The sequence below is a fragment of the Paraburkholderia sp. genome (assembly GCF_049581445.1).
In the GTDB taxonomy this organism is placed as follows: Bacteria; Pseudomonadota; Gammaproteobacteria; order Burkholderiales; family Burkholderiaceae; genus Paraburkholderia.
Genome location: NZ_JBAURZ010000087.1, coordinates 1 through 57,671 on the forward strand (window position 1 = coordinate 1; position 57,671 = coordinate 57,671).

The following is a 57,671-nucleotide window of genomic DNA, read 5'->3' on the forward strand; positions in this document are numbered from 1 at the left end:
GCCTTTACAGGCAGGAAAGACTCAGCCGCTAGTTGCGCCATTTTCGGGAATGGCGCTGTCACTCTCAATGCTATAGGCCGCTCGCTGCTGCGCCCGACCGGGACGCGCCTTCGGCAGCACCGCCGTATCCGGTGACCGCCGCCTGGGCTGTCGCGGTCTGTGCCGCGACCTTTGCTTCAGCGGCCTGGATGTTCTCGGGGTAGTGAATCCAGTCGCGCGGATCGTAGCCAGCCTTCTCGAGCTGCGCCAGTTCGGCATGCACCTGCGCACGACTGACCGGCTGACTGGACTGCGCAAACGACGCAACGGGTGCTGCAACAAGTGCAGCGACAAGGACCATCCTGGTGGACAACTTCATACCGACGTACCTCAACGATTGTTGTTAGTGGCGCTACGAACAAATTCTTTGCCACGGTCGGAAGCAGTCTAAATGGTAGAAGTCCTTAGGGTAAGTACCAGTCTCGCCAACTCTACGTTGCACCAGGATCAACAATCGGCCAATCGGACTTTGGCAGCGATCCGTTTGCGACTCGCTTGCGATCACCGTCGCTCAAACCGAATCTCACCCGCCCTCGCCCTACCGGCTCGAAATCGTATGGCTTCCGGTCGCTAGGGAGATTCCCCAGGATTCTTGACTTTGGTCGTCCCGAAACACATTATTCGATATCAATCGATCTAACGTAGCACGATTTTATATCAACTCAATGTTCAGAATGATCTGGCCTGCCCACGCCTTGGCGAGTGAGACGGGTCCGAATAAATTGACCAGGGCTACACAAACAAGAAGGAGTACGTACGAGTACTTCAACCCACGCTGAAACCAGATTCATCATTCAATACGAGGATTGTCATGTTCGATAAGTTCCCTGTCTGGCAAATTGCAGCCCCCAAAATGCACATCCCGCAAGCTTTGCGCAAGATCGCCTTGCTTGCCCTGGCCGGTCTGATCTGCACTACAGCCAATGCGGCTGACGATTCCCTCACCAATCGTCAGGGCGACATCAGCCCGCTGTGCGGCACGAAGCCGATGATCGTTGGCGTGTCTGACGGATACGGCGGCAACACCTGGCGCAAAACAGGCCTTGCCGAGGTCAAGGATGAGCTGAGCCGCTGCAAGAACGTCAAGCGGATTATCTACAGCAATGCCAACGGTGACCCGCAGAAAGCCAATTCGGACATCAACAGCATGGTGGCGCAAGGGGTCAACGTCCTGATCATGCTGCCGGACTTCGGCGCCGTGCAACTGCCGGCTATGCGGTCGGCCATGAAAGCCGGCGTGGCGGTTGTTCCGTATTCGGCACAGATTTCGGGCGTAGTTGGACGCGACTATGTGGTCAACGTCACCGGGGACACCCGGCAGATTGGCGTGCTTTGGGCTGACTGGCTCGGAACCACCCTGAAAAAAGGCAACGTCGTATTCCTGGGCGGCTCGCCTGGCGCCGCCGGGTCGCAGAATTTCATGGACGGCCTGAAGGGCGGTCTCAAGAAGTACCCGAATCTGAAGCTGTTGAACGATCAGTTCGTTGTGACGAACTGGAATCCGGTGGACGCGCAAAAAGCCACGGCGGGTCTCATTGCGCAGTATCCGCACATCGACGCCATCGTGACGGACTATGGCGTCACGGCGCTCGCAGCCGCCAAGGCATTCGAACAGGCCCATCTTCCGGTACCGGCCATCGTCACGATTGCCAGCGACAACGAACTGAACTGCCATTACCTGTCGGCCAAGAAAGCCGGCACCGCCTTTCCCTACTACACGCTCGACGGCACCACAACCTACGTGCGCTTTGCCGTGCGGCATGGGGTAGCGGCCTATGAAGGCACGCCTGACAACGAGTCGCCGGCAGTCCTGCCCTTTGCCTATGCCGACAGCGCCAAGGGTCTCGACCCCAAGTGCGACCCGACTGCGCCGCCCGATGCCGACCTCTCCTCAGCGCTCCCCCCGGAAAAGCTCAAAGCCGTGTTTGAGCAGTAATTGCCCGAGACAGATCATGAACGACCAGAACACATTGCTTCAGATTGACGGCGTCACCAAGGTCTTCCCCGGTGTGCGGGCACTCGATAACGTGACGTTCTCTGTGCTCGCGGGAGAAGTCCACGGGCTCGTCGGGGAAAACGGTGCGGGCAAGTCCACGCTCATGGCGGCCGCATCCGGCGCGCTCCTTCCCGAAAAGGGGCGCGTCGTGATCGACGGCGTTGAAACCCGCGGCGATACGGACGAGGCGCGGCGACTGGGGTTGGCGATCGTGCGGCAGGAACCGGCTCTCATGCCCGACCTGACCGTTGCGGAGAACCTCTACCTCGGCGTGCCGGCAGCGCAACGCCCTTCTCTGCTGCGGACCGGTGAATGGGCCCACCAGCTCCTTCGTCAATGGAGCGACGACGTGGCGATCGACGCGAGCGAACGCGTTTTGAGTTTGAACCCTGAGCAACGCTTCATTGTCGAGATCGTCAAGGCGCTCGCAGCGAAGCCCAAAGTTCTGGTCCTGGACGAGCCGACTGAACACCTTCTGGCGGAGGACGTCGAGCGTCTCTTTGAACGCATCCGCAAAGTCACCGCGTCAGGCTGTGCGGTCGTCTATATCTCGCACCGTATTCGTGAAGTGCAAAGGATTGCCAATCGTCTTACCGTACTGCGCGACGGGCAAGGGCAAGGGACCTACGACGCGGCCGGCCTCAGTGAGCAGCAGATTGTCGAACTGATCGTCGGCGGCGCACTCGACCGTGAATTTCCCGCCAAGGCGGCCGATGGCCACACCGGCACGGTCCTCGACGTGGCGTCGCTGCGCGGTTCAGGCTTCACCGACGTATCGCTCCAGGTCCGCAAGGGAGAAATCGTCGGCCTCGCCGGCATAGACGGCAATGGACAGCGCGAGTTCATGCGCGCCCTTGCCGGTCTGGCGCGAAGCCGCGGCAGTGTCAAAGTGAACGGGAAAGCGGCGAAACTGCAGAATTCCCAGGCTGCCGCCGCTTCGGGCATTCGCTGCCTCCCTGGCGACCGGCACAGGGAAGGCATCTTCGGTGAACTCTCCGTGCGCGAGAACTTCTCGATCCGTAGCTTGCCGTTCGACTCCATCAAAGGCTGGATCAGTCAGAGAAGCGAGGCCAGGCGCACCAGGCTTGCAGTCACGGGCTTCGCGGTCAAGACGCCCTCTGTCGAGACGCCAATCCGCTCCCTGTCAGGCGGCAATCAGCAAAAGCTGGTCCTGGCGAGTGTATTGGCAAGCCAACCCCAAGTACTCCTTGTCGACGAACCGACGCAAGGCGTGGACATCGGTGCCCGCATGGAAATCTATAAGGTGCTGCGTCAGGCTGCTGCGAGCGGAACCGCTGTCATCGTCGTCTCCTCGGATGCCATGGAAGTGGCCGGTTTATGCGACCGCGTGCTGATTTTCTCTCGCGGACATATCGTCAAGGAACTGCGCGACGCAGCGGTCAGCGAAAGCAACATCACGTCTGCCGTGCTGACCGCGACCACCGAGCGCGAGAGGGGTTCGGCGAGCATTGCGGGTTTCTGGAAATGGGCGGCCGGAGACTGGGCCCCTCTCGTCATGCTCGCATTGGCGGTCTGCGCGCTGGGCCTCTATGCAGCGCACGTCAACGAGACCTATCTGTCCGTGCGCAACCTCAGTGGCATGCTGGCCCTGGTGGCGACACTCGCCATCGTTGCGTATGGGCAGCAGGCGCTGATGCTGGTTGGTGGAATCGACCTTTCCGTTGGTCCTCTGATGGGTTTGATGGTGGTTATACAGTCTTTCTTCCTCAACGACGGATCCCCTCTGGGGCATCAGTTGTCGGGATGGGTCATCGTCTTTCTCGTTGCAATCGCGGTCGGGCTGGTGAACTGGGTGCTGGTCGGCCCCTTCCGCTTGCATCCCATGGTGGCCACACTGGCCACTTACATGGCGTTGCAGGCGGTGTCCCTGCTTTTACGCCCGGTGCCAGGTGGGCTGATCGCCGACTCGATAGTCGACACCATTAGTACCCAGGCAGGCTTCGTACCGATCATAGCCGTCGTGGCTGTCGTTCTTGCCGTCGTGCTCGAGTTTGCGCTCTTCAAGACCCGACTTGGTCTCGTTTTTCGCGGTGTCGGCTCACGAAGCGAAGCGGCTCGTATGGCGGGTCTGCGCCCACCTCTCACGCTGCTTACCGCGTATGTGGGCTGCTCGCTCCTCGCCGGCATCGCCGCTGTGCCGATGATGGCCCAGGTCGGCTCCGGCGACCCGAGCGCAGGCATCAACTATACGTTGGCCAGCATCGCAGCCGTCGTCATCGGCGGGGCAAGCCTGTTCGGCGGACGGGGGTCCTTTGTCGGCTCCCTGCTGGGTGCGCTGCTCATCATCCAGGTCAACGTGGTCACCTCGTTTCTGGACATTGGAGATTCGTGGCAGTCCTACTTGTTGGGCGGGATGATCCTGGTATCGGTCGCCCTTTATTCCAAGAGCAGAGAAATGGCGGTGGCGAAATGAGAAAGGTCATGAGCAATCAGACAGACGTGGTTTCAGATATCTCTCGCACACTGTCCGCGAAGGCAAAGGCAATTCGCGTTCCGCCATTGAGCGAATTCTGGTGGATCTGGGTCGGCCTGGTCCTGCTCTTCTCCGTGAGCTCGGTGGTCGCGCCCGGCACTGTGACCCGAGGTTCGATTCTGGCCATGTTGCCGTTCGCGGGCATTCTCGCCATCGTCGCCACGGGACAGACCCTGGTCATCCAGCAGCGGGGGCTCGACATGTCGGCAATCGGCATGGTGTCTCTTGCGGGTGTGGTGATGGCCCGCACCGGATTCGGGCTTGATTCCATCGTGCTTGCGGTAATCGCCACCGTATGTGTCGGTGCGATGATTGGCGTCGTCAATGGAACCCTCGTTTCGAGGTTCGCCATTACACCGCTCGTCGCAACCCTGGCAGTCAACGCGCTTCTCATTGGTGGTGTCCGCTCGTTGACCGGCAACGTTCCGGTCAACGTCCCGACCATCATGCAGACGATCTCGCACGCCCAGTTCATCGGTTTGCCGGCCAATGTGGTGTTCGCTTTCGTCTTTGTAGTCACGGCGTGGTTCATCACCCAGAAGACCGCCATCGGTCGCCGCTTCGTTGCAGTGGGCGTCAACCCGCGTGCGGCAGAAGCGGCTGGCGTGCGGGTTCTGCAGTACCGGATTGGCGCTTACGTCGCATCTGCGGTCTGCTTTTCCGCCGCCGGCATGCTGCTCGCCGGATTTATTGGCAGCGCGTCGCAGACGTCGGGCGACGACTATCTGCTGCCCGCCATCGCGGCTGTCGTTGTCGGCGGCACGCCATTTACTGGCGGAAAAGGCAGCGTCATCGCCAGCGCGGTCGCTGCGCTGTTCATGGCGCAGCTCGGTCAACTTGTGCTGGCACTGGGTGCAGGGCCCGCCGTGCAGCTGCTGGTGCAAGCGTGCGCGATTTTGCTCGCCACCACCGTCCGGTATCTTCCCGCGGCGGTGAGAACGTTGAGCAAACGCGCGTAGTAGCAGGTCGCAGTCGGGGTTGCAGCGTTTTTCCTGCTGAAACCCCATCTGCAAGCTGATTGCAAAGGCCCGGTAGAGGTCGTCAAGCAATTCATGGAGATTATTTTTTACATTAAGGATAACGAAATGAGGAAGATCATTTATTGCGTATCGTTGACGGCGTTATGCGCCTGCAACGCCTATGCTCAAAGCACGGTAACCCTGTACGGACGCGTCGCATCGGGTCTGGATTTCGTCACGAACGTCGCGACGCCCAATGGTCAGTCAAAGGACAATTTCAGGTTCGGCAGCGACCAGTACGGATACAGCTGGTTTGGCCTGCTAGGCAATGAAGACCTCGGGGGAGGCCTGCACGCTGTCTTTAAACTGGAAAGCCTTTTCACTTCCGGAACCGGTCAGACTCCGCCTAACGAGATTTTCACCCGCGACGCCTATGTAGGCCTCTCTTACGATAAATTCGGCAGCGTCTGGTTCGGACAGGCCATGAGCCTGACCGACGAAACCGGTTGGTACATCGACCCGCTATCCGAACAGGTGGGCATAGGCGTGGGTAACTTCGCCTACGGGCGTGCCTGGGGTCCGCGGTCGAACGTCGTCACCTACAATTCGCCCACCTGGGCTGGCTTCTCATTCCGGGCCCAGGACGGCTTTGGCAACGAAGCCGGCAACTTCCGTGGCGGCCGGCAGTTCAGTTTGAGCGCACAGTACACACTCACCAGCTTCGCCGCGTACGGCGTTTACGAAGAAATCCGCGACGCCAACGGCAAGTTTTCAGACCTGTACGCGGCGTCACGCGAATATATGGCCGGCGCCACTTACGTGGTAGGTGGATTCAAGTTCTATACGGGCTACCAGCAACTGGTCTCATCCGGAACGGACACGATCGCCACTTCGTTTAATCCCTACGCGGCCACACGTGCCCAGCAGGAATGGGTGGGCGCCTCGTATCAGGTGACGCCTGCCCTTGCCGTGCAGGCCGGCTGGTATCACGGCAACGTAAATCATGGCGGCGGAGAGGGCAATCTCGGCGCCATCGCCACCACCTACAACCTGTCAAAACGGACATTTCTCTACCTGACACTGGGAGAGATGTTCAACGGCAAAAACTCTGCGTTCCCTGTCGAAACAGCCGACTCCCAACCTTTGCCCGGCCACAATCAGCAAGGCGGGTACTTTGGCATCATGCACATGTTCTAACCGCTGGCGCGCTGACGTACAGAATCGGTACGTCAGCGCTTGCTGCCGGGCGCCGGCGTGCGTTCGTGGCTAGACCAGCGGCGTAACCGTGTTCTCCGCGCCCAGTAGCGCTTTTCCGTACAGCTCCGCACCAATCGCCGGGAGGACAATCGCATGACGCGCAACCGTGTTCGAATCACGCCACCAGCGTTGCATCGGGCTCGCTTCCGCGAAGCTTCCCGCGCCGTGGGAAAATATCAGCGTGTTCAAGGCGTCGGTGATGTCTGTCGCTACGACACCGGTATCCGCCCGGGTCCGCGCCTTCGTGATGTACTCCGGCAAGGCATTACGGCGGGCCAGGTTGTCGATTTCGTCCGCAGCGCGGAATGCGCGCAGATGCGCACTATCGATCTTCAGCGCCGCTTCCGCGACTTGCACCTGAAGTTTCGTTCTCAACCGCGACCTCAAAATTATCGAAGATGTTTCCCATGGTGTTTCCTCTGTTCCTGATGTACGAAACTACTATCCGAAAAGACCTTAAATTAGAACTCCGTAATTACCACACGGACCTGATCGTGCGCTGAAAATTACCTCTCTCATGCGGCTCGATACATCCGCCGCCTGGTATTCACCATAAGTTTGCGCCTTTTCATCCTCAGGCAGATAACAGGGTCACTCGGGTTATCGCTAGCTTGCTTCGTCATTCTGACAAATCGTCAATCCGATCTGATGCGTGAGCCAAAGGACACCAACCTCATGAACCACCGAACCAGGGTCGCGGAAAGCAAGCGCGCAGCGACTCGCCACAAGCTGCTGGACGCAGCAATGCGGCTGTTTTCAGATCACACCGGGCCGACCTGTCATTGACGACGTCATTCGCGAAGCGAAGGTTTCGCGCGGCACTTTCTATAAATATTTTGATTCCATGGAGGAGGTACTTGCTGCCATCGGTCAGGAACTCAGCGATCAGATGACAACGGACATTCTCCCCGTCTATGACGTTCTACATGAGCCATGGCAGCGCCTGTCAGTGGGATTTCGTCTCTTCATGGTCCGGGCCATGCTGGACCGGAGATGGGCAAGCTTCGTGACACGCGTCGATGCCTGGGAACAGAACACGCTGGTGGCGCGATACATTCAAGCCGATCTGGAGCAAGGTAAGGCACGCGGGCAGTTTTCCTTCGACCGGCTCGACGTTGCGACTGACTTTATTATGGGTGCGTCAGCGTACTGTATCCAGACGATGCGCGACGGCGTCGCGGAGCCGAACCTCTATATGGATGCGCAAGTGGGGATGGCACTGACTTCTGTTGGTTGTGACAGTAAGATTCGCGAGCAAGGGGTTACGTTCTCGCTGTCTCATCTTCAATCGTGGGCAACCGGCGCGGGTTCCAGTGTGTGGATACCCGAGCGAAGCATTTTTGCATCTAGAACCTTTTCATTCTTCGGAGACCACAGTATCTTCTATGATAGAGACGTCCTTTAAATTCGCCTGACCCACCGTTATACAAACAAGGAAAATATAGGTTGACAGCTTTTTCCCAGCAAGCTGAACTGGACGATTTGCGGTCCCGCTAGCCCACCGCTCGATGCCGATCTCTCATCACCACTTCCACCGGAAAAATTGAAGGCGGTGTTTCAGCAGTAACGAGAGTTCAGGCAATCTTTAGACCACGCCCTTCAAACATTCTTCGGCGCGCCAGCCGTGCAGCCATTGCAGCGCGTCGTAAAACTGCTCCTGCGTGCGGCCGGTCCACAGGGAATTGCGCACCTGCCGCTCGACACCCTTCGCGTGATAGATACGGCCCATCTCACGCGCCGAATACAGCACGCGCGCCGTGCGCGGAATACGTGCGGTCTCGTACAGCTTGAATGCGGCTTCGAAATCGCCATCCGTCGCGGCAACGGCGGCGCCAAGCGTGACGGCATCTTCGAGCGCCTGGCAGGCGCCTTGCGCCAGGTATTGCGTCATCGGATGCGCGGCGTCACCGAGCACCGTCGCGCGTCCAACGCTCCAATGCTCGACGGGATCGCGATCCGCCGTGGCCCAGCGCTTCCATGAAGTCGGCCGGTCGAGCATCTGATGCGGCAACGCATGAATGCCCTCGAAGTAGGACAGCACTTCCTGCTTGCTGCCTTCGCGCACACCCCATTCCTCCTTCTCGCGGCTGTGGAACGTGACGACGAGGTTATATTGGCGGCCGCCGCGCAGCGGATAGTGCACGAGGTGACAATGCGGACCGGCCCATACGACAGGCGCATTGATCTGCAAATCCTCCGGCATGTTTTCCACATCGACGACGGCGCGATACACCACATGCCCCGTCACGCGATGCTCGTCGCCGATCAACGCCTTGCGTATCGCCGACTTCACGCCATCGCAGCCAATCACGGCATCCGCATGGTATCGCTCGCCATTCTGATCAATCACGGTGACGCCGTCGGCATGCTGGTCGAACTCGCACACCTGCGTATTGGTGCGGAACTGGATCAACGGATGACCCTTCACGGCTTCGAGAATCGACAGGTGAATGTCGGCACGATGGATCACCGCATACGGGTTGCCAAAGCGCGCACGATATGGCGCACCGACGTCGATCCGCATCACTTCCTTTGCGTCGATCGCATCCATCAGCTTCAGATAGTCCGTGAAGACGGCGCGGCTGCGCGCCGCCTCGCCGACGCCCAACGCGTCAAGCGCGTTAAACGCGTTGGCGGCCAACTGGATTCCCGCGCCGATTTCCTGGATCTCGGGGGCCTGCTCGAGCAGTTGCACGCGAATGCCTTGACGTGCGAGCGTCAGCGCCGTGGCGAGGCCGCCAATACCGCCGCCGATCACGAGCACGCGCCGGTCTTTAATGTTTGTCTCACTCATGACTGTCTCCTCTACCGCAATCAAGCGACGTAATCGGGCTGACGCTGCGGCTGCGCCGCCTCGAATGCCGGGTGTTTCGATGCGTGTTCATAGACGACCAGGCTGCGCGGATACGAACTCAGGTCGCAGTCCATGCGCAGCGCGTTGACGATCTGCGGCACGAGGCATACGTCAGCGAGCGTCACTTGCGCGCCAAAGCACCACGGTCCTGCGTTGCTACGTGCGAGCATGCGCTCGACGCCAGCCATGCCCTCCGCGATCCAGAGCCGGTACCATGCGCTCTTCTGCTGCTGCGTGGCCTTGAATTCCGATTCCAGATATTTCAACATCCGCAGGTTATTCACGGGATGGATGTCGCAAGAGATCAGCGCGGCGAATTCGAGCACACGCGCGCGCAAAAGCGGTTCGAGCGGAATCAGGCGCGGCTCGGGATACTTCTGGTCGAGGTAATCGAGTATTGCGAGCGACTGGCCGAGTTTGAAATCGTCATCGACCAGCGCGGGCACTGTCGCGGACGGATTGATGTTCGCCACATAGTCCGCCGCGCGATGCTCGCCGACGCGAATATTGACGGGCAGCGTCTCATACGCGAGCCCTTTGAGCCCGAGCGCAATGTGTACGCGGTACGACGTCGAGCTATTGAAGAAGCTATAAAGTTGCACGAGTAGACCTCCGAACAATCAGTGCAGTTGGCAAATCTCAGGCCACGCGCACCGTGACTTCCCCAAGACGCTCGACGCCCACCGTCATCGTGTCGCCCTTCTGCACCGCTCCGACGCCTTCGGGCGTGCCCGTGAAAATCACATCACCCGGCTCGAGGCGGAAGAACTTCGACAGATACGCAACCGTCTCCGCGACCGACCAGATCAGATGCGACACATCGCTCTTCTGTCGGGTCTCGCCGTTGACCGTCAGCCACAGGCCGGCGTTCTCGAAGTGACCGACTTCGCTTACCGGGTGAATCGGCCCGATTGGCGCCGATTCGTCAAACGCCTTGCCGATTTCCCACGGACGGCCCATCTCGCGCATCTTCATCTGCAAATCGCGGCGCGTCATGTCGAGCCCCACCGCGTAGCCCCAGACGTGATCGAGCGCCTGTTCAAGTGGGATGTCCGAACCGCTTTTGCCGATCGCCGCGACGAGTTCGGCCTCGTAGTGGTAATTCGACGTTTGCGCCGGATACGCCAGTTCGAGCGTCTCGCCGTAAGCGACTGGCAAGACGGCATCGGCCGGCTTGCAGAAGAAGAACGGCGGCTCGCGATCCGGATCGAAGCCCATTTCGCGCGCATGCGCCGCATAGTTTCGGCCGACGCAATAGACGCGTCGTACTGCGAATTGAGCGTCGCTACCGGCGACGGGAATAGCGACGGGCGCCGCGGGCGGGAAAACAAAAGTCATGATGAGTTCGACTCGACAGAGAGGTTTGTTTAACTGCGCTCTTCACGCAGCAGATTCAACGCGGCGAGCACGGGACGATCCGAATAACTGAACAGCACGCTGTCCGCCACTGCCGCCAAATGCACGGGCGCCCACGACGGCGCGACGAACACGTCGTGCGGCTCGAAGGTGAATTCTTCGTCGCCGATCTTCACCGTGCCGTTGCCTTCGACCACGCAGTACACGGTTGCGTCAGTGCTGCGGTACGTGCGGCCCTTGAAGCCCGCGGGCAGGTATTGCATGAAGGTTGCAATGGTCGGCATCGGCCAGCCACCCGTGGCCGGATTCACATAGCGCAGCTTCACGCCATCCCACTCGTCGAGTTCGCCGTTGCGGTACAGCGCGTCGAGTGCCTCGCGGCTGCGTTCGTACGGATAGCTGAAGATCGGCGACGTGGGGTCGGCTACGCGATGCCGTACCGGCACCATGTTGTGGCCGAAGCGCGCGAAGCTGTCGCCCTCGGGACGCGACACCGGTTGCGTCGCCTCGGGGTAGTTCTCGGCGAAACCGGCGTCCATCTGCGCGACGAGCGGAATATCGAGCCCGTCGAGCCACACCACAGGCTCCCCGCCTTCTTCCGCAGCGGGATTGCCGTGGTCGTGCCAGGTCCAGGACGGCGTGATGATGAAGTCGCCCGGATGCATGGTCGTGCGTTCGCCGTTGACGGCCGTCCACGCCCCCTCGCCTTCGACGATGAAGCGCAGCGCCGACTGCGTATGCCGGTGGCTGGGCGCGATCTCGCCTGGCAAGATCAACTGGAGTCCGGCGTACAGATTTGGCGTCATGCTCGACTTGCCGGGTAGGCCTGGGTTTTCGAGCACCAGCACGCGGCGCACAGCCTCTTCCGCGCTGATCACGGCACCGGCCTGCATCACCAGGTCGCGCACCTGCGCGTACTTCCAGATCGCGGGTTGCGCTTTCGGTTTCGGCGCTTTTGGCACGAGGTTGTGTAGCGATTCCCAAAGCGGGGCCATGCGCTGCTGGGCGATTTGCTCGTAATAAGCCGTGCGCGATCCGCCCGGTTGGTTACTCGACATTCGCGTCTCCTTTGTGTCTGTATCGCGGGTCGCGATGAATCCCGCACGATGATTTATATGCGACAGTGCCATGCCCGGTAAAATGGTGAAATCATCTAATCCATACGGTTTCGGATATACCTGCCGGACAGCGGTTGCGAAAACCGTAACTAGAGGGTTGCGCCATGGACTGGACCTACCGCCTCCGTTTGAGGCATCTGCAGGTGCTGTTGAGCCTTGCGAGCACGGGCAACCTCAGCCAGTCGGCAACGGCGCTCAATACGACGCAGCCGGCGCTGTCGAAATGGCTGAAGGAACTTGAAGAGGACCTCGGCCTGCCCCTTTTCGAGCGGCACGCGCGCGGTCTGCGGCCTACCTCGTACGGTGAGGCTCTGATCGAGCATGCGCGGCGGATCGAGGCGCATCTCGACATCGCGCGTGACGACATGCAGGCGCTGCGCGCGGGCGGCAGCGGGCTCGTCAGTATTGGAACATCAGGCGTTTCGGCGGCGGATACGGTGCCGCTCGCCGTGTCGCGGCTTCTCGAACGCATGCCGCGCGCGCAGGTGCGCATCGTCGAAAGCACGATGAACCAGTTGATGCCGCAGCTAGCGCGAGGCGAACTCGATATCGTCGTGGGCCGCTCGGGTCAGGAGTACGACGATCCGCAACTGCAGACCCAGGCGCTCTATACGGAGCCGATCAATTTCGTCGCACGGCCAGACCATCCGCTTACGGAAGAGAAAAAGCCCGGCTGGGACGATGTGCTGGCCTATTCGTGGATCGTCTGGCCGCAGGGCACGCCCGTGCGCAACGCCCTGGAGACGGCGCTTGCGGCAGCGGGACGCGCGCTACCCGATCACTGCGTCGAATCGAATTCGTCGATTCTCAATCTCACGCTGCTGAACAACACCGATCTGGTGGGCGTTGCTTCGCACCGGTCTGCGTTGCGTTTCGAGCAGTTGAAGGCGTTGCGCATCCTGCCGGTTCAGCTCGAAGGATTCGGCTCAGTGTCGGTCTACTGGCATGCCGAGAACGTCAACCGCGCGGCGGTGGCCATGGCATTGGAAAGTCTGCGCGCTTTCGCGGACCCCCACATGAAGGAATGGCACACCGCTTGAAAGTTCAGGCACGGCCGCCCGTTCAATCCACAACCGTGTCGCTTTGGGACGCCTGGTTCAGGTTTGTTTCGATCTGATGCATCACTTTCCAGAACGTACGCATATCCTTCTGAGTGATCCCCTCGAGTGACGCCGAAATCATTTCGGTCAACTCGGGCAACATTTCATCGACCAGCCGTTTGCCCTCCGGCTGCAGACTGACAAAATACTTTCGTCTGTCGTTTGGGTCCCGGGTACGTTGCACCAGGCCCCGCTTTTCGAGGTTATCCAGCGCTGGTACCGCCGTGGTGGAAGCAATGCCCACCCGCTTGCTGAGCTCCAACTGGTTCAGTTCGCCACGCGCCGCCAGTACGCGCAGGTAGTACCAGTACGCGATAGCGAGGTTTTCCCGGTCGAGAATCTTCTGTGCCTGCGCGTCGAAGAGCCGGTGTACCGTTCGCGCCATCCACGGCACAGTCCTGCCGCGATCATCAAACACGTCAGAAGATTCTTTCGCTGCCGCTGCCGGCTTCGGTGCCGGTCGTGCAGCAACCTTCACAGGTGCTTTGGCCGCAGTGGAGTTTGACTTGGGCATTCGCTCATTCCTCGACTTTAGGGTGGCCAGCGGGCGCGGCGCCGACTGGGCAAAAATATGACGACACCATGCATCCTGCCAGGGAGATTCCCTGGGGGGCCTTGACTTTGTTCATTCCGGATCACATTATTCGATATAAATCGATTTTAGATGGAATCGTCTTTCTGCAAATAATCCGTCTCGAGAAAGATCATACAACAGGTGCCGATGACGTGGAACCGTAAGCACGACGTCGCGGCGCACATTTCAGCGCCGGGAGGACTCCCATGCAAAGACACATCGTCAAACTCATCCTCTGGCTGATGCCAACCGCTCTGCGGATGGCGGCACGCAAGTTTCCGTCCGTGCGCGAACATCTCGCCGCCGGCAACTGGGTCATCCAGCTCCGGTTGCGGGACAACAGTCTTGCGCGGCAGCTTCATTTCAGAAACGGCACCTTGTCGGCCCGTTGGGGCGTGGCGCCCAATCCCGATGCCGAGCTCGTCTTCATGGATGCCGCCACCGCACGCAAGATGCTGGCGCCCACGACTGATCACGCGTTTCTGATCGATGCGCTCAAGAACTTCAAGATCACGCAAGGCGGCAGTGACGAGGCGCTCGTCTGGTTCGGTCAACTGGTGAACACCATGAAGACCGCTTCCTGGCGAACGGGCACGCGGATGAAGGATGGAACGACCCGTTTCGTCACACTCACCAATGGCGGCCCGGTCTTTGTGTTCGTCAAGGACGGCAAGATCATCCGCACCACGCCCATTGATCTTGCGGAAGAAGACGGACCCAGCTGGACCATCACCGCACGGGGGCACCGGTTTTCGCCTGCACGCCGCGCAACCGTCAGCCCGCACGCGCTCTCGCTCAAATCACTCGTCTATTCCGACAAGCGGCTTCTTTACCCTATGAAGCGGGTCGATTTCGATCCGAAGGGCGAACGCAATCCTCAGAACCGAGGCATTTCGGGCTACGAACGTATCAGTTGGGACGAAGCGCTCGACGTTGTCGCGGGCGAAATCCGCCGGATGAAACAGGAGCATGGTCCGGGTGCGATCGCGATGGCCACGGGCGCGCACCATCAATGGGGCAACGTCAACTATTACCTGAGTGCCATGCAGCGCTTCGGCAACCTGGTGGGCTACACCCGTATAGAAATGAGCCCGATTAGCTGGGAAGGCTGGTATTGGGGCGCCATGCACCACTACGGCAATAGTCTGCGTCTCGGCACACCGAGCTTTTACGGCACGACCCAGGACTGCCTGGAACATGCAGAGGTGATTGTGTTCTGGTCGAGCGACCCCGAGTCGACCAACGGCGTTTACGCCGGGTTCGAGGGCACCGAACGCCGCCTGTGGGCCAAGCAGCTTGGCATACAGTTTGTTCACATCGACCCGTATCTGACGCAATCCGCCCAGTTCCTCGGTGGAAAATGGCTACCCATCAAACCCGGCACCGATTCGGCGCTCGCCATCGCGATCATGCATGAATGGATGATCAGCGATACTTACGACAAGGAATACGTTGCATCGAAAACGACCGGCTTCGATGAGTGGCGCGCCTACGTTCTCGGTGAAGAGGACGGCACACCCAAGACGCCGGAATGGCAAGAAGCCGAAACCGGTATCCCCGCGAAAGATGTCCGCAGTCTCGCGACGTTGTGGGCGTCCAGGAAGACCTACCTCGCGGCAGGAGGTCTCGGCGCAGGCTTTGGCGGAGCCTGCCGCACCGAGACGGGAGCCCAATGGACGCGAAGCCTCGTCATGATGATGGCCATGCGGGGATGGGGCAAACCCGGGATCAACTTTGGCAATCTGCAGATCGGTGCGCCTCAGGACCTGAACTTTTACTTCCCCGGCTACGCCGAGGGCGGCATTTCGGGCGACCTGAACTACACGGCGAGCGCGGCCAACAACTATTGCCGCATGCCTCATATCATCACGATCAATCCGGTGAAGCAGTCTATCCCGCGCCAACGGTTTGCCGAGGCGATCACCGAGGGAGCTGCGGATGGCTACTTCTGGGACGGCTTCTCCGCTGAAGGGCAATTTGGCCAATACGCGTATCCCAAGCCGGGCCATTCGCGCGTTCACATGCTTTACCGCTACGGCTCGTCTTCTTTCGGCACCGTACCAGGCTCGAACCGGCTGATCGACGCGTATCGTCACCCTTCCCTCGAGTTTGTCGTCAACCAGTCGATCTGGATGGAGAACGAAGCGCAGTTTGCCGACATCATTCTGCCGGCATGTACCGCGCTCGAACGCGACGATATCTCCGAATGGGCGAACTGCGGCGGCTACATCCAGCATGCGCAGAGCCAGCTCAATCACCGCATGATGATCATGCAGCACAAATGCATTGAGCCGCTCGGTGAATCCAGATCGGACTACCAGATTTTCCTGGATATCCTGACCAAACTTGGCTACGGCGGAATGTACTCGGAAGGCGGCGGGTCGGAATTGAGCTGGTGCGAACGTATCTTCAACTCCACCGATCTGCCCAAACAGACCAGCTGGAAGAAATTCCTGCAGAAGGGCTATCACGTCGTGCCACCTCCCAAAGACGACGATAGGCCGCCAGTGGACATGCGCTGGTTCGCCGAGGGCCGCGCCAAAGACCTGCCCGAGGCTAATCCCCTTCCCGGCGTGTATTCGACCGGGTTCAACCAGGGACTTCCCACCCAATCGGGCAAATTCGAGTTTGTGCCGTCCAGCCTGCGCCGGATCGAACAGATCGATCCGGCGCGACCGGCGGTCAACCGGTATATCAACCGTCAGAGCGGCACGAAGCAGCGGTTTCCGCTACAACTCGTGACCAATCACCCGGTCTACAGCTTCCATACGCAGGCGGATGGGAAGAATAGCCACATCAGCACGATCAATGAGCACCGGATGAACGTGGGAGGCTATCGATACTGGGTTCTGCGGCTAAACCACAAAGACGCCTTAACGCGCGGCCTGCAGGCCGGCGATCTGGTCCGGGTCTACAACGCCCAGGCGTCGGTCATCTGCGCCATTGACGTTTCGCAACTCGTCAAGGATGGCGTGGCACGCGGCAACGAATCCTGCGGCGAACTCGATCTGATCCAGACTTCGGTAGGCATGGTCGATCGCGGCGGTTGTCTCAACCTGTTGACGCCAGGGCGAAAGATGAGCCAGACCGCAGACGGGATTGTTCCCAACAGTTGCTGGGTGGAGGTAGAGAAATGGGACACAACACTGGAGAAGGCAGCATGAGCTGGGCACTCGTCGTCGACGTTTCCCTCTGCATCAATTGCAGAAACTGTGTGATCTCGACCAAAGACGAGTACACCGGCAACACGTTCCCCGGCTATTCTGCTCCGCACCCACCCGAAGGTCTCGAGACGATTCGTGTGGAACGCCATGTTCGCGGAGAAGGCTCGTTGGTGGATGTGACGTATATCCCCAAGATGTGCAATCACTGCGACAACGCACCTTGCGTGAAGGCAGCAGGCGATGGGACGATCTATAAGCGCCCTGACGGCGTCGTGGTCATCGACCCGGAGAAGTCACGCGGCAGACGCGATCTGGTCAAGACATGCCCTTACGGCATGATTGAATGGAACGAACAGGAACAGGTGCCGCAAAACTGGAATTTCGATGCGCACCTGCTCGACGCCGGATGGAAAGAACCGCGCTGCGCGCAGGCCTGCCCAACCAAGGCGCTGCGTGCGCTCAACGTGCCGGATAGTGAGCTGGAAAAACTGGTCGAAACGGAACACCTGACGGTCATAAACCCCGAGTTCGGCACCAGGCCACGCGTCTTCTATCGCAATCTGGACGACGCTCTCAGCCATCTGGTAGCAGGCAACGTCTGCGAGGCCAGCGGCGACGGGCACCTGAAAAACCTGGAGGGTGTTGAGGTGGTGCTGCGCGACTCAGCCGGTGGGGACGAACGCACGACAAAAACTGACCCTTTCGGGGATTTTCGCTTCTCGGGTCTGACTGAGCAGGCCTCGACAATCGAACTCCTGATCCGCAAGGACGGCAAGGAAAAAATCGTCGCATCCACCCAGCGCGTAGGGAGCGTCAACCTCGGCACGCTGTTGTTTTGATGTTTTTCCCATATCCGGACATTCTGAGGAGATCACCACATGGAGTTGAACGACAAGGTCGCGGTTATCACCGGCGGAGACAGCGGAATCGGCTTCGCTTCGGCACGACTGTTTCTTGAAGCCGGTGCAGATGTCGTCATCATGAGCAACAACCGCGAGACGCTCAGCCCCGCTCGCAGTCAGCTTGGCGCCAAAACCATGGCAATTGAGGCAGACGTCACGGATACCAAGGCGCTGCACTCTGCTTTCGCACAGGTGGGCCGTCAGTTTGGCCGTATCGACGTTCTGTTTGCCAGCGCTGGGGTGGTATTCCCCACTCCTTTGGAAAACACCTCAAGTGACCTCTTTGAACGCATACTCAGGATCAACGTCGCCGGCAGCATTTATACGGGGCGCGCCGTAGGGCGCACCCGCAGATCGCGTTTGAGCGCTTGCGTTTGATCGCTTACTGGCGGTTCGGGAATTCAAAGCGGGGCATGGACCGTAGGCTGCATTTTCCGCTTACGATCCACGGCGCCGCTTCAGATTGCAAAGCTTTCGAGCGTTGCGGGATGGAATAGCTCACGCGGTTCAAGCCGCCGACTCGACAGTCCCTCGGCAAAATGACGGGCGAGAAAACGGTCAATGGCATGTTCATTCGCCGCAAAGCCGTATGACCAGAAGTCCGTACCCATCAGTTTGCGAGCGGCACGCAACTGGTCTTCAACGAATGGCAGCGTCACTTTGGTGGCGGCCGTGTCGCTCAAGCGCGTCAATGCGAGGGCTTTCGATTTTTCAAATGCCTTCATCAATGCACCGGGAAGCCACGGATGCTGCTCTGCCAGCGTCTTCCTGACGCCAAGCGTGTGCATGATCGGAAACAGCTTCGTGCGCGCGTACCAGTCTGCCGCGGACCGGTGTGGATCGTCGAACAGATACTTGACCTGCGGATGCCCACGGTCGAAACATGAGGGCGCGCGCGGTCCAATGACGGCATCGATTTCCCCGTCCCCCAGCAAGCTCGAAATCGTCCGGCCTTCGGGAGCACTCTCCAGCCTGACATCCGCCGGCAAGTTCAGCGTGATTTTCTCTACCCGGGTCGGATCTTCGTATCCGCCGCGCACCCAGGTCACATCCGAAGGCTTGACACCGTACTCCTCCTCGAGAAGCAGACGTACCCACACGTTCGCGGTTAGCTGATATTCCGGCACCCCGATGCGCTTGCCCTTCAGATCTTCCGGACTATTGATACCCCTATCCGCCCGTACATAGATCGAGGTGTGTCGAAAGGCTCTCGACGGAAAGACCGGCACCGCGACGTAGGGAGAGGTTCCCGCAGCCGTCTTCACTGAGTAACTGCTAAGCGAGAGTTCGCAAATATCAAAGTCAGCGTGGCGGAAAGCGCGGAAAAAGATTTCCTCGGGATCCTGCAACATGAAGACCGGATCGACTCCCTCGATCTGAACCTCGCCGTCGACCAATGGCCGGATCCGGTCGTAGTTGCCTACGGCGATGGACAACTGAAGCTTGCTCATTGTTCCTCCTGTATCTTCCTTCAATCCGCAATATCGATTTATATCGAATGATCTTCCATGGGATGACCTGTGTCAAGAAGTTCCAGGCATTCTGCGTCGGGACGTATGTGCATGCGCAGCAAACGAACCCGGCCGATTTGCCAGGGGATTCCCTGGAGTTTCTTGACATCTTTCATCCGAAAACACATGATTCGATATAGATCGATAACGATACGAATCATGCGATATGGAATTATTTGACTGAAGCGCGCCGCATACTACGCCAGTGTGGTGCGACCGCTTTTAGCGAAAGATCTGACGAAAACTCTTAAGACAGGACAAACGCCATGGGCACCGCAACGACGGAGAACTGGGACCGCGAGGTTGACGTCATCATCATGGGTGCGGGCGCCGCCGGCATGACAGCGGCGATCGTGTCGCACAACGAGGGGCTGGTCCCGCTCGTTCTCGAGAAGACCGACCAGGTCGGCGGAACGTCTGCGTGGTCGGTGGGCATGATGTGGTTCGTCGACAGCTCGCCCATGCAGGCCGCCGGCTTCCAGGATTCATCAGATAAGGCGCGGAAATACTTCGCTGGAACGGTCGGTACGTCGGTCGACCGTTCACTGCAGGAAGCGTACATCACCGAAGGCCGAACCGCCCTCGACTATATGTTGCGCAACTCCGCACTGGAGGTCGTGGCCGTCGACTATCCGGACTACCATCCCGAACTGGAGGGAGGCATGTTCGGACGCGCCCATGCTCCGCTCGAATTCGACGCCCGCAAGCTCGGCCCCCACTTCAAGGATCTGCGCGCGCCGCTAGCGGCGTTTGCGCCGTTCGGCGGCATGATGCTCGATCTGGTCGACTTGCTCCACTTCCTGTCCTTCACCAAGTCGACCCGCTCGTTCTTCCACGTGATGAAGCGCTTTTTGCGCTATGGCGTGGATCGGCTGAGTTATCACCGTGGCACCCGGCTCGTGGGTGGCAATGCCCTCATCGCGCGTCTTTACAAGACCATCCTGGATCGGCAAATCCCGGTCTGGCTGCAATCGTCTGCTGCCAAGCTGATCGTCGAGGACGGCGCCGTCATAGGCGCAGAAGTGCTTCGCGACGGCCGCACGCTGCGAATCCGCGCTCGCCGTGGCGTCGTCATTTCGACCGGGGGCTACCCCGGCAGCCAGGAAATGCGTCAGGAACACTCTCGCAAGCCCACCGTGGATCTGACGCTAGGACTGCCTGGCAATATTGGCGAAGGGATTCGCCTGGGCCTATCGGCCGGGGGGCGGCTCGACCACAACTCGGAGGACACCGGTTTCTACGTGCCTATGTCCGTGCTTTCGAACGAAAAGGGAGAGAAGGTCTTGTGGGCGCACTTCATGCTCGATCGCCCCAAGCCCGGCTTCATTGCAGTGGGCAAGGACGGCAAGCGCTTCACCAACGAGGCGGCCTCGTACCACGCCTTCACCCTCGGAATGTTCGAGGCCGGCGCGATTCCCGCCTATCTGGTTGCCGATGCGACGGCAGTCAAGAGGTACGGCATTGGTGTCATCCTGCCCGGCAGCCGGTCGCTGCGGCGCTATGAGAAGTCGGGATACCTCTACAGCGGCCGGACACTGGCTGAACTGGCCGGCAAGATTGGCGTCGACGCGAGCGGACTGGAGCGCAGCGTCACACGCAACAACCAGTTTGCAACCACCGGCGTGGACACGGATTTCGGCAAAGGATCGTCCGCCTACAACATCTACAAAGGCGACCCCACGCACGCGCCCAACCCCTGTCTTGGGCCCATCGAGCGCGGACCGTTCTATGCTGTCAAGCTGATGCCGGGCGACTTCGGCACAAGCCGCGGACTGGTGTCCGGAAGTCACGGAGAAGTTCTCGATCAGGAGAACCGTCCCATCCGCGGACTCTACGCTTGCGGCAACGATATGAATTCGCCGGTGGGCGGCCAGTACATTGGCGCCGGAATCACGCTCGGGCCCGCGCTGACGTTCGGGTATCTGGCCGCGATGTCACTCGCCGGAAATCAGCAGGTGAAGGTGGACAGCACTGCAGATCCTCTTGCTTCGTCCACCTCCAAAGTTCACGCTGCCTGATCGCCGGATGCTCGCTGCGCAAGAAACGGCAGTATGCGTGGATTAACTTCACCGATCCCGTCTTACGCATCAGCGTCCGAGTCCTCCTGAAAGCCTTTCACCGTCGCCCGGGTTAAACCAATCCCAGGCGACGGTTATTAGCGCGCGTCCAAAGCCCGCAAGCATCGCCCTCCTTTCTCGCTATATCCACGCACCCTTCCCTTCACCGAGGCACGGTCCTTTGCGCGCACCCCATGCGCAATTCCAGGCGCTACATCATCGGCAAATGGGTTGACACGTCCTCGTCGCCATCCTAATATACAACTATGCTGCATGCATTCACTATTGTTGAACGAAGACATAAGGCCTGGCAGGAGACATCAAAGGCTTTCCAGATCGCCATCATCTATTAAGGATTCCTTTCAATGAAAAGAATCTACTTCGAAGCCCATCAAGCAAGCTCATTGCACGGACGATATCGATGAAGACGCTTTCATACGAACGTGGAACACATATCCCGGAGTTGATTGACCAGACCATTGGCGACTCATTCGACGACATCGCCAACCGGATGGGCGACCACGTTGCGGTAGTCAGCCGACATGAAGGGGTCCGGCTCAGCTATACCGAACTTCGCGAAAAGACGGACCGCCTTGCGGCCGCACTTCTCGAGTCAGGGCTCAAACCGGGGGACCGCATCGGCATCTGGTCCCATACGAATATCGCGTGGCTGCTGTTGCAGTTGGCCACAGCGAAGGCCGGACTGATACTCGTCAACATCAACCCGTCCTATCGGACTTCGGAGCTGGAGCATGCACTCAACCTGGTGGAGTGCAAGGCCATCGTGACGATGGTCCGATACCGCTCGAGTGAATACCTGAGCATGTTGGGGGAGTTGGGAAAGGCCCGGCTACCAAGTCTAGAGACGATCTGGTGGATCGACGAGGCCGACTGTCCGGATCAAGAGGGTGCGCAACGCTTCTCCGACCTGCTACACGCTGATGTAGACAGCACAACACTTCAGGCCGTACGGCGTACCGTGCGTCCGGACGATGCCGTCAACATCCAGTTCACCAGCGGGACGACGGGACTTCCTAAAGCCGCGACGCTGACTCACCGCAACATCCTGAACAATGGCTTCTTCGTAGGCGAGTGCATGAAGCTCACCGACGTCGATCGCGTATGCGTCCCGGTGCCGATGTATCACTGCTTCGGCATGGTGATGGGCAATCTGGCTTGCCTGACGCATGGTTCGACCATTGTCTACCCGTCGGAACGCTTCGACGCCGAAGCCGTTCTCGATAGCATACAGGCGGAAAAATGCACGGCGTTGTACGGAGTGCCGACCATGTTCATCGCAGCGCTCAATCACCCGCGCTTTGCGGAGTTCGATAGGAGCAGCCTGCGCACCGGCATCATGGCTGGGTCGCCTTGCCCTATCGAGATCATGAAGCGGGTGGTCGACGACATGCATCTGCCTGAGATCACGATCGCTTACGGCATGACGGAAACGAGCCCTGTGAGCTGCCAGAGCGTGACGGATACGCCGCTCGAGAAACGCGTATCCACGGTGGGGCAGGTGTTGCCTCATCTGGAGATCAAGATTGTCGATCCGCTGACCGGCCAGACCGTGGAACGAGGCCATCCCGGCGAACTCTGCACCCGAGGCTACTCGGTCATGCGCGGCTACTGGAACCAGCAAGACCGCACGCGCGAGGCAATCGACGCCGAAGGCTATATGCATACGGGCGATCTCGCCACCATGGATTCGCAGGGTTACGTCAACATCGTTGGCCGAATCAAGGATATGGTCATTCGCGGCGGTGAAAACCTCTACCCGCGCGAAATCGAAGAGTTTCTGTACACCTGCCCCGGCGTTCTCGACGTGCAGGTAGTAGGCGTACCAGACCCGCATTTCGGTGAAGAACTCTGCGCATGGATCATCATCAGGCATGGCACGACACTGGATGATGCCGCGATCCGCGACTTCTGCAAGGGCCGCATAGCGCATTACAAGGTCCCCAAATACCTCCGCTTTGTCGATTCGTTTCCGACCACCGTGACGGGAAAAATCCAGAAGTACGTGATCCGGCAAGTCATGAGCGAAGAACTTGGCCTGAAAGAACAACACACCGCGTGATCTTCCTCGTCGAGGAGCACACATCTATCGTCATCACCATTTAGGAGTACCGATATGGCTGAGGTTGACCTGCAAACTGTCTATCTGGTCGCGAAGGACATGGGCCGGCTGGGTGATTTCTATGCGACGGCACTTGGAATGCCCGTCCAGTTCCGCGACGAGAACAAGTGGACCCAATTCCGTCTGCAGCGCAGCGCGTTCGCGCTGAGTTCGGCAGAGGAAGCGGCACCGGGCGCCGTCGGGGCCGTCCCCGTCTTTCACGTAGCTGGAGAGGACCAGAACGAGCTTCAGCAGAAGATCCTGTCCGCGGGCGGCCAACTGCTCGCGCAACGCGACATGGGCACCCACGGTGTCGTCGTCACCTACATGGATCCGGAAGACAACCTCTTTCAAGTCTTCAGCAAATCTTCGCCGCGCTAAAGCGGAAGATCACTCAATACGCACCTTACTGGAAAAGCGATGAAATTCGGTATATTTGATCAAAACGACCGCAACGGACTGCCAATTCATAAGCAGTACGAAGACAGAATGGAAATCATCGGACTTTACGACCGGCTCGGCTTCCATTGCTATCACATGTCGGAGCACCATGCGACCACGCTGAGCGCCTGCCCGTCGCAAAGCGTGTTTCTTGCCGCTGCCGCTCAGCGCACGCAGAAACTGCGCCTGTCCCCACTGGTCTACATTCTGCCGATTCACCACCCCGTGCGTCTTGCCGAAGAAATCTGCATGCTCGACAACCTGAGCAACGGCCGTCTGGAGTATGGCGTGGGCCGAGGCGCCTCGCCCCATGAAATCGCGGCGCTCGGGATCGATCCCGCCACGGCTCAGGCGAGGTACATCGAGTCGTATGAAATCATCAAGCGCTATTTGAGCTCGGACACCCTCAACTACAAGGGGACGTTCTGGCAGTTCAACGACATGCCGATCGAACTCAAGCCGCTGCAAACGCCACCTCCCACCTGGTACGCGCTGGCGTCGCCGGAGTCGACGGTGTGGCCTGCGCAAGAGAAAATGAATATCGTATGCGGCGGCCCTGTGCAGCGGGTCAGAGCGATCACCGATCGCTATCGCGAGGAATTCGCCAAACGGCACCCGTCCGCCGCCGAGCCGCTCATCGGCGTGAATCGCTACATCGTCGTCGCGGAGACGGACCAGGAGGCCATGAAGATTGCCTCGCGGGCATGGTCGGTCTTCTATCCGAACTTCTTCAAGCTCTGGAAGAAACACGGGACGGAACCGGTCAACCAAAAGCTTCCGCCGACCATCGAGCCGCTCGTGGAATCAGGACTCGCCGTGGTGGGTCGACCGGAAACCGTGCGTGAAAAGCTGCTTGAGCAGGCTAACGACGGAGGTTTCAACTATCTCATCGGCACGTTCATGTTCGGCGACATGTCCGTACGGGAAGCCTGGACGTCCGTCGGCCTGTTTCAGGAGTCAGTCATGCCGGCGTTCAGCGAGTCGCAAAAGGTTCTGTCATGAGCGGGAGCACTTCATTGGTCCAGGAACGTCCTGCAACCACGACGTTCGACAAACGCCAGTTGCGAAACGTGCTTGGCGCCTTCGTGACCGGCGTCACCGTCGTCACCACAGTGGATGGCGAGGGAAAAATGCATGGCCTCACAGCCAATTCGTTTTCCTCGGTCTCGCTGGACCCGCCTCTCGTCCTGTGGAGCCAGGCGAGTTCCGCGGGCAGTCATGCCGCATTCAGGGATGCTGAGCGATTCACCATCAACATCCTGGCTGAGCACCAATACGATCTCGCCAATCACTTCGCCACCCGCTCGCCGGACAAATTTTCAGGTATCGACTATGACGTTGGGGTCGACGGCTTGCCGTTGCTGCGCGATTGCAGCGCATGGCTAGAGTGCAAGGTCGTGTCGCGCTTTCCAGGCGGAGACCATGTGATTTTCGTCGGGTCGGTGGATTGCATACGCCAAAACGCGCGACGGCCGCTGGTATTCGGCGGCGGGCAGTATCTGGTCGCTGACCCGCACGACCTCGGCGTCGCGCCGCTCGGCACGCAGGGCGCGATGAAATCGCAGCCCCATGCCGTCCGGCTGGCGAGCCGCGCCATGTTGCGGCTCGCGCACTCACTGGACAAGACACTTGCGTTGGTGGCGTGGGGCAATCACGGTCCCACTGTGATTGCGTGGCAAGCCGCAAGCACGCCCGTGGCCGCCGATCTGCCGCTGGGCCTTGTGCTACCGGTAACGTCCTCCGCTTCGGGCCTGGCGTTAGCGGCTTTCCTGCCACCCGAAGCGGTGGATCGATTTGTGACGGCGGAACTGCGTGACAACGCGCGACAGATGTCTGGCGAAGCGCCCTTCACCAAGGAAGCGCTTGCTGGCGTCCTCGAATCTGTAAGGGCTTCGCATGTCGCCACGCGGCGGCCAAGGCCGTTTTATGACGACCGCGCACTCGCCAACGCCGTCAGCGTGCCGATTCTTTCTCCGGACGGCCTGCCCGTGCTCGCACTGACCGCGATCGGCCCGGTAGAGCATTTCGATGCTGCGGCTGACGGTCCTTGTGCAGAAGCCCTCAGGACTGCCGCCCATGAAATCTCCGCGGCGTTGCGAGAAGCATGAATCCGCATGTGCCCAAGTTTTTGCAACGGATATAACGAGCAAGCCTTAATCATGACTGAAACAGATAGCCCTCTCCTTCACGCGGCCTTGCCCGCGGTTGAACACGTGCAATCGAGTCGCGCTACACTGGACGACCAACGGGTCATCACGTATCGGAGCGCGGGTGACAAGAACGCATCCGCCATCGTGCTGCTGCATGGCATGGGTTCGAGCTCGGCGGGATACCGCGCGCAACTTGCCGCACTGAGCGCGAACCATCGGGTGATCGCCTGGGACGCCCCCGGCTATGGGGAAAGCAGTCCCTTCGCGATCAGCATGCCCACTGCTACGGACTATGCGGATGCGCTCGCGGACCTGATGTCCGCGCTCGGGATAGCACATGCAACCGTCGTCGGCAGTTCATGGGGCAGTGTCATCGCCGCAACCTTTGCTGCGCGGCAGCCGTCGGCGACGCGTGCCCTCGTGCTGAGCGCGCCCAATGTTGCGCGAGGTCATCTATCCGGTGCCGAGCGTGACGCCGCGCGAGACGCCCTGATGCGAAATGCAGCCGCACAATCGAGCGAGGCGCGCACCGCTATCGTCAACGCGCTGCTCGCGTCGAACGCGGGTCCACTGGTTCGCGAGCTGGTATCCCGGCTCAGAGACGCGGTGACCCCCACAGGCTGGCAACACGCGGTGGACATGTTGTTTTCCACGTATACGCCAGACGTCGTTAGGTCGATCCAGGTACCGCTCTGCGTCGTTGTCGGCAAGCTGGACCGCCTCGCGCCAATTGACGAGCATGCAAGACCGATTCACGAGGCGGTTCGCCATTCGACACTCCACGTGCTCGACGCAATCGCTCACATGCCGAAGCTCGAGGCGCCCGAAGCGTTCAATTCCATCGTGCTGGCAGCGGCCGCCGCCGGGGGAAACCGCACGTAGCGGCAGTGAGCGCTCAGCCCCTAAGCGATTTTCAGGGGCGCCTTTCCACCCAGTGCGACCGTGGCTCGAACGGCGCTATCAAGTAGTGCCGTGACCTCTTGACTTTCGACTTCAGTGTTCAGTGTTGCAGGCGATCCGATGAGACTAATGGCAAACCGGAGATCGCCGTCCCTGTCCCAGATCGGGGCTGCAATGGATACATAACCCATGTCCCCGCGATGAACCGCTGTGAAGCCACATTTGCGCAGTTCAGTGACCGCTTCTTCCCGCAACGAAGCGGGATTCGATGCGTCCTTCGCAGACAGCTCGCGGCCGATGAGAGCATCGGTGCGCGCGGGCTGCAGGCAGGCAATGAAGAGCTTTCCCGCGGCCGTTGTGACCAGCGGAATCAGGCCTGTTCTCAGCTCCAGAATGCTGCGCGTCTGCCCTTCCTGCTTGAAGAGGCTCACGGGCCCATCTTCAGTCCACGCGGTGACGGCTGCGCCGCTCAGCGTCGCCTCTCGCAGGGCAATCACCTCACGACGCACGATGTCGAATCCGTCCAGCTGGTTGATCGCGCTCATGCCCAAGGCGAGCGATGCGGGCCCGAGCTTGTAGCACCCCGGTTTTTCGTCCGGCGACACAAGCCCGGTTCGCACCAGACTGATGATGTAGTTGCTCGTCGCGCTCGGCGACAGTTCGGAGAGCGCAGCAATTTCCTTGAGCGGGAGTGCTCGCACGCTCGTCTGCAAAGCCGAGAGGATTCGGAACGCAATCTCGACAGACTGAATACCACGCCTCGCAGTCACATTGGTCATGTTTGGGCCATATGAAAGTCAGAGAACATCGCCGCCACGGGTTTCCACGGACGGCGCTCGTGTTGACACCTCTAGGGGCGGTCCCTATAGTGTTCAACATAGATTATGTCATTCATTATTGTTGAATGCAACACCGGGGAGCTTGAGGAAGATTGCGGACCATCAGGCAGCCGGGACAAACATTTTAGTTTTTAACGTTTCATATCATTAGTACTACTGGTTTTTTGTTTTTCCTCTTACTCATAAAACTTCTTCGGAAGAGCAACCACCGGATTGGAGACAGGGCATGGCAATTTTTGGACGTACGGTGGCAGGCGCAATCGTTGCGCTTTCAGTGACCAGTGCCGCCAACGCGCAATCCACTGTGACCTTATATGGCATTGCGGACACCGCGGTACAGTACATCAGCAACGTTGGGGGACACGCCCTCTTCCAGGAGGGAAACACGCACGCACCGGACATTTTCGGCATCAAGGGCGTCGAGGATCTTGGTGGTGGTCTGCGCGCTGTCTTCGACCTTCAGAACGAGTTCTTGCTGAACAACGGCCAGGCACTTGTTCCCGGTACGTTATTCAACAGAAAGTCGTATGTCGGACTACAGTCGGACAGCTATGGCACGCTGACGCTCGGACACCAACCCAGTTTCATGTACGACGTTCTGTCCGCCTATCAAACACCCTTCGTTCTCGGCAACATTCTCTCGCTTCACGAGGGTAATCTGGACGAGGTTGCGAACTTCTACCAGTTCAACAACGCGGTCAAGTATGTCAGCCCAACCATTGGCGGCTTCTCATCAGGAGCAGAATTTGCCTTCGGAAATGTGGCAGGCAATTTCAGCGAAAGCAGGGACTACTCGTTCTTTGTTCAGTACAAGGGAGGACCTCTGAGCCTCGCCGCGACGTATGCGAACGAGAACAACCGTTTCCTTGAACTCTCCAGCTTCATTGGACTTCCGTCGCTGTTTGGAACCCCTCTGCCTCAAGCGGAAGGCGTGGTTGCCAACAAACTCGTCGACTGGGGCCTCGGGGCCTCGTATCAATTCAAGGATGTGCTGCTGCACGCAACCTTCACGCAGTCGCGCATCACATTGACGACTGGCCAGGGCAACGCCAACACGGTTGACGGCGGTGCCAACTGGACCTTCCGGCCCGATGACATCATCGCCATTGGCGGATGGGTCGAAAATCTCGACGGCGGCAACTGGAAGACCCTTAGCCTCTCAAACACCTACCTGCTCTCGAAACGCACCAACGTCTACCAGCAGGTGACTTATCAGCACGCGTCGGGCACTGATAGCGTTGCCTCGCTCACGGGTGCAGGGGTAGCATCCGGCCGCAACGTGACCAGTGTCGTGGTTGGTATCCAGCACTACTTCTAGGAATGCACGCTTGGCGTGCGGCGACAAACGCCGGTCCGATGCACCAGCTATAGCTTGCGGGAGCGCAACCGGCCCGGCTCGGACCACATCACTGAACAAAGTCCTCCATTCGCGTTGGAGACATTCGTTATCCTAACCGTTTAACATCACCCTTCTTAGCCGCCTCATACCCCCATTGCAACAATTTGCTTTCCATGGAACACTTCACCGCATCCGACTTGCCAGACTTAAGTCCGGTATATCAGACAGACATGCGCTGGCTACTAGCGTCAGACGCCAATGAAGAGTGAGCGAATATCTTGACGACAATCCCTGAGGGCTCGAGGAATTTATCGAGCCCTCAGCATCTTCAAGCAGTTGCATATCCAGGAGGCAGACAATGAGCAGTGGCCGAAATCTCGAAGTACCTCGTTCGCATGCGCGACGCGTCTGGCTAAGAAACGTGAGCGCGCTGGCCGCCGCTTCCGCAATCGGTTCGCTCGCGACCACACGTCATGCGCTGGCCGCGAGCAAAAGTGCCACCGCCGCTACCGATACCAGCAAGCCGTTGTTTGCATATGTCGGCACTTACACGCCCAATGGCCTCGGCATCCATCGCTTTCAGGTAGACCGCAATAGCGGCAAGCTCGAGGCACTTGAGCCGATGCGAGGTATCGAGAATCCAAGCTGCCTCGTCGTGGACCGGCAACAGCGCTTTTTGTTCGCTGTGAGCGAGATCAAGAACTACAACGGCACGTCGAATGGCTCGGTCAGCTCTTATGCAATCGAAAGCGGCACCGGCGCGTTGCGGTTGGTCAACACGGTCAACTCACACGGCGCTGGCCCTGTCTATCTGAGCCTGCATCCAAACGGCCGCTTCCTGATGGTCGCGAACTACAACAGCGGCAGTATCGCGGTCTTTCCGGTTTCGAACGACGGCATGCTGGGTGAGGCTTGCTCGGTTCAGCAACCGCAAGCGCCGGCCGGCGCACAGCACGCAGCGGAAGGCGTACCCGGCAGCTTCGCCATTAGCGATCACGACGGCCCGCATGCGCATACGATAGTGCCTTCGCCTGACGGTCGATTCGTGATCTCGACCGATCTCGGTGTCGATCGAACGTATATCTGGAAGTTCGACGAAGCGACCGGCGCGCTGTCACCGAACGACCCGCCGTTCGTCGAGTCTTCAGCTGGCGCTGGACCGCGGCACGTCGCGTTTCATCCGAATGGCCGCTATCTGTATGAGGTCACCGAGGAAGCGTCGACGCTTGTCTGCTACGCGTATGACAGCACGCACGGCGGGTTGACGCGACTGCAGTCGGTCTCGACTCTGCCGGACGCGTATCAGGGCACGAGCTTCGCATCGGAACTCGTGTTTTCACACGACGGCCGCTTCATTTATGTTGCGAACCGGCTACACGACACTATCGTGCAGTTCAGCGTCGCGGCAAATGGCCATCTGCAACGCGTCGGAGAAATCCCGACCGGTGGCGACTATCCGCGCGTGATCAAATTCGATCCGTCGGGCCGTTTCATGTATTCGCTGAATCAGCGCAGCGACCACATCGCGATCTTTTCCGTCGATACGGCCACCGGCAAGCTTCGGTTTACAGGAACCTATGTAGCGGTCGGCGGCCCATCCGATATCGCTTTCGTGTCCGCATAGCGGAGCGATCGAATGGAGCCAGGTGCACTTCGCAGATCGTGTATGCATACGGACTCCATAATGATTCATTGCGTGCATGTAAAAAGCGAACGACTGGCTATCGGACCCGTATATATCGTCTAGACTTTATTGGCTAATCCGTCGTAAGCAATAGCGCCCCCGCCAGAAGACGAGTAGGGCACCGACACGTTGGTATCGCAAACTAGTGGATCGAGGCGACGCACAGCTAACCGCTCCCATAAGAATTGGGGCGACCTGAACGGCGTGGCGGATCGCACCTGGTACCATCATGGAATTCATTGCGGTGGACGGCCTCAAGAAGGTCTATGGAACGCGAACCGGCCCGGTGACCTTCACAGGGTGAGGCACAACTCAGTGGTACAGCGATCGCCGGGCCGCGCCGGGACATTGGTGTTGCCTTTCAGTCGCCGGTCCTGTTTCCCTGGCGTACGGTACTCGAGAACGTCTTGCTCCCGGTCGACGTGCAGCATCTGGGCCGTGACACGCTTAGAGAGCGCGCAATAAACCTGCTCTCCCTCGTGGGTCTCAAGGGTTTTGAAAATCGCTATCCTCAGGAGTTGTCTGGCGGCATGCGACAGCGCGCAGCCATGGTGCGCGCGCTCATTCATCACCCCACCACCCTGTTTATAGATGAGCCATTTGGCGCCTGTTCCTCGTGCTCGCGTCCTGGGAGGGCGCGGTTCATCTCTTCGAAATCCCTGCGTACGTTGTCCCCGCACCGTCGAAAGTTTTCGTCGCCCTGTACCACGGCATGGCATCAATGCTCTACGTTCGCCACTTGTGGATCACCCTCGTTGAAACGCTTCTCGGCTTCGTTGCAGGTTCCGTTGTGCCACTGGTTCTCGGCACGCTTATAGCATTGAGTCGGCGCTGCGAGTACTTTCTCTATCCGTTCATTCTCATTTTCCAGCCAATGCCGAAGGTGGCGCTGGCTCCTCTCATCATTATCTGGTTCGGTCTGGGACTCAGTTCGAAAATCGTCCAGGCTTCCTTGACCTCCTTCTTTCCGCTCATGGTGAACACCATTGTTGGCCTTCGGTCCGCCAACGAGGATCGTGTTGCCCTCATGCGCTCTCTCGACGCCTCGGAGATCCAGATATTCACCATGCTACGCATGCCGGGTGCAATGCCTTTCATTTTTGCGGGTTTCGAAATTGCCATGATGCCCTCGTTGATCGGAGCAATTGTGGCGGAGTTCGTGGGTGCGCAGAAAGGGCTCAGCGTCCTCATCATGAGCATGACGTTCACTATGGACGTCGCCGGACAGTTTTCGGTTCTTGTCCTGCTGGCCATGTTGGGACTACTGCTCCACACGATCAACGCTCGGGACGGAATCAAGGTCGAACTCGCCCCAATTGGAGGCTCGACCGATTGCGTCAAACTCGTCGCAACCAAGGACATTCCTTACTCGCTTCCTTCCTTTGAACCACTCGCCATCATTCGCCCGCAGGGCGTGAAAGCGAAGATCTTTTCCGCGGCATACCGGGGAAACATTTACGGCATTGCCGTGCTACAAGGTAGTCCGATCAAGAAAATTGCTGACCTCAAAGGAAATTGAGGGGTTCCCGTCGAATGGATTCCTCGCTCTCGAAGATACCTTACGAACTACCCACACGCAGGCGGTTGCATTGGCTCAGGGCTTTGCAAAGGGTACGGCGTTCGCCAGCGCGAATCCAGAAGCGGCGATCCGTATTCTGTGGGAGATTTACCCCGAGACCAAGCCGACGGGTATTGACGAGGCGACCGCGATTCGCGAAGCAACGAAGACACTTGATGCACGCGTCGCGAATCTGAAGCTCGAAAAATCCGGGGTGTCCAAATGGGGCGAGAGCTCCATCAAAAACTACTCGGCGTATTCCGACTTCATGCAAAGGTGAGGGTGACCAGGGAGAAGGCCCCCGCCAACGAACTCATCACGAATGCTCTCATCGACGAGATCAACGGCTTTAACCAGGCTGAGATTATTGCCGCGTCTAAGGCGTACCGGTGAGCTGAAACGCGTGTTTGGGCCACCGGTATTGCTTAATCCGGCTTCAGCGCCGACGGGTGCCGGGCGAGCGGCGTCACGTGTACGGAAGTCATGAACTCGTAGAGCGGCAGCGATGTAAGCAACGCGTGCAACGCATCATGCGACTCGACATCGAAGACGCTGTAATTTGCAAATTCACCGGTCACGCGCCACAGATGACGCCACTTCCCCTCGGTCTGCAGTCGATGTGAAAGCGCCCGCTCCTCGGCCTGCAATCTCGCCAACTCAACCGGGCTGGTGCCCGCAGGAATCACCACCTGCATATGAACGAGATACAGCACGGATACCTCCAGTAGTCACGCCCTGGAACACCGGCCGCTTGCATTACGCCGCCGCCGGCATACATTGGAAACGCCCTGTTAAACGCTCAAACGCTTGCAACCGGCGAGTGGCCAGACAGAAGGTGATACAGGACAATGCCGTACTCGGAGGCAGATTGCTGGTTCTGTCCGGTAAGCAGCTTTCCGTCGATGACAACGCACGGCGCGTCCGTCCCCGCCTCCCTATAGCGCGCGCCGGTTTCCTCAAGCACGTTTTGCGGGTATCGCGGAATGAACCCTTCACCAAACATGCGTTCGAGTTCCCGGTCTCCCGCCGCCGGGTATCCGGTGACGTGGCGCTCCCGTATCCGTTCCGCGATATTGCCGAGCGCGATGGCGCCGTGGCAGATTGCAGCAACAATCTTTTCGCGCTTCCAGAAATGTTCCAATAATTTCGCCAGGTCCTCGTTCGGATAAAGATCGAAAGTCGCTCCCTGCCCGCCTGCCACATGCACGGCGTCGTACTGGCCCGCATCGACGTCGCTCAGCGCGAGGGTCGTTTCGAGCCTCGCTTTGAGTTTGGGATCCGAGAGAAACCCCTTGCTGACCAGATCGTTGGGCTCTGTCGTGCCTTGACCATACGGGTCGCTGTATGGCGACCAGCCAATCTTGCCGCCCTTGGGACTGGCGAAATCCACTTCGACATCACGCTCGGTCAGATGCCAGTAGGGATGAGTGATTTCCGACAGCCACGCTCCGTTCTCATAGCTCGTGATAACAAATAGCACTTTCATAGCTCACTCCTTCGATGTTAGTCGATCACAATTTCGCTGATCTGGACAAGCGGGACGAGGTCGGTGAAGTTGGCGATGTCCGAAAAAATCTCCTTACCGTGCGCTGCCATTCCTTCCTGATACGACTGCTCCGATTCGCAGAAAACATGGCACATCGCGACGAACGGCGCGCTCGCCCCAGGCGTACCACCGGCGAGACCTCTGTCCACGGTGTATCTCACGCATCGTTCTGCCAGAAGTCTCTTGATCATCGGCATATGCCAGTCACGGTAATACCCGTGATCAAACCGCGAACCTGCGTCGTTCGGGTACATCACACTGATCTTGATCATGAGGAGTCCTTTGACAGGCGAGGCAGGGTCGGACCGAACGCCAGAGCGTCACAAACTAACGATCACCCGCCCTAACGGCCGCTCTTCGATCAGATACCGGAGCGCATCGGTGGCAGCCTCGAAGGGAAAAATCTTCGCCACAATCGGCTTGACGGCCCCGGACGCCAGCAGCGCGGTAACTGTAGTCCACGCTTCGGCCCAAACGGACGGAGGTTCGTTGAACAACAGGAAACTGCGTATGCCGGCGCCCTTCCAGATCAGGTCCGTCACATCGTTCGTCGTCTCGACGCCCTGCTGCATAACCGAGTGTGGTGAGACTGCCACCTTGCGCGATCACGCCAAGCGCCAACGGCGCAGACGCCAAGGGAAAATGGCCCGTCAGGATCGTATGGTCCAGTGGCGTTATTCCTGCTGCCGCTATACGCACGAGGAGCCGATCAGGGGAGACGTCCGGTTTGGGCACGTTGACAGGGACAAGACGGCTGTCCGAACCGAACCTCGTGGCTATCATCGCGCGCATTCACGGCTCCTTGCATGTCGACGCGGACGACAAGCCGCGCCAATGAAGCCGATTCTGATGCCGACCAGACACGAGCCGCAAATAAAGCGTTATTAACCGTTGCTAAGGCGTTCTCCGCTGCAAAGGCGCTCGCTTTAGCAGTATTTGATATCGCTTAACTGGTGAATTCCCCGGCGGCAACCCACCATTGCAGTGAAGGCCGGCAGACCCGGCACCCCCTGCTGACGGAGGAGAACATGACCGAAGCCGAAAAGAGATCGCTTGCTGAAGCGTTCATCCAGAGTCTGCGTAGTCAGAATGCCGAACTGCTCACCTCAATCAGTACAGACGACGTTGAGTGGACGTTGCCAGGATCATGTGTGGTGTCAGGTGTAGCGGTCGGCATCGCAGGCATCATGAAGCGCGCCCAAGGACTGGCGGCGCACGCGGTGAATCTTGAGATTCTGCACGTTCTCTATGGTCTCGATGATCTCGCGATCATGCTGCACAACACGTCGCAACAGGGCGGCCGGATTCTCGATGAATACCTGACCACGGTATGCCTGCTGCGCGGCAATCGCATTCACCGACTTAATACGTACATATCCGACGTGCCGATGCTGAACGCGTTCTTCGCCTAGCGGCACCATTCTCGCAAGACCGAGCTTCTGCATTCAACTTCAACCGTACCGCGAGCTTCGCCCGACCGCTTCATAGCGGTGTCGGACGTCAGGAGGCTGTCATGGCATACGCTCCGATACTCACCGAATCGCAGCTAGAACGCGTGCGCGTTTTCACGAGACCGCGTCAGGCAGAAGCTGGCGAAGTGCTCTATGCGCCCGACGACGACACCCCGCCGGTATACGTCGTGATCGAGGGCAAGATCAGGATCGTCGCGCTCGCTGGCTCAGTCGAACAGACGGTCACGACGTACGGCGCAGGCCAGTTTTCAGGCGAGTTGCTGATGATCGCGGGACGACGCTCGATCTACCGGTGTCAGGCGGTTGAAGCTTCACGTCTATTGGAGTTGAGTGCGGAAAATCTGCGCACGTTGATCAGCAAGGACGCGGAACTGAGCGACATCTTCATGAAGGCGTTCCTCGCGCGTCGCCTGTCCCTGTCGAGCAATGGGCATGGCAACGTGCTCATTCTAGGTTCGCGCTACTCCTCGGCAACACTCGCGCTGCGGGAATTTCTGACGCGCGATGGGCATCCGTTCGCCTATGTTGATCTCGACACGGATCGCAGCGCCCAGGAACTGCTCGACCGCTTCGGCGTATCCAGCGGCGACGTCCCTATCGTGATCTTCAACAACGAGCAGGTACTTAGGAATCCATCACCGCGGGAATTGGCACAAGCACTGGGTTTCAACGCGAATATCGACGAATCACAGGTGCGCGACATCGTGATTGTCGGTGCGGGTCCCGCAGGACTCGCTGCCGCAGTTTACGCCGCGTCCGAAGGGCTAGATGTTTTGGTGATCGAGCGTTCTGCGCCTGGTGGACAGGCCGGCTCCAGTTCCCGAATCGAAAACTACCTCGGCTTTCCTACCGGCCTCTCCGGTCAGGAACTGGCCAACAGCGCGATCGCGCAGTCGGAAAAGTTCGGCGCGAAGATTATGGTGGCGCGCACGGTACAGCGGCTGAATTGCGACGAACGACCTTATCGGATTTCGCTCGACGACGGCCAGCAGATATCCACGCGATCAATCGTGCTTGCCACTGGCGCTGCCTACAACCAGCCGGCGTTGCCCAATATTGACCGCTTTACGGGCCGTGGCATTTACTACAACGCCACGTTCATGGAAGGCCAGTTGTGCAACAACGAACCTGTGATCGTGATCGGCGGCGGCAACTCCGCCGGACAGGCAGCCGTATTTTTGGCCCAGAACACCAAGGGCGTGCGGATGCTGGTCCGATCACAAGGGCTCGCTGAAACGATGTCACGCTATCTGGTGCAGCGAATCGAAGAAAACCCGCTTATACAGATCCATTTCTCCAGCGAGCTAGTGAACCTCAGCGGTGACGACCATCTTGAAGAGGTGTCGTGGCGCGACAAGAGAACCGGCGAGGTGACGACGGAACCCATCCGGCATGTGTTCGTCATGACAGGCGCTTCGCCGAAGACCGAGTGGCTCTCCGGCTGCCTGTCGTTGGATCCACGTGGATTCGTGTTGACGGGCCGCGATCTGGATGACGTGTCACCGCCCCAGCCATGGTCGCTTGCGAGGCGCCCCTACATGCTCGAAACGAGTCTGCCCGGGGTATTCGCAGTGGGCGATGCGCGCGCAGGCAACGTCAAACGGGTCGCCTCTGCGGTCGGAGAGGGATCGATCGTCGTCCACATGGTGCATCAGGTATTAGCCGGTATGTAAAGGCATTCACTCTTCCCGAGGTCCTGGATCATGAAAACCGCAAAAGAACTGCTGCAAGCCTATATCGATGGCGACGCGCTCGAATCTGCCGCGCTCTTTGCCGACCACGGTGCGCTTGAACTGCCGTATCTGTCCGATCTTGGCGTGGAGCCGTGCTATCAGGGACCGGCGAATATCGGCACATTCCTGACTTTCTTGCATGAACAGATGTACCCGGGTTTTCACTTCATCGATGTGCAGATCTATATCGATACGCCCGATCAGGCCTTTGGCGAATACACGATCCATCATCAGTCGGGTATTTCCGGGAAAACGGTTCACCAACGTTTCTTCGGGCATTGCACCGTCGCGAACGGCAAGATTGTTCTGCTGCGCGAGGCGCTCAACGTATTGGCCGCAGCCGATGCAATGTTCCCGGGTGGCCTCGCGGATGTTATCGACAGGAAATGAGCCGGCCACACCTTGTGCCTTCCCGTATGTCATTTCTTGGATCGCGAGCGAACCATGAGCCTGTCCTCTATCCACGCGGAGCACGTCATCCGTGCCGCGCAATCGAGCGCCGCGCGGCTCGGTGTGGCCGTGTGCGGCGCCATCGGCGTTTCGGGCGGCCAGGTGAACGAGGACAAAGCCGTCGCGATGGAAGGCCAACGAGCGTGGCTGGATCAATTGGCGGCGTCGGCGGATGAGCGCATCCAGGGAGAAGGGTCATGCCAGCGACAGTCTTGATCACCGGCGCCGGATCGGGTTTCGGCGAAGGCACGGTGCTCGGCCTCGCGCGCAAAGGCCATCAAGTGATCGCGGCAGCGCATACCTGGCCACAGGTTACGCAATTGCGCGAGAAAGTCGCAAAGCTGAACCTCGATCAGGTTCGCGTTATGAAGCTTGATTTGCTCGACAAGTATGACGTTGCGCACGCATTGACCTGGGATTTCGACGTGCTCGTTAATAACGCCGGCATTGGAGAAGGCGGCCCGATTGCAGAAATTCCCATCGACCTGGTACGCCGCAATTTCGAGGTCAACGTATTCGCCCCTTTGCAGTTGACCCAAAAGACCGTGAGGCAATGGGTCGATGCCGGCAAGCCAGGCAAGGTCGTTTTCATCTCGTCGATGGGTGGCCTGTTCAGCCCGCCGGGCTTCGCCGCCTATGCAGCGACCAAGCATGCTATCGAAGCGCTGGCCGAGGCGATGCAGCAAGAGTTAAAACCTTTCGACATTCAGGTTCAAACCATCAATCCGGGCGCATTCCTGACTGGCTTCAACGAAGCGATGGCGGAAAACGCATTCCGATGGCTAGACGACGACAGGCATTTTACCAGGCGTCAGGCGCTACGCGAGACGTATGAGGCGCTGATCGGCAAGCCAGATGGGCGTCTTGATCCAGCCGAGATGATCGCGCGCATGGTCGAGATCGTGCCCGCACGCGACGGCAAATTTCGCAACGTCGTGCCCGAGTTTGTCGAGGCGCTTCTCAAGAAACATCAGGCGTTGATGTGGGATCGTCGAATCGAATAGGAATGACATTCGTAAATCGCATTCAGGCCGAGCGCCCTCCAGGGAGTTGAACATGCACCCACTCAGCAAGCCGCGTGAATCGGGGCCACATAATGCGGCCGACATCAAGCCTTTACTCACCGATGCGCTCGCGTCTGATGCGCACAATCACCGGGCCACGCGGTCGCGACGCATTGCGCACGTCGCGCACAGCATCGGCACGCTATGTCTGCTGTTTTCCGCGTGTGCGCTGCCGGTAGCAGCACAACAGCCTGACGAAGCGTTGCCACTCGACCCCGCCACCGAGCAGACAATCAAGGCGCTCTATCACGAACTGATTGACTCCGAAAACCGGCACGATATCGAAGCTGTAAGACCGATTGTCTGGGACGCTTCGACGGCAGTCTTTGTTGCAAAGACCTCTACGCCTGCAGAAGGCGGATGGGCGGGATTCTGGGGCAAGCCAACCGTCCTGCAACATCTCGAGGACATCTATAAAGGCCCGTTCCGGATCGATCCGGACTATGCAAGCGAGAGAGAAACCGCACTATCGCCGGACGTCGTTCAAACCTATGTACCGGTCAAGATCACAGCCGCGTACGCAGGTCAGACGCCGGAGCCCAAGCCCTTCCTGATGATTCTGGAATGGGTCAAAACCCGCTCGGGATGGAAGATGGCCACCGACATTGCCTTGCCGATTCCTTCCTGACGCGTTACGACATCCGTTCATTTCGCGTCTTGCCTTCTGGCGATCAGTTTGAACAAGGCACGCCTCGGCTTTCTCCGCCGACAAGGCGGAACGTCGCGCGTGATTCCGGGTCATTCGTACGTTGTTTGAGACTGGACGCTTCGACCAGCGCGTAAAGATATCGACCGTGGCGTCGATGAACCTCACTCGCGAATGGGTCGTAACGAAGCTTCTCGCGTGCGTAGGCGCGCGTCAGGTCGTGCAGGCGGAACGCAATACGGCCCTCTTCTCGCGTCACTGCGACAAGCGATTTGGCGACGAGGTTATTGAGCGCGTCGATGACCGCTGGCACATCGAGATGCTGGTCGGCAACGATCAACGCCACGGATTCGTGTGTGAAGTCAGCGAAGAAGACACCGAGACGTGCAAACACGGTTTTCTCCGTGTCGTTCAAGAGCGCAAAGCTCCAGTCCAGCGTCGCCCTCAAAGTATGGTGACGCTGAGGCGAAGTGCGACGGCCCTGGGTCAATATCGAAAGGCCGTCACTCAATCCGTTGAGTAGACCCGCCACGCCAAATGTCTCGACACGTGCCGCCGCGAGTTCGATCGCGAGCGGGTTGCCTCCAAGCTTCTGGCACAACTCCGCGATCAACGGAGCATTCGCGTCCGTGATGCTGAAGCCATCGACCACAGCTGCAACACGTTGCGCGAATAGCTCGACTGCGGGAAATGTCACGACTTCCGTTGCCGTCATTCCACCAGCCACATCTGCAGGCGGCACATCGAGTGCGCTCATCTGGCGAACAGACTCACTTTCCGCTCGCAGCGGCTCGCGGCTTGTCGCAAGGACATGTATATTGGGTGAGGACTTCAGAATGGCTTCGACAATCTCGGCGGTCCGGTCGATTACATGTTCGCAGTTATCGAGCACGATCGCACAGTTTCGCAACCTCATGCTGTTCACGATAGACGCAATCGACGTTGCCGACGTGACGGGAATCTGTAACGCTTCGGCGACGGCGTCCGGAACCGAGTGCGGATCCGTACAAGCAGTCAAATCAATGAAGTAGCAACCGTCGACAAATCGACCATTGAGTTCATGCGCAATTGCGAGCGCAACGCTGGTCTTTCCGATGCCGCCCGGACCGACGATAGTCATTAGCCGGTTCCGCGCCATTTCTTCAAGCATCTTCCTGACGTACGAATCCCGGCCAATTAGTTTCGTCAAAGGCACAGGCAGATCGACAGAAAACTTCACTCCCTCTGCCTCTCGAAAGTGACGCTCAACGATCGCCGCGAAGCGGTATCCCCGGCCCGGGACATTGAGAATATAGGGCGCCTGTGTCCTTTCATCGGAAAGAACCTTGCGCAGCGCCGCTATATGCACGCGGAGATTGTTTTCGTCGACGATCGTGCTCGGCCAAACGCGCGTCACGATGTCTGCGGTACTGACGACTTCGCCGACACGTTCGACAAGCAGCAGCAAGATTTCGAAGGCGCGCTGACCCAGCGCGACACGCTGACCGTCTCGCGTGAGCGCCCCCTGTTCGGGACTTAGCCGAAACGGTCCGAAAGTGTAGATCGATCTGTCCATTGACGAGTCCTTCCTCAAAGAACATCCGTATTCGGTCGACGAACCTGCGCGGCCTCGTGACCCCGAGTCAGGGGCTAATGTTGAAATTCTGTGCCATTTCGTGTGAAATGGGGTTGCGAACTTCGCTTCAAATCCGATCTGATTTGGCTTTTTCTTTTACTATTTTCGAAATTGGTGGATTGCGATGCCAATCAAGCTTGACGCTATCGATCGACGTATCCTGATTGAGTTGCAGCGAGATGCCCGGCTGCAAAACACCGAACTGGCGCAGAGAGTCGGCCTGTCACCCTCACCTTGTCTGCGGCGAGTGCGGATTCTCGAGGAGAGCGGTGTGATTGATCGCTACGTGGCGCTGTTGGCGCCTTCGGCGGTTGGTTTGAAAATGACCATTTTCGTGCGGGTAACGCTTGATCGCCAGGACAAGCAAACAGTAGAACACTTCGCGAAGGTCATTCAGTTGATTCCCGAGGTACTGGAATGTCACCTGATGGCCGGGAGCTACGATTACCTGCTCCGCGTCATTGCGAAAGATCTCGACGACTATCATCGCTTTCAGATGGAGCATCTGACGCGAATCAAAGGGGTGCGTAATGTCGAGACGGAGATACCCCTCAAAGGAATCAAGCAAACCACCGAAATGCCGTTGGGCTAAAAAAGAGCGGAGCCCGCAAAGGCTCCGCTCTAAAACTAATGCGTCAAAACGCCTTCAGGCCATCAACCGCAGGCAGGCCCAGCCTTCTTGCAGGCATCAGCCAGTTGCGGCGGCGGGTCCTTCTTGAATACCGTCTTGTACGATTCGAGCACGTTGGACTGCACAACGGGCAGCGATTGCACACCGATCCACGCCGGTGGCGTCTGGCCGATCAGCGCCTTCATCATTGCCATTGCTTCAGCCACGCCCTGATCGTACGGACGCTGCGAACCCGTCGCCTTGAGCGGGCCGCCCTTCGCAATCTCGATGGCCGATTCGAGCCCGAGGTCGACCGTCGTCATAGGCGTATTGATGCCTTGCGCGCGCATCGACGTCAGCGTGTCGAGCGCGGGCTGGTCCCACACGGCAAACACGCCCTTCACGTCAGGATTGGCGGTGAGAAAGTCACCCGCGATCTGGCCGACCTTCGACGGGTCCGTAAAGGCGACCTGCTTGATCTTGATGTCGGGGCGATTCTTCTTCATCCAGTCGTTGACGGCCTTCGTGCGCTCCGTCGTGCTGAAGTAATCGACGCCGAAGTTCACCAGACCGATCGTGCCGCCTTTCGGTACGCACGATGAGAGCACCTTCGCCGCGATCTGGCCATTGCCTTCGCTATCCGCCGAGATCATCGCCGAGTACTCCTGCGGATGTTTGAGACCCGTCGGCACATTGTCCATGAACACCAGCTTGATGCCGGCCTGCGAGACTTTCTTGTAAGTCGCAGCCGTTGCTGTGCCGTCGACGGGAATCGAAATGATGCCGTCCGGATGGCGCTGGATCGTGTTTTCGATGTCGGCAATCTGCTTGTCGACCTGATACTCGGCCGACGCTGTGCCGATCACTTGCACGCCGTATTTCTGCAGCGTGTCGGTAATGCCCTGCACCTGCAGTTGCGACCAGTCGAGGTTCATGGTCTGCATCGAAATGCCGACCTTGAACTTGCCGGCCTTGACCTTCGCGGCCTCGGCATCGGTCAGCTTCACCGCATCGACGGACGACGCCTTCTCGCCATTCGGTCCCTGCCCGACGATACCCTTCGGTCCAATCGAGTTCACAGGCAGGCTCGTACATGCCTGTGCGAAAGCCTGCGAACAGCATAGGGCCATGGCAGTAATTGCCGCAACACTCGCCAGTCTTGCTGCTGATCCACGACGATAGTTCATGATGTTCCTCCGGTGGTCTTGTTGTACTGCGTCTCCTGCTGTTTTTTGAATTGCCTTCATGGTCTGCCGCGCAACGCCGCATGCGGCGCGAGAGACCCAGTTAGTCTGACTCCGCTCAATGCTTATTTGCGGGTGAACGCGACGGCCGCGACGATGATCACGCCTTTAATGACGAGTTGCAGCGACGAACTCACGCCGAGCAGCACGAGGCCGTTATTCAGCGTTCCGATGATGAGACTGCCGAGTAGCGTGCCAAGAATGAAGCCGCGCCCTCCGAACAGACTGCAGCCGCCAAGCGTCACGGAGGCGATCACGTCGAGTTCCATACCCTGCACGACGTCAGGCCGCGCCGCGTGTGAACGCGCGGACAGCACGAGTGCGGCGAGACCGGCCAGCGCGCCGGTCAGCACGAAAGCGAGCGTTGTCACACGGCGGATGTTGATGCCCGAATAAAGCGCGGCCGTCGGGTTGCCGCCCGCCGCGTAAATCTGCCGGCCGAAAACGCTGTAGTGCAACAGCAGAATGCCGCCGATCACGGCGAGCAGTGTCCACAGGATCGGCACGGGCACGCCCGCAATATCGCCTTCGCCAAAGATCGCGATGAACCTGTCATTGGTGATGATCTCGGGCCGCGTCGTCGTGACCATCAGCGCAAGACCGCGCGCCGCGCTTAAGCTTCCGAGCGTGACGAGAAACGATGGAATGGAGAGGCGCGTCGTGACGAAGCCGTTGATCGCGCCGACGATCGCACCTGTCCCGATGCCCGCAATCGCGCCGAGCACCCAGTTATCGCTGATGTGCGACATCGCGAGCGCTGCCGACATACCCGACAAGGCCAGCACCGATCCCACGGAAAGATCGATCTGCCTCGCAATGATCACGAATGTCATGCCAATCGCGATGATCGACACCAGCGCCGTTTGCCGCCCGATATTGAGGAAGTTGTCGATCGACAGGAACCACGGCGACGCAAAGCTGAACACCACCAGCAGAATCGCAAACGCGATATACAGCATGTACGGGCGATCGCCCTGCAGCAGACGCTGCGCAATGCGCCACGCACGTCCGTGACGCTGCGCGGCCTGTTGCTCGGCGGGCACTGACGAAACAGACTCGTTCATGTTGCAAGCTCTTCGTTAAGCCGGGGAAGTTGAATGAGGTGGTGCAATTCTTCCGCGTGGCGAATCTGCCCGCGCTCGATGGTTCGTTCGATCGAGCCATCCACGACGATGGAAATGCGGTCGCATAGGCGCAACAATTCGTCCAGATCTGAGGACACCACAACGACGCCCGTGCCCGCGCGCGCTGCGTCGTGCACCACGCCGTAAATTTCTTCCCGCGCGCCGACATCGACGCCGACCGTCGGCTCATCGAGCAGCAACACCTTCGGCCGTGGGTAGTTCCATTTGGCGAACACGACTTTCTGCTGGTTGCCGCCGGAGAGAAACTTCACCTGCGTCGACGCATCGGGCGCCTTCACGGAAAGTTGCTTCATCGCACTGCGTGCCTGCTGTGCGGCAGCTTTCGCGCGCAGCCATCCGCCACGCGAAAACTGCGGCAGACGCGGCAAAGTCAGATTGCGTTCGATCGAATGATCGAGCACCAGCCCTTGCAGATGCCGGTCTTCCGGAACAAGCGCGACCCCGCGCCGGATTGCATCGGCGGGACTGCGCGCGGCAAGCGGCTCGCCGTCGAGATCGATCGTGCCTTCGTGGATCGGCAGCAAGCCGAAGATCGTCTGCAAGATTTCCGTGCGGCCGCTACCGATCAGTCCTGCCAGGCCATGCACTTCGCCCTTGTGCACCGAGAAATCCACGCCGGACAGACGCGTGTTGCGCACGTTCGATAGCGTCAGCACGGGAAGATTGTGTGCAGCCCGCGGTGCGACCTGCTCAGCGGTTTGCTCGTCTGCGCCTGACTTTGTTTGCGCCGCTGCGCTTGTCGAGGATTCGTGCCGGGCCTGCATTGCCGCATGACGCGGACCGACGATGGCAGCGACGAGCTGCTTCATGTCGGTCTCGGCGGTAGCGAAATGACCGGCGTTCGCCCCGTCGCGGAACACGGTCACGCGCTGCGAAATGCGAAACACCTCGTTCAGGCGGTGCGTCACATAGATGACACCAACGCCGCGCTGCGTCACCGTGCGAATCGCGTCGAAGAGAATCTGTTCTTCGCCGCCCGTTAGCGCGGACGTCGGTTCGTCGAGGATCAGCACGCGCACGTCGCCCATCAGCGCCTTGCAGATCTCCGTCATCTGCCGGTACGCAAACGGAAGCGAGTCGACGGGGACGCGCGGATCAAGCGGAATGTTATGTTCGTGCAGAAAGGCGCTGACCTGCGCCATCAGTTCGCGCTGCCTGACAAAACCAAGCCGCGTGCGCGGCTCACGCCCGAGCATCAGATTGGCACCAACAGAGAGCGATTCGACGAGACTCAGGTCCTGGTAGACGACGGCGACGCCCGCTTCGCGCGATTTTGCTGGCGATTCGAACGCAACTTTCTGGCCGGCGATTTCGATCGAGCCTTCGTCGTACGCGTGGACGCCGCTCAGTATCTTGATGAGGGTGGATTTGCCCGCGCCATTTTCGCCGAGCAGCGCATGCACTTCACCTGGCAGAACTTCCAGATTCACGCCGCGCAGCGCCTGCACGCCACCGAACTTCTTGGTGACGCCCGTGACGCGGATCAATGGCACTCCAGGCGACGAAGCGGCCGCGACCGACTCACTCATCCTGATGTCTCCTCCGTCGGCATGACGAATTCGTGTGCTTCGCGATCGGGTCGCGAATTGTGTTGTGATCTTCGCATCATGCAAATGATGCGTCAATAACATTTAGCCCCTATTCACCCGGTAATCGGCAAGATATTGAAATAATAATATCGATATTTGTGATGATTCTATCGTTTGGACGGTTCACGTTGTGAAGAACGCCGCGAACTCGTCAGACCCCCTGACAACCCCGACTTATTCGCGACGGCAGATCTGCGGAGATCGGAAAATCAGCGCGAACGCGAGGACCGACACCGCGGCGCACTCCAGCGTCACGCTGACCGTGTCGCCGGTCCAGTCAACGCATCGATCAAGGCCCGTACTCGCGCGGGCCGCACCCTCGAACCCGGCAGCACGAGATTCACCGCGAGCGGCGCCGGCCGGCAGCGCTCCAGCACCTCGACCAACGTGCCATCAACGAAATGCGGATGCGCAAGGAATTCCGGCACCTGCGCGAGCCCTGCACCTAGCACCGCGGCTTCAGCGAGCGCATCGCCGTGGCTGATCCGAAACGGAGCATCGGCAGTAAAGACCACCTTGCGGCCGCGCTCGATGAATTCCAAAGGACGGTCGCGGCCATTGGTCGGCAAGCGAAAGGCAATTAGCGAGTGATGCTTGAGATCCTGCACGGTCCGAATTTTCGCGTGAGCGGCTAGATAGCCGGGACTTGCGCAAAGTACCAGGGACTCCTCGCCGATTTTGTGCGCGATCAACGTCGAATCTTCCAGCGCACCGAAACGGACCACCGCGTCGAGGCCTTCATCCAGCAGGTTGACCCGTGCATCGGACAGACGCAAATCGATCTCGAGCGACGGGTAGCGTTCGCGCAACCTGGCGAGAGCGGGCAGCAGGACGCGCACACCATAGCCAACCGGCGCGCCGATACGCAACACGCCTGCCGGTGCGTCATCATCCTTGCCTGAATCGAGGCCGAGCGCTTCGATCTCTTCCAGCAGACGCGCGCACTTCGTATAGAGCGCGCGCCCCTCTTCGGTTAGGGTCACCGACCGGGTCGTGCGATGGAACAGGCGCGAGCCCACGTCCTTCTCGAAGCGCCCCACGCTCTTCGCTACCGACGACGGTGCGAGTCCCAACTCGCGCGCCGCCTGCGTGAAACTGCCAAGCCGCGCGACCGCGGAGAAATAGACGAAGTGGCTCAGGTTCTTCATAGCGGCATTCCCGACAAACGGGCATAAGAGATACGGCATCGCAGCCGGTACAGCTCGTGCCGTGCGTCGCGTACATTAAGGGGCATCAAGCCGGTGGTCGGCTTGCACCAAACAACCTGGAGAATCTGCTGTGTTCGTCTTAAACGACAAACCCATCGAATATGACTTCGGTGGTTCGCGCACCCGTTTGCTGGTTTCCGGTGAGCATACCGAAGGCGCCTACTCGATGCTGGAAATCTTCGCGCCGGCTGGCCGGGCTACGCCGATGCATCGCCACGAACGCGAAGACGAAACGTTGTTCATGCTCGACGGTGAACTCGAGGTCATGGTCGACGGCACGCCGCATCGCCTGCGTCCCGGTTCGACCATCGTGTTGCCGCGTGGCACCCAGCATCAGTTCGTCAACCCAACCGGGCAGACCGTGCGTTATCTGCTGATCTGTACTCCCGCAGGCTTCGAGCGCTTCGTCGATGCATGCACGGACGCACACGCTGAGCCGGTCGAACCACAACTCCCATCCGAAGCTGACAAGGCAAGAATGCGCGCGGCTGCGCCCGACTTCGGCATTACGCTAATTCCGCCGCCCCGAGTCTCCGTTCGCTAGCGCTAAAGAATCATCGGCGAAGTGCCGTTATCGGCGATACGTGTTATCCGCCTGTCGGATAACACGTAGCCTGCGTGCTGTAGATTGCGACGAAATCCGCTAGATATCCCGACGCAAGCTTTAATTTTGAAAGGATCAAATTAGGGCAAGACGTCATACTCTGTGCTTCCTGCTGCGGACAGCCCCGGCACCCTCAATCGGAAAGCGTAATCAGACACCCGGCCAGCAATCAGTAGATGGCTGGCCGATCTGGCTTTTCGAGGAGAAAGTCCGCATAGTGCCAAACACGGTTTATCTGGAGCACATTTAGTAATGAGTTCTTCCCCTGTGATCCCGTTTGCCCAGGACAAAGCGGATCCCGCCGTGTTCATTGGCGCCGCGCCAGCGTTTCGCCAACTGGTCCGCATGATCGATCGCGTCGCACCGACCGATCACACCTTGCTCATTTTCGGGCCCACTGGTTCGGGCAAGGAACTGGTCGCGCGCCGCGTGCATGCGCGCAGCCTGCACCAGGACGAACCCTTTGTCGACGTCAACTGCGGCGCAATTCCGGAAAATCTGATCGAAGCCGAACTGTTCGGTCACGTGAAAGGCGCCTTTACCGGCGCAGGCGAAAACCGCCAGGGACTTTTCCAGCAGGTCGGCAAAGGCACGCTGTTGCTCGACGAAATCGGCGAACTGCCGCTCGCGCTGCAACCGAAACTGCTGCGCGCGCTGGAAACGCGGACGTTCCGTCCGGTTGGTTCATCGACCAGTCTACGTTTCGAGGGGCGTGTCGTCGCCTCGACTCACCGCGACCTGCGCGAGCTCGCACGCGATGGACGCTTCCGCGAGGACCTGTTCTACCGCCTCGCGGTATTCGTGCTGGCCGTGCCCGGGCTCGAGCAGCGTGTCGAGGACATCCCCGCACTCGTCTCCCATTTCGCGTCACAGCACGCTCGCCGTCTCGAGTTTTCGCCGGCTGCGATCCGGCGGCTAAGCCAGCACAGCTGGCCTGGGCACATCCGCCAGTTGCGCAACATGATCAGCCAGTTGAGCGTGCTCGCTGAAAGCACGCTGATCGACGTTGATACGCTTGAGCCGTTTCTCGCCAATGAAGCCGCCGGGCCGGTGTCGCGCGCCAGCCTCGCCGACATGTTGTTGCAGCTCGAAGGACGCGACAAACTGTCCGTCGCGGAAGATCTTTTGATTGACCGCGCGCTTGAGCGGACTGCGGGCAACAAGAGCGCAGCCGCCACCTTGCTGGGGGTGGGCCGCAAGACCATCGAGCGGCGTCTGAAGTCGCGCGAGGAGCATCACCGCGAAGCGCGTACCTGTCTTGAACATGCGAGTGCGCTAGTTGAAGAATCGCGCTTCACGGAGGCCGTTCCGCTACTGCGCCGCTGCCTGGAGGTGCTGCAGACGAGCCACGAACAGGAGCCTGTGCGGCGCCTGCAATTCGACGCCTACCGGTTGCTCGGCATGAGCCTGCGCAGCGTGCACGGCTGGCTTTATGCGGAAGCCACGGCGTGTTACGCGGCCGCGCTGGCTATCGGCGAGGGCGTCTGTGAGCCGGCGGAAATCGCCGCGATCCAGTTTGGTGTGTGGACCACGCAGCTGACCACGCTTCAGCTCAAGCAGGCCCGTGCCACAGCGCAGAACATGCTGGAGCGCGCGCAGAACAGCGGTGACCGCGTCTCACTCGACGAAGCCCACGTCGCCATGACCAACACGCTCTTCTGGCTTGGCGACAGCGAGGAGGCCCTCGCCTGTCTCGCACGCGGCAACCTGCTTGGCGTGGCGCGCAACGACACCCGCACCGGGTCGCAAGGAATCGATCTAGCCAGTCTCGCGTTGACTTTCGAAGGACTCGCCGCGTATCAGATCGGCGCATTTGCGCAGGCGCGCCATGCCATGGAGATGTTGATCCAGCGCGCGTCCGAACCTCGCTCGCACGCGTTCGCTCATGCCGTCAACCTGCAGGGGGCCGCGTGGCTCGCCTGTCTGTTCGACGACCTGGACCGGCTGGGTCACCTCGCGAGCGAACTCGAATCGGTGTCGATCGCGAACGGCTTCGCGTTCTATCGGGGCGTCGGCCAGGTGCTGCGCGCATGCCACCTTAGCGCGCTTGGCCACTCAGACGAAGCGGAGCCCGTCATGCTCGACGGCTTCGACAACCACGTCGTTTGCAATGGCGGCGCGCTGTTCTATTCGTTCAAGACCTGGCAACACGGCGAACTACTGCTTCGCGCCGGCCGCCCCAAGACATGCGAAGCAATTCTCGCCGCCGCGATCGACGAGACCCTCGCCCGCCAGGAACGTGTCTACCTGGGCGAACTGCTCGTCACCCGGGCTCGGGCGCAGTGGGCGCTGGGCGATGTGAACGCGGCGGAACTCGGGCTGCGCACCGCGCTGTCCACGGCGCTTGCGTTCGGTTCAGTGCCCGCGCGTGTGGACGCCGCGCGCTACCTCGCCGACCTGCTCCGCTCCACGGACCGCAGCGTCGAAGCCATCGACATCCTTGAGCGCGGTTTGCGCTCGCTGACGGCCGATCCGACTACTCGCTACACCCGCGCCGTGAGTCTGCTCGCCGAACTCAAGCAAGACGCTTCTACTAACAACAACAGGAGGGGAATCACAAATGGCTTATGAACTACGCCGGGAAGATCTGGAACCGCTGCTGCTCGGAGCGGCGTTTTTTGGCAGCGGTGGGGGCGGCACGATTGAATCCGCGCGGCATCTGGCCGAACATTTTGTCGCCGGAGACTACTATCCGACCGACACGGTCAAGGTGGTGTCGGTCGAGGAAGCGACCGAAGGCTCGGCGGTCATGGTCGCCTATCTCGGCGCACCCGAAGCGATCAATTCGGCCACCTATCCGATTGGTCCCATGATGGCGGTGCAGAAGGTCCAGGCACGGCTCGCGTCGCAATCCACCAGACTCGCCTACGTGATGCCGCCCGAAAGCGGCGCGCTGGGCTTCACCGTGGCGGCACTTGTTGCAGCGAAGCTTGGGCTTGCCGTGATCGACGCCGACGGCGCCGGCCGCGCCGTGCCCTCGCTGCCGATGCTGACCTTCGCCGCCGCCGAAATCGATCCGCGCCCGGCCTTCCTCGTGAGCCAGGGTGGCCTGTGCGTCGAACTCGACGTGACGCCGCGCAGCGGTAACAGCGGCGGTCCAACCCATCAACGCGACGTGTCGGCGATTGTCGAGCAGATGATGCGCCCGGTTGTCGCCGATCCCGAGTTCGGCCAGTTCGGCGGCCTCGCAATGTGGGTGATGGCGCCGGCAGATATCATCCGCGCGACGCCGATCCGAGGCACGTTGACACGCGCCCTGGCGCTTGGGCGTGCGTTGCAGGGTCGGCAGATCAACAACGTCCAGCAGATGATCGCCTACCTCACCGAGCATTGCGGACTCGCCGCGCGAGCGATCTCGGAACCCGGTGAACTGGTCTCGGCCGAATCCGATACGGCCGGCGGCTTCGACACCGGCAAGATCTGCATCCAGTCTGGGCCGCGCACGTATACGGTGATGTACCAGAACGAGTCACTGCTCGCATGGGATAGTGCGTGCGCCCACCCGATTGTGCTGGCGCCGGACAGTGTGGCGTATTTCGTTGGCGGAGAAGGCCAGGCGGTGTTCAGCAACGGCGACCTCGTGAACGATGATGGTTCGCTGAACCCGACCGTCGGCAAACGTCCGGTGACGCTGGTCGCCTGGCGTGCGGAGGCCGAACTGCGCAAGCCCGGGCTGATTCTCGACAGCTTCATGCAGTTGCTGAACTCGCTCAATTATCTCGGGCCGTACGTGCCGCTTGAATCGCTCAAGTGAATGCGCCCGCAACCAACTCGCATGAGAGACGCATCTTGAACCCACCGCTTCGCATCTGTGTGCTCGTCCCGGTCAACACGTCGCAATACAACGACCGCATCATGAAGGCGATCGCGCCCGTCGTGCCGCCGGACGTGCAGGTCGAGATCCGCAACATTACGCAGGGGCATCCCGACATTGAGAGCCGCACGAACTGGCTGCAAAACGGCATGCCGGTGGTCGAACTCGCCCAGACGATCGCGAACGACGGTTTCGACGGTATCTGGCTGACCGACTTCGACATGTGCGGCGTCGAAGCCGCGCGTGAAGTGATCGATATCCCGATCATCGGCGGTTTTCCCGCTTCGGCCTTCGCGGCGCTGATGCTCAGCCAACGCTTCTCGATCATCACGATCCTGCAAAGCACGCTCGCCATGCAGCGCGGTCATCCGCAGACCTATGGCATCCAGGACACGTTCGCGTCGATCCGTGCCATCGATTGCCCGGTGGCGCAACTCGAGAATGTCGACGTGGTGGTCGTTCGGACCTTCGAGGCGGCGCTCAAGGCGATCAAGGAAGACGGCGCGCAGTCCATCCTGCTTGGCTGTACGGGTTTCGTGGACGTCGCGAGCCGTGTCTCAACCCTGCTCAGCGAGGCATTGGGCGTGTACGTGCCGGTGCTCGATCCGAATCAGGCGGGGTTCAGCTTTCTCGTGTCGCTGCTGCGGATGCGGGTACGCCCCAGCCGCCTGACTTACAGCAAGGTCAACCTTCAATCGTAGCCGGCACGCTTACCTGTGCTTCCATCCGGCGCGGCGCGCCGGATGTCTCCCCCGTCTTCTCCGTCGTGCCCACCTCTGCTTTCACGCCTGGCTGACAGCGCCTATGACGATGTCAGTTGAGGTCCGCGCCCGATATTTGCTTTCTAAAGGTTTTCAGGGTTTGGGTCTCCGTTGAGAGCCGCGACCTTCATTCCGCCCTGCATCCTAGTCTTCATCCGATTTGACACCGGGATGGACGAAAGCGACACATCACCTCGGTTCACAGGGGTGATTGGACGAATTCGTCCAATTCAAAGTAAATCAGTGGACGAGAACGTCCAGTCTTAAGGCGAGAAAGTCGCTGCAAAGCCGCCGCAGCGCGGTCCCACTATATGGCCCGATTTTTGCTTTAACAAGATAGTTGTCGGCTGGCGCGAGGATGACCACAAGACCAAACCGCTAACAACTGACCACCCAAACCGTGCCGTCAGCGATACAAACAACGCATCCGAAGCGTTGATCGACCAACACGAAAAGATTTCCAGACCGCTGGTAGCAGATTGAGAGAGGGCCGTGCTGGTGTTGTAGCAGTAGAAGTAATGTCGTGTGCCGACCGTCGGCGACCGGATGCTTCCATAGAGAAGACTGTCGCCGACGCGTGACACCGAAGTGGCGGAAATTGTCTGGCGATGCACCAGGCGAGACGCCGAGAGGCTCGGCCGCCGTTGCACACCCTCCGAGGGCCAGCAACGGCGGGTCGACCTTTTATACGCTTGGCGAGCCCGGCGAATTGCCGCCCGGGCATTCAGACCAGATCGGACCAGTCGTCCGCGGGGGCGTCAACGATGCATCATCACATTTTCGACAGCGAACTCGTTCACCTGGAACGTGTCCTCGCACGCGCGTCTCGGGAGCCCTTTCCGTCCAACTACTGGCGCGAGCGTGTCGCGCATCTGAACGAGTATCCCCAAGCGCCTCTGTACCGCCATCGCATCTCCCGGTTGGCGCAACTGGCAGCCGACCTGGACGGGTGACGCCCGGATCGCGCCGCGGCAGGCCTTGCAGGCCTTAGCCTCTCCTGTTTCTGCCGCCTCGCATCCCTTTCAGGCCTCCGACGTCCCTCACACGTTTGATGTCTCTCACGCCCCGGACGCTTCGTACGTCAGGGACATCTCGTCGTTCCAGAGCCTCGCGTAGCACCCTTGTGCCCTGCGGTTCCCGGCCGCCGCGCTTTCCCCGCAGGCCAACCGTGCGCGCAATGACGACAGCGACCCAGCAGCACGCGCAAATCAACACGACAACACCGGTCGAGAAATTCATTATTTCGCTATCCTATTCAGCGCGCCGAACCGCAGGCGCGCTACTTACTCCCAATCGCAATAGCCGGCGGTCGGTACCGCGTTCTCCGCATCGGCCGTCATGCGCTCGTCATTATTCTGATTCCGACCTGTCTCTACATTATCGACGCTTTTCTGCCGTCTTTAGGGGCGCGACGTGCTGCTTAAGTGAAGTTCCTGAAGGCGTGTCGTTACCCGGCACTGGATCGCGCTGCCAGAATCTCCCGCACTTACAAATCGCAAGCTAAGTCTCAGCTAATACTGCCCCGTTAATGTTGCGCTCACGCGGCGCTGCGACGTCCGCCAAATAGATCCGACTCGTCGAACAACACGCGTGGTAGAAACCCAATGCTGACCGAACCTGGTACTCCCGCAATCGCCCCTTCAGTCCCTGACGAGAACGCTTCTGCGCTGCGTGAATGGCTTGCAGTTGTGGCGGTGACCATTGGCGCCTTTGCCTTCGTGACGACTGAGTTCCTCCCAGTCGGACTCCTGCCGCATATAGCCCATGACTTTGGCGTATTACCGGGCATGGCGGGGCTGCTGGTGACGATTCCCGGTATCGTTGCCGCCATCTCTGCGCCCGGTTTGATGATGGCTGCGGGACGGATGGACCGCCGCCATGTTTTCCTGCTGCTTACTGCACTGCTGCTCGCTTCCAATGCGGTCTGCGCCCTGGCTCCTGATCTTGCCGTCATGCTCGTCGGACGCGCGTTACTCGGTGCCGCACTGGGAGGATTCTGGACCCTGGCAACCGCAGCGGCGGGACGCCTTGTACAGCAGAAAGACACTGCGCGAGCGATGGCGATCATACTCACTGGCGTTGGCTGCGCGACCGTGATGGGCGTCCCGTTAGGAACGTTCATTGCAGATATTGCGTCCTGGCGCGCATCGTTCTGCGCCACGGGTGCCCTCGTTGCTGTTGCGCTAATCGCTCAGTATTTTCTGGTGCCGTCCCTGCCGTCGGCAGAAGCCCTGCGCTTGCACGACCTTATTTCACTTCTGCGCAGCTCGCATGTGCAGAGAAGCATGCTGATGGTGGCGCTCGTATTCGGCGCACACTTTTGCGCTTATACGTATATCGCGCCGTTTTTGCTTGCCAGCGAGCATTTCAGCATGCAGAACATCACCTGGTTGTTGTTGGGCTTTGGCGCTATCGGATTTGTATCGAACCTGATGGCGTCGTCATTTGTGGCGCGCAGTCCGAAGATGGCCGCGGCGGTGGTGGCCTCGGTCCTCATGCTGGCACTCGTGTCGTTGCCGGTGTTCCGCAACTCACACATCGGCGTGATAGCGGTGCTCTTCGTATGGGGGGCGTCATTCGGCGCGCTTCCGCTGACCTTCAGCATGTGGATGACGCGTGCGACACAGGAGCATCCCGAAGCCGGCTCAGCGCTTCTCGTGAGCATTGTTCAGATTGCGATTGCCGCTGGCTCATTTATAGGCGGCGGCGTGGTCGATCGTTTCGGCGTTCCGTCCGACCTTCTGTTTGGTGGCGTGTTGGCAATGCTGGGTCTTGCTGTGCTCGCAAGTTTTAACTTACGCGCCCGCAATGACACATGCTGCCAGTGACCGATGGTCTACGCTTCGGTTTTCCTGTGGCCAAACACTTCGCTCTGCCTAGCGATTGATTTTTTTCCTAAGACCAATCATCGTGATGTCGTAGCCATGACGGCTGTAGAACTCATGGGTCCGCTTTCGATCATTATTGCAGCGTATAACAATGGACGTTGGTTGAGATACATGTTCTTTTATCCACTTCTCGGCACGAGACAGTAGTTCCTCACCCATCCCCGAACCTCTAACGCCCTCACGAACAACAAAAGCGAGGACCTCCCCGTACTTCCCGCTTGACAGGATTACATCGACGCCCACATGAATCCATCCAAAGAGTTCTCCAGCGTCGCCCTCGCACACAAAGACCTGATGATCCGGCCTGCCCAGGATAATCTCAAGACGGGTTTTGATTTCATCTTCCGAGGCATCCCAGCCAAACTGGCTGCTTAAAATCGAAATGTCCTTAGCGTCACTGAGTTGCGGACCTCGTATACCCATTTCCCGTTCCCTTGCGAAATCATTCAGGCTAACTCTCCATGCACTCCGTTGATGATAATGCATTCCGGTGACGATAACCTGCCGCAAACGGACCGTTGAATTGCTCCCTTAGGCGATCGTATAGGCGCGAATCACATCGGGATCAGGATCGAGTATGTCTCGCCGCTAGTATTGCCGGTTGTAGTACAGAAGATTCGGGAAGGCGCTTTCGCTATGTCGCGGCGAGAAAGCGATGAATCTGCGCCACCACGCCCGCGCCCTCACCGACCGCCGACGCAACACGCTTGGTTGATCCCGAACGAACGTCGCCGATAGCGAAAACACTCTCGACGCTCGTCTGGAACGGCAGCGGCCGCGCGGGAGCGTCGGCGAGGTCGATGTCCGTGAGCACGAAGCCTTTGCTGTCGAGCGATACACCGCATGTTTTGAGCCATCCGGTATTGGGTTCGGCGCCGACAAAGACGAACAGATGATGTACCGTCATGCTCCCTTCCATGCCACCGGCACCCCGAAACCGCACGCGCTCGAGACGAGCGTCCCCTTCAAGCGCAATCGGTTCGGTGCGCGTATGAACTGTCACGTTCGGCAGCGACGCGACACGTTCGATCAGGTAATGCGACATGCTGTGCTCGAAGCTGGCGCCACGAATGAACATGTGGACATGCTCGACGTGCGATGCCAGAAATACCACCGCCTGGCCCGCCGAGTTACCCCCGCCAACCAGCAGAACGGGCTCCTTGCGGCATATCCTCGCCTCGATTGGCGTGGCCCAGTAGTACACGCCGCAACGCTCGAAGCGCTCAAGATCGTCGACAACAGGCCGCCGATACGCTGCGCCGCTGGCGATCACCACAGTGCGCGCGGTGATGCGCCGGGAATCCGCAAGCTCGATGACAGGCGGTTGTCTGTTGCAATACAGGGCCTTCACCTCGCACGGGATGCCGATATGCGCGCCGAATTTCTGCGCCTGAGCAAACGCGCGGCCCGCAAGCGCTTGACCCGTGATGCCGGTGGGAAAGCCCAGATAGTTTTCGATGCGTGCGCTCGTACCGGCTTGACCACCCGGCGCGCGACTGTCAAGCACGGCAACCGACAGCCCTTCGGACGCCGCATAGACAGCGGTGGCAAGTCCCGCAGGACCGGCGCCGACGATCGCCACGTCGTAGACGAAAGTCGGATCGAATTCGGGAATCAGTCCCAGACAAGAGGCGAGTTGCCCCTCGTCGGGGTTGCGCAACACCGTACCGTTCGGGCAAAACACCAGCGGGAAATCGTCGGGCTGCGGCATCAGGCGTTCGAGCAGCGCGATGGCCTCGCTGTCGTGCGCCGCATCGAGCACCAAACTGGGAAAAGAGTTGCGGCGCAGGAAACTCTGCAACGCAAGGAGCCGTGCGTTGCCGGAGTCACCGACCAGAACAGCACCGTGCCCGCGTTCGATCACCAGCACTCGCCGCAGAATCAGTGCGCGCATGATCTTTTCGCCGAGATCCGCTTCACTGACCATCATGGCGCTGAGTTGGTCGGGCCGCACGAGCAGCGCTTCGACATCTTCTACGACATGCGCATCTACAACGGCGGGCCTGTTAGAGAGCTGGGTGACATCGGAAGTGAACTCGCCGCGTTTCGTATAAGTGTGGACCGTTTTCTCATGCCCCAAACCATCGCGACCCACTATCCGGACCTTGCCCGACAAGAGGACGAACATGCCTGGGGAAAGCTTCCCTGCCTGATAGAGCAACTCCCCCCTGGTGTAGCGGGTCAGCTTGCCGAAGCGCCGCAACCTGTCGACTTCGGCTTCCGAGAGCACCGGAAACATCTGGTGGAAACGCGGATGGTCGCGCACGCTTGGGTCTTCGACGATCAAGTCCTCGCCGGTCGGGCTCACCTTCTCTGCAGGCTGCTGAGGAGGCGTGTCACCTTCCGGCCTTGACTCGTTGCTCATTTGCGATTCTCCTTCACTGGCTGATCCGTCTCGCCATCGGTGCAGCCACCGCATGGTCGATTGTCGCCATTGCCGGCAGCCAAAGTCCCCGCTGAATCAAATGGCAACGAACGGAACGGCTGCTGAATAATCGTTACGATCAGAATCTTCTTTACCTGCTCCAGAGCGAGGGCCGGTTAAGTCGCCGTCGGCCCTTGGGTATTCACGGCCGGCTTGTGCGCCCCCTCATTTGCACGCCCGAGGTTCCGTCGTAGGCACGGGACTTGCACGAAACTTCAGGCATATGTGACTTGCGACCATTGGCAGACCGTCGCCGCGATTTGCTAGCATAGGCCTATTTGCCGCATGTTTTCACGATGCAGCGTTGCCTCGCAGGTCATAGTTGGCCTCGGCTTGTTCTTGGAGACTGATTCATAATGGCTCGTCTGAGCGCGGACACGCTTAAACAACCGCGTTCCCGGGTTGCTCAGGCGGCATCAGTGGTTTGCAGCATGTACAGCAGGGAA

52 protein-coding genes and 1 pseudogene are annotated in these 57,671 nt (G+C 59.5%); 33 read left to right on the forward strand and 20 right to left on the reverse strand.

All coding sequences use genetic code 11. The features are described 5' to 3' along the window. Positions 1-70: 70 nt before the first annotated feature. Entirely contained in the window at positions 71-358 is a 288-nt protein-coding gene (locus WCA85_RS07345; RefSeq protein WP_424062509.1) for a DUF4148 domain-containing protein, read from the reverse strand. Positions 359-850: 492 nt separating this feature from the next. Here WCA85_RS07345 and WCA85_RS07350 point away from each other — a divergent pair, with 492 nt between their 5' ends. From WCA85_RS07350 to WCA85_RS07365, 4 genes are all read left to right on the forward strand, one after another. Then, positions 851-1,975 (forward strand): substrate-binding domain-containing protein, encoded by a 1,125-nt coding sequence (locus tag WCA85_RS07350; protein ID WP_424062510.1) that lies wholly within the window; start codon positions 851-853, stop codon positions 1,973-1,975. A 16-nt stretch (positions 1,976-1,991) separates the two neighbouring features. Further along, entirely contained in the window at positions 1,992-4,469 is a 2,478-nt protein-coding gene (locus tag WCA85_RS07355; protein WP_424062511.1) for an ATP-binding cassette domain-containing protein, read from the forward strand. Positions 4,470-4,477: 8 nt separating this feature from the next. Continuing rightward, on the forward strand, positions 4,478-5,488 hold the full coding sequence (locus tag WCA85_RS07360) for an ABC transporter permease (protein ID WP_424062512.1): 1,011 nt from the start codon (positions 4,478-4,480) through the stop codon (positions 5,486-5,488). A gap of 126 nt (positions 5,489-5,614) precedes the next feature. Further along, the gene (locus WCA85_RS07365; RefSeq protein ID WP_424062513.1) at positions 5,615-6,685 is read left to right on the forward strand and encodes a porin; all 1,071 of its coding nucleotides are present in this window, start codon (positions 5,615-5,617) and stop codon (positions 6,683-6,685) included. Between the two features lie 69 nt (positions 6,686-6,754). Here the strand turns inward: WCA85_RS07365 and WCA85_RS07370 are convergent, their stop codons facing one another. Then, positions 6,755-7,120 (reverse strand): hypothetical protein, encoded by a 366-nt coding sequence (locus WCA85_RS07370; protein WP_424062514.1) that lies wholly within the window; start codon positions 7,118-7,120, stop codon positions 6,755-6,757. Positions 7,121-7,538: 418 nt separating this feature from the next. On the opposite strand from WCA85_RS07370, the gene WCA85_RS07375 reads away from it, so the two are divergent. After that, positions 7,539-8,150: a TetR/AcrR family transcriptional regulator gene (locus WCA85_RS07375; RefSeq protein WP_424062567.1), complete on the forward strand. Its 612-nt coding sequence runs from the start codon at positions 7,539-7,541 to the stop codon at positions 8,148-8,150. Positions 8,151-8,330: 180 nt separating this feature from the next. Here WCA85_RS07375 and WCA85_RS07380 read toward each other — a convergent pair whose 3' ends face one another. From WCA85_RS07380 to gtdA, 4 genes are read right to left on the reverse strand one after another with little or no spacing between them, the layout of a single operon-like run. Further along, complete coding sequence (locus tag WCA85_RS07380) at positions 8,331-9,539, reverse strand: 3-hydroxybenzoate 6-monooxygenase (protein WP_424062515.1); 1,209 nt, start codon at positions 9,537-9,539, stop codon at positions 8,331-8,333. Positions 9,540-9,559: 20 nt separating this feature from the next. Further along, positions 9,560-10,201, reverse strand: a complete 642-nt coding sequence (gene maiA, locus WCA85_RS07385) for a maleylacetoacetate isomerase (protein WP_424062516.1) — start codon at positions 10,199-10,201, stop codon at positions 9,560-9,562. Between the two features lie 37 nt (positions 10,202-10,238). Next, the gene (locus tag WCA85_RS07390; RefSeq protein WP_424062517.1) at positions 10,239-10,937 is read right to left on the reverse strand and encodes a fumarylacetoacetate hydrolase family protein; all 699 of its coding nucleotides are present in this window, start codon (positions 10,935-10,937) and stop codon (positions 10,239-10,241) included. 29 nt (positions 10,938-10,966) lie between these two features. Then, the gene (gene gtdA / locus WCA85_RS07395) at positions 10,967-12,013 is read right to left on the reverse strand and encodes a gentisate 1,2-dioxygenase (RefSeq protein WP_424062518.1); all 1,047 of its coding nucleotides are present in this window, start codon (positions 12,011-12,013) and stop codon (positions 10,967-10,969) included. 164 nt (positions 12,014-12,177) lie between these two features. Between gtdA and WCA85_RS07400 the strand changes: the two genes are divergently transcribed. Next, complete coding sequence (locus WCA85_RS07400; protein WP_424062519.1) at positions 12,178-13,113, forward strand: LysR substrate-binding domain-containing protein; 936 nt, start codon at positions 12,178-12,180, stop codon at positions 13,111-13,113. 22 nt (positions 13,114-13,135) lie between these two features. Here the strand turns inward: WCA85_RS07400 and WCA85_RS07405 are convergent, their stop codons facing one another. Continuing rightward, positions 13,136-13,687 (reverse strand): MarR family winged helix-turn-helix transcriptional regulator, encoded by a 552-nt coding sequence (locus WCA85_RS07405; RefSeq protein ID WP_424062520.1) that lies wholly within the window; start codon positions 13,685-13,687, stop codon positions 13,136-13,138. Positions 13,688-13,953: 266 nt separating this feature from the next. Here WCA85_RS07405 and WCA85_RS07410 point away from each other — a divergent pair, with 266 nt between their 5' ends. Genes WCA85_RS07410 through WCA85_RS07420 form a run of 3 tightly spaced genes read left to right on the forward strand, consistent with a single transcriptional unit; the run spans position 13,954 to position 18,191 of the window. Then, entirely contained in the window at positions 13,954-16,911 is a 2,958-nt protein-coding gene (locus WCA85_RS07410) for a molybdopterin-dependent oxidoreductase (RefSeq protein ID WP_424062521.1), read from the forward strand. Beyond that, on the forward strand, positions 16,908-17,750 hold the full coding sequence (locus tag WCA85_RS07415; RefSeq protein ID WP_424062522.1) for a 4Fe-4S dicluster domain-containing protein: 843 nt from the start codon (positions 16,908-16,910) through the stop codon (positions 17,748-17,750). The genes WCA85_RS07410 and WCA85_RS07415 overlap by 4 nt, the downstream gene beginning before the upstream one ends. Before the next feature lie 39 nt (positions 17,751-17,789). Further along, positions 17,790-18,191 (forward strand): SDR family NAD(P)-dependent oxidoreductase, encoded by a 402-nt coding sequence (locus tag WCA85_RS07420; protein WP_424062523.1) that lies wholly within the window; start codon positions 17,790-17,792, stop codon positions 18,189-18,191. Positions 18,192-18,271: 80 nt separating this feature from the next. Here the strand turns inward: WCA85_RS07420 and WCA85_RS07425 are convergent, their stop codons facing one another. Further along, complete coding sequence (locus WCA85_RS07425; RefSeq protein ID WP_424062524.1) at positions 18,272-19,264, reverse strand: ABC transporter substrate-binding protein; 993 nt, start codon at positions 19,262-19,264, stop codon at positions 18,272-18,274. A 326-nt stretch (positions 19,265-19,590) separates the two neighbouring features. Between WCA85_RS07425 and WCA85_RS07430 the strand changes: the two genes are divergently transcribed. From WCA85_RS07430 to WCA85_RS07455, 6 genes are all read left to right on the forward strand, one after another. Next, positions 19,591-21,342: an FAD-binding protein gene (locus tag WCA85_RS07430; RefSeq protein WP_424062525.1), complete on the forward strand. Its 1,752-nt coding sequence runs from the start codon at positions 19,591-19,593 to the stop codon at positions 21,340-21,342. Between the two features lie 460 nt (positions 21,343-21,802). Beyond that, positions 21,803-23,461, forward strand: coding sequence for an AMP-binding protein (locus WCA85_RS07435; protein ID WP_424062526.1), 1,659 nt, complete (start codon positions 21,803-21,805; stop codon positions 23,459-23,461). Positions 23,462-23,515: 54 nt separating this feature from the next. Beyond that, positions 23,516-23,881, forward strand: a complete 366-nt coding sequence (locus tag WCA85_RS07440) for a VOC family protein (protein WP_424062527.1) — start codon at positions 23,516-23,518, stop codon at positions 23,879-23,881. 39 nt (positions 23,882-23,920) lie between these two features. Further along, on the forward strand, positions 23,921-24,943 hold the full coding sequence (locus WCA85_RS07445) for an LLM class flavin-dependent oxidoreductase (RefSeq protein ID WP_424062528.1): 1,023 nt from the start codon (positions 23,921-23,923) through the stop codon (positions 24,941-24,943). Continuing rightward, positions 24,940-26,049, forward strand: coding sequence for a flavin reductase (locus WCA85_RS07450; protein ID WP_424062529.1), 1,110 nt, complete (start codon positions 24,940-24,942; stop codon positions 26,047-26,049). Before WCA85_RS07445 ends, WCA85_RS07450 begins: the two co-directional genes overlap by 4 nt. 51 nt (positions 26,050-26,100) lie before the next feature. After that, positions 26,101-26,973 (forward strand): alpha/beta fold hydrolase, encoded by an 873-nt coding sequence (locus WCA85_RS07455; protein ID WP_424062530.1) that lies wholly within the window; start codon positions 26,101-26,103, stop codon positions 26,971-26,973. 20 nt (positions 26,974-26,993) lie between these two features. On the opposite strand, the gene WCA85_RS07460 is transcribed toward WCA85_RS07455, so the two are convergent. Beyond that, positions 26,994-27,770, reverse strand: a complete 777-nt coding sequence (locus tag WCA85_RS07460) for an IclR family transcriptional regulator (RefSeq protein ID WP_424062531.1) — start codon at positions 27,768-27,770, stop codon at positions 26,994-26,996. A 286-nt stretch (positions 27,771-28,056) separates the two neighbouring features. Between WCA85_RS07460 and WCA85_RS07465 the strand changes: the two genes are divergently transcribed. The 5 genes and pseudogenes from WCA85_RS07465 (at position 28,057) to WCA85_RS07485 (ending at position 32,691) form a co-directional block, all read left to right on the forward strand. Next, positions 28,057-29,148 carry a porin gene (locus tag WCA85_RS07465; RefSeq protein WP_424062532.1) on the forward strand — a complete coding sequence of 364 codons (1,092 nt, stop codon included), beginning with the start codon at positions 28,057-28,059 and terminating at the stop codon, positions 29,146-29,148. 379 nt (positions 29,149-29,527) lie between these two features. Beyond that, entirely contained in the window at positions 29,528-30,793 is a 1,266-nt protein-coding gene (locus WCA85_RS07470; RefSeq protein ID WP_424062533.1) for a lactonase family protein, read from the forward strand. A gap of 365 nt (positions 30,794-31,158) precedes the next feature. After that, positions 31,159-31,443: pseudogene (locus WCA85_RS07475) on the forward strand (ATP-binding cassette domain-containing protein); the annotation flags it as partial. Positions 31,444-31,469: 26 nt separating this feature from the next. Then, positions 31,470-32,372: an ABC transporter permease subunit gene (locus WCA85_RS07480; protein WP_424062534.1), complete on the forward strand. Its 903-nt coding sequence runs from the start codon at positions 31,470-31,472 to the stop codon at positions 32,370-32,372. Continuing rightward, the gene (locus WCA85_RS07485) at positions 32,350-32,691 is read left to right on the forward strand and encodes a hypothetical protein (protein WP_424062535.1); all 342 of its coding nucleotides are present in this window, start codon (positions 32,350-32,352) and stop codon (positions 32,689-32,691) included. Before WCA85_RS07480 ends, WCA85_RS07485 begins: the two co-directional genes overlap by 23 nt. Positions 32,692-32,836: 145 nt before the next feature. Here WCA85_RS07485 and WCA85_RS07490 read toward each other — a convergent pair whose 3' ends face one another. From WCA85_RS07490 to WCA85_RS07505, 4 genes are all read right to left on the reverse strand, one after another. Further along, positions 32,837-33,124 carry a muconolactone Delta-isomerase gene (locus WCA85_RS07490; RefSeq protein ID WP_424062536.1) on the reverse strand — a complete coding sequence of 96 codons (288 nt, stop codon included), beginning with the start codon at positions 33,122-33,124 and terminating at the stop codon, positions 32,837-32,839. Between the two features lie 86 nt (positions 33,125-33,210). Continuing rightward, positions 33,211-33,897, reverse strand: coding sequence for a type 1 glutamine amidotransferase domain-containing protein (locus tag WCA85_RS07495; RefSeq protein ID WP_424062537.1), 687 nt, complete (start codon positions 33,895-33,897; stop codon positions 33,211-33,213). 17 nt (positions 33,898-33,914) lie between these two features. Continuing rightward, positions 33,915-34,229 carry an EthD family reductase gene (locus WCA85_RS07500; protein WP_424062538.1) on the reverse strand — a complete coding sequence of 105 codons (315 nt, stop codon included), beginning with the start codon at positions 34,227-34,229 and terminating at the stop codon, positions 33,915-33,917. A 48-nt stretch (positions 34,230-34,277) separates the two neighbouring features. Beyond that, positions 34,278-34,529 carry a zinc-binding dehydrogenase gene (locus tag WCA85_RS07505; protein WP_424062539.1) on the reverse strand — a complete coding sequence of 84 codons (252 nt, stop codon included), beginning with the start codon at positions 34,527-34,529 and terminating at the stop codon, positions 34,278-34,280. A 456-nt stretch (positions 34,530-34,985) separates the two neighbouring features. Here WCA85_RS07505 and WCA85_RS07510 point away from each other — a divergent pair, with 456 nt between their 5' ends. The 6 genes from WCA85_RS07510 (at position 34,986) to WCA85_RS07535 (ending at position 39,304) form a co-directional block, all read left to right on the forward strand. Continuing rightward, entirely contained in the window at positions 34,986-35,369 is a 384-nt protein-coding gene (locus WCA85_RS07510) for a nuclear transport factor 2 family protein (RefSeq protein WP_424062540.1), read from the forward strand. A gap of 101 nt (positions 35,370-35,470) precedes the next feature. Continuing rightward, entirely contained in the window at positions 35,471-37,102 is a 1,632-nt protein-coding gene (locus tag WCA85_RS07515) for an FAD-dependent oxidoreductase (RefSeq protein WP_424062541.1), read from the forward strand. Between the two features lie 30 nt (positions 37,103-37,132). Beyond that, complete coding sequence (locus WCA85_RS07520; protein ID WP_424062542.1) at positions 37,133-37,552, forward strand: nuclear transport factor 2 family protein; 420 nt, start codon at positions 37,133-37,135, stop codon at positions 37,550-37,552. A 54-nt stretch (positions 37,553-37,606) separates the two neighbouring features. Next, entirely contained in the window at positions 37,607-37,828 is a 222-nt protein-coding gene (locus WCA85_RS07525; protein ID WP_424062543.1) for a hypothetical protein, read from the forward strand. Further along, complete coding sequence (locus WCA85_RS07530; RefSeq protein ID WP_424062544.1) at positions 37,810-38,616, forward strand: SDR family oxidoreductase; 807 nt, start codon at positions 37,810-37,812, stop codon at positions 38,614-38,616. The genes WCA85_RS07525 and WCA85_RS07530 overlap by 19 nt, the downstream gene beginning before the upstream one ends. A 52-nt stretch (positions 38,617-38,668) precedes the next feature. Next, positions 38,669-39,304 (forward strand): nuclear transport factor 2 family protein, encoded by a 636-nt coding sequence (locus tag WCA85_RS07535; protein ID WP_424062545.1) that lies wholly within the window; start codon positions 38,669-38,671, stop codon positions 39,302-39,304. A 43-nt stretch (positions 39,305-39,347) separates the two neighbouring features. On the opposite strand, the gene WCA85_RS07540 is transcribed toward WCA85_RS07535, so the two are convergent. Then, complete coding sequence (locus WCA85_RS07540; protein WP_424062546.1) at positions 39,348-40,877, reverse strand: ATP-binding protein; 1,530 nt, start codon at positions 40,875-40,877, stop codon at positions 39,348-39,350. 184 nt (positions 40,878-41,061) lie between these two features. Between WCA85_RS07540 and WCA85_RS07545 the strand changes: the two genes are divergently transcribed. After that, positions 41,062-41,529, forward strand: a complete 468-nt coding sequence (locus WCA85_RS07545; protein ID WP_424062547.1) for an Lrp/AsnC family transcriptional regulator — start codon at positions 41,062-41,064, stop codon at positions 41,527-41,529. A gap of 62 nt (positions 41,530-41,591) precedes the next feature. Here WCA85_RS07545 and WCA85_RS07550 read toward each other — a convergent pair whose 3' ends face one another. The 4 genes from WCA85_RS07550 to WCA85_RS07565 form a co-directional block, all read right to left on the reverse strand. Beyond that, a complete protein-coding gene (locus WCA85_RS07550; RefSeq protein WP_424062548.1) occupies positions 41,592-42,626 on the reverse strand; it encodes a substrate-binding domain-containing protein in 1,035 nt (344 codons plus the stop codon). Positions 42,627-42,856: 230 nt separating this feature from the next. Further along, positions 42,857-43,855 (reverse strand): ABC transporter permease, encoded by a 999-nt coding sequence (locus tag WCA85_RS07555; RefSeq protein WP_424062549.1) that lies wholly within the window; start codon positions 43,853-43,855, stop codon positions 42,857-42,859. Next, on the reverse strand, positions 43,852-45,465 hold the full coding sequence (locus WCA85_RS07560) for a sugar ABC transporter ATP-binding protein (RefSeq protein WP_424062550.1): 1,614 nt from the start codon (positions 45,463-45,465) through the stop codon (positions 43,852-43,854). The genes WCA85_RS07555 and WCA85_RS07560 overlap by 4 nt, the downstream gene beginning before the upstream one ends. A gap of 311 nt (positions 45,466-45,776) precedes the next feature. Then, positions 45,777-46,673 carry a LysR substrate-binding domain-containing protein gene (locus WCA85_RS07565; protein ID WP_424062551.1) on the reverse strand — a complete coding sequence of 299 codons (897 nt, stop codon included), beginning with the start codon at positions 46,671-46,673 and terminating at the stop codon, positions 45,777-45,779. Positions 46,674-46,803: 130 nt separating this feature from the next. On the opposite strand from WCA85_RS07565, the gene WCA85_RS07570 reads away from it, so the two are divergent. The 6 genes from WCA85_RS07570 to WCA85_RS07595 all read left to right on the forward strand — a co-directional run bounded on the left by WCA85_RS07570 (position 46,804) and on the right by WCA85_RS07595 (position 54,740). After that, a complete protein-coding gene (locus WCA85_RS07570; protein ID WP_424062552.1) occupies positions 46,804-47,277 on the forward strand; it encodes a cupin domain-containing protein in 474 nt (157 codons plus the stop codon). Between the two features lie 312 nt (positions 47,278-47,589). Continuing rightward, a complete protein-coding gene (locus WCA85_RS07575; RefSeq protein ID WP_424062553.1) occupies positions 47,590-49,908 on the forward strand; it encodes a sigma-54 interaction domain-containing protein in 2,319 nt (772 codons plus the stop codon). Continuing rightward, positions 49,898-51,091 (forward strand): DUF917 family protein, encoded by a 1,194-nt coding sequence (locus WCA85_RS07580; protein WP_424062554.1) that lies wholly within the window; start codon positions 49,898-49,900, stop codon positions 51,089-51,091. Before WCA85_RS07575 ends, WCA85_RS07580 begins: the two co-directional genes overlap by 11 nt. 35 nt (positions 51,092-51,126) lie before the next feature. Then, positions 51,127-51,852, forward strand: coding sequence for an aspartate/glutamate racemase family protein (locus tag WCA85_RS07585; RefSeq protein WP_424062555.1), 726 nt, complete (start codon positions 51,127-51,129; stop codon positions 51,850-51,852). Between the two features lie 824 nt (positions 51,853-52,676). After that, entirely contained in the window at positions 52,677-52,865 is a 189-nt protein-coding gene (locus WCA85_RS07590) for a hypothetical protein (protein WP_424062556.1), read from the forward strand. Between the two features lie 651 nt (positions 52,866-53,516). Continuing rightward, positions 53,517-54,740: an MFS transporter gene (locus WCA85_RS07595; RefSeq protein WP_424062557.1), complete on the forward strand. Its 1,224-nt coding sequence runs from the start codon at positions 53,517-53,519 to the stop codon at positions 54,738-54,740. Between the two features lie 48 nt (positions 54,741-54,788). Here the strand turns inward: WCA85_RS07595 and WCA85_RS07600 are convergent, their stop codons facing one another. Both WCA85_RS07600 and WCA85_RS07605 read right to left on the reverse strand, forming a co-directional pair. Further along, positions 54,789-55,223 carry a GNAT family N-acetyltransferase gene (locus WCA85_RS07600; RefSeq protein ID WP_424062558.1) on the reverse strand — a complete coding sequence of 145 codons (435 nt, stop codon included), beginning with the start codon at positions 55,221-55,223 and terminating at the stop codon, positions 54,789-54,791. Between the two features lie 211 nt (positions 55,224-55,434). Beyond that, entirely contained in the window at positions 55,435-57,165 is a 1,731-nt protein-coding gene (locus tag WCA85_RS07605; protein WP_424062559.1) for an FAD-dependent oxidoreductase, read from the reverse strand. Between the last annotated feature and the right edge of the window lie 506 nt (positions 57,166-57,671).

Bases quoted from the DNA above. Each gene is read 5' to 3' on its own strand.
- WCA85_RS07345 (WP_424062509.1), bottom strand. From the start codon at position 358: ATGAAGTTGTCCACCAGGATGGTCCTTGTCGCTGCACTTGTTGCAGCA.
- WCA85_RS07350 (WP_424062510.1), top strand. From the start codon at position 851: ATGTTCGATAAGTTCCCTGTCTGGCAAATTGCAGCCCCCAAAATGCAC.
- WCA85_RS07355 (WP_424062511.1), top strand. From the start codon at position 1,992: ATGAACGACCAGAACACATTGCTTCAGATTGACGGCGTCACCAAGGTC.
- WCA85_RS07360 (WP_424062512.1), top strand. From the start codon at position 4,478: ATGAGCAATCAGACAGACGTGGTTTCAGATATCTCTCGCACACTGTCC.
- WCA85_RS07365 (WP_424062513.1), top strand. From the start codon at position 5,615: ATGAGGAAGATCATTTATTGCGTATCGTTGACGGCGTTATGCGCCTGC.
- WCA85_RS07380 (WP_424062515.1), bottom strand. From the start codon at position 9,539: ATGAGTGAGACAAACATTAAAGACCGGCGCGTGCTCGTGATCGGCGGC.
- WCA85_RS07390 (WP_424062517.1), bottom strand. From the start codon at position 10,937: ATGACTTTTGTTTTCCCGCCCGCGGCGCCCGTCGCTATTCCCGTCGCC.
- gtdA (WP_424062518.1), bottom strand. From the start codon at position 12,013: ATGTCGAGTAACCAACCGGGCGGATCGCGCACGGCTTATTACGAGCAA.
- WCA85_RS07400 (WP_424062519.1), top strand. From the start codon at position 12,178: ATGGACTGGACCTACCGCCTCCGTTTGAGGCATCTGCAGGTGCTGTTG.
- WCA85_RS07405 (WP_424062520.1), bottom strand. From the start codon at position 13,687: ATGCCCAAGTCAAACTCCACTGCGGCCAAAGCACCTGTGAAGGTTGCT.
- WCA85_RS07410 (WP_424062521.1), top strand. From the start codon at position 13,954: ATGCAAAGACACATCGTCAAACTCATCCTCTGGCTGATGCCAACCGCT.
- WCA85_RS07415 (WP_424062522.1), top strand. From the start codon at position 16,908: ATGAGCTGGGCACTCGTCGTCGACGTTTCCCTCTGCATCAATTGCAGA.
- WCA85_RS07420 (WP_424062523.1), top strand. From the start codon at position 17,790: ATGGAGTTGAACGACAAGGTCGCGGTTATCACCGGCGGAGACAGCGGA.
- WCA85_RS07425 (WP_424062524.1), bottom strand. From the start codon at position 19,264: ATGAGCAAGCTTCAGTTGTCCATCGCCGTAGGCAACTACGACCGGATC.
- WCA85_RS07430 (WP_424062525.1), top strand. From the start codon at position 19,591: ATGGGCACCGCAACGACGGAGAACTGGGACCGCGAGGTTGACGTCATC.
- WCA85_RS07435 (WP_424062526.1), top strand. From the start codon at position 21,803: ATGAAGACGCTTTCATACGAACGTGGAACACATATCCCGGAGTTGATT.
- WCA85_RS07440 (WP_424062527.1), top strand. From the start codon at position 23,516: ATGGCTGAGGTTGACCTGCAAACTGTCTATCTGGTCGCGAAGGACATG.
- WCA85_RS07445 (WP_424062528.1), top strand. From the start codon at position 23,921: ATGAAATTCGGTATATTTGATCAAAACGACCGCAACGGACTGCCAATT.
- WCA85_RS07450 (WP_424062529.1), top strand. From the start codon at position 24,940: ATGAGCGGGAGCACTTCATTGGTCCAGGAACGTCCTGCAACCACGACG.
- WCA85_RS07455 (WP_424062530.1), top strand. From the start codon at position 26,101: ATGACTGAAACAGATAGCCCTCTCCTTCACGCGGCCTTGCCCGCGGTT.
- WCA85_RS07460 (WP_424062531.1), bottom strand. From the start codon at position 27,770: ATGACCAATGTGACTGCGAGGCGTGGTATTCAGTCTGTCGAGATTGCG.
- WCA85_RS07465 (WP_424062532.1), top strand. From the start codon at position 28,057: ATGGCAATTTTTGGACGTACGGTGGCAGGCGCAATCGTTGCGCTTTCA.
- WCA85_RS07470 (WP_424062533.1), top strand. From the start codon at position 29,528: ATGAGCAGTGGCCGAAATCTCGAAGTACCTCGTTCGCATGCGCGACGC.
- WCA85_RS07495 (WP_424062537.1), bottom strand. From the start codon at position 33,897: ATGAAAGTGCTATTTGTTATCACGAGCTATGAGAACGGAGCGTGGCTG.
- WCA85_RS07500 (WP_424062538.1), bottom strand. From the start codon at position 34,229: ATGATCAAGATCAGTGTGATGTACCCGAACGACGCAGGTTCGCGGTTT.
- WCA85_RS07505 (WP_424062539.1), bottom strand. From the start codon at position 34,529: ATGCAGCAGGGCGTCGAGACGACGAACGATGTGACGGACCTGATCTGG.
- WCA85_RS07510 (WP_424062540.1), top strand. From the start codon at position 34,986: ATGACCGAAGCCGAAAAGAGATCGCTTGCTGAAGCGTTCATCCAGAGT.
- WCA85_RS07515 (WP_424062541.1), top strand. From the start codon at position 35,471: ATGGCATACGCTCCGATACTCACCGAATCGCAGCTAGAACGCGTGCGC.
- WCA85_RS07520 (WP_424062542.1), top strand. From the start codon at position 37,133: ATGAAAACCGCAAAAGAACTGCTGCAAGCCTATATCGATGGCGACGCG.
- WCA85_RS07525 (WP_424062543.1), top strand. From the start codon at position 37,607: ATGAGCCTGTCCTCTATCCACGCGGAGCACGTCATCCGTGCCGCGCAA.
- WCA85_RS07530 (WP_424062544.1), top strand. From the start codon at position 37,810: ATGCCAGCGACAGTCTTGATCACCGGCGCCGGATCGGGTTTCGGCGAA.
- WCA85_RS07535 (WP_424062545.1), top strand. From the start codon at position 38,669: ATGCACCCACTCAGCAAGCCGCGTGAATCGGGGCCACATAATGCGGCC.
- WCA85_RS07540 (WP_424062546.1), bottom strand. From the start codon at position 40,877: ATGGACAGATCGATCTACACTTTCGGACCGTTTCGGCTAAGTCCCGAA.
- WCA85_RS07545 (WP_424062547.1), top strand. From the start codon at position 41,062: ATGCCAATCAAGCTTGACGCTATCGATCGACGTATCCTGATTGAGTTG.
- WCA85_RS07555 (WP_424062549.1), bottom strand. From the start codon at position 43,855: ATGAACGAGTCTGTTTCGTCAGTGCCCGCCGAGCAACAGGCCGCGCAG.
- WCA85_RS07560 (WP_424062550.1), bottom strand. From the start codon at position 45,465: ATGAGTGAGTCGGTCGCGGCCGCTTCGTCGCCTGGAGTGCCATTGATC.
- WCA85_RS07565 (WP_424062551.1), bottom strand. From the start codon at position 46,673: ATGAAGAACCTGAGCCACTTCGTCTATTTCTCCGCGGTCGCGCGGCTT.
- WCA85_RS07575 (WP_424062553.1), top strand. From the start codon at position 47,590: ATGAGTTCTTCCCCTGTGATCCCGTTTGCCCAGGACAAAGCGGATCCC.
- WCA85_RS07580 (WP_424062554.1), top strand. From the start codon at position 49,898: ATGGCTTATGAACTACGCCGGGAAGATCTGGAACCGCTGCTGCTCGGA.
- WCA85_RS07590 (WP_424062556.1), top strand. From the start codon at position 52,677: ATGCATCATCACATTTTCGACAGCGAACTCGTTCACCTGGAACGTGTC.
- WCA85_RS07595 (WP_424062557.1), top strand. From the start codon at position 53,517: ATGCTGACCGAACCTGGTACTCCCGCAATCGCCCCTTCAGTCCCTGAC.
- WCA85_RS07600 (WP_424062558.1), bottom strand. From the start codon at position 55,223: ATGGGTATACGAGGTCCGCAACTCAGTGACGCTAAGGACATTTCGATT.
- WCA85_RS07605 (WP_424062559.1), bottom strand. From the start codon at position 57,165: ATGAGCAACGAGTCAAGGCCGGAAGGTGACACGCCTCCTCAGCAGCCT.